Genomic DNA, 56,925 nt, shown 5'->3' on the forward strand with positions numbered 1-56,925 from the left:
ATGCCTCGCGGCTGGACCGCTGGCAGGCCAACAGCCTGGGCCGCAGGGTCATGTATGCCTACGCTTTCGACGACGATCGCCAGCAGGATGGCCGCCAGGTGGTGGTGGCGCGCTATTTCTACGCCAAGGCGGGCGGCGGCGTGAACGAAGACGCCGGCACGGGTTCCGCCTGCGCCAATCTGGGAGGCTGGCTGCTGCATCAAAAGCGTCCCTTGCCCGCCAGCATCCTGGTGGAGCAGGGCGACCAGATGGGCAGGCCCTGCCGGCTGTTGCTGGACGTCCAGGCCGACGGCCGGATCCAGGTGGGCGGACGGGCGCTGGAGATAGGCCGGGGCGTGGTGAACATCTGATCCGGAGCGCCGCGGGTAGCGGCGCAAAACAAGGCGGCGCCTGTGTCGGACACAGGCGCCGCCTTGTATTTCAAGAACGGGCCGCAACAGCCCGGTTGGGGTTACTTCTTGTTCTTGGCCGGGTCGACCTTGATGTTGTTCATGACCTGCTTGACGCCTTCGACGCCGCGCGCCACGGTGGCGGCATGATCGGCTTCGGCTGCGGTGCCGACGGTACCCGTCAGCTTGGTGACGCCCGCATTGGTCTCCACGGCGATGTCCAGCGCGCTCAGCTGCTTGTCGGCCACGATGGCGGCCTTGACCTTGGTGGTCACGGTGGCGTCGGACGCGTACTCACCCACGGACTGTTTCGGCTTGCCGTCGTCGGCGGCAAAAGCCATGGAAGTGAAGACGGCGCCCGTGCCCAGTGCAGCGGCGGCGATCAGCTTGCGGAATTCCATAGTCATGCTCCTTGTTAGTGGTTCAGCGCGTCAGGACGCGAGGATTGGGTAGTGTCTTGGGTGCGAGTTCTATTTCTTGCGGAATGCGCCGCCGAGGATGGACAGCAGCGCCAGTACCAGAAAGACGAAGAACAGGATCTTGGCGATACCGGCAGCGCCGGCGGCGATGCCGCCGAAGCCCAGGACAGCCGCGATGATGGCGATGACGAAGAAAACTACGGCGTAATGCAACATGTCAGCTTCTCCTGGTGGTTTATCGGATCAAGGATTGCGGTCGAAGAAGTCACGGACTTCTTTTTCGGCCTGCTCCTTGGTCTTGCCGTAACGCTCCTGAATCAGGCCCGCCAGACGTTCGGCGTTGCCTTCGGTGCGGGTCAGCTCGTCATCGGTGAGCTCACCCCAGGCGGCCTTGGCCTTGCCCGTCAGTTGCTTCCATTTGCCAGCGATGATGTCGTTGTTCATGGTGACCTCTCCATTTGCTAGCGGCATCCGGTTTGCGGCCTGTAAACCGGGCTGTCGCGGTTGAGTGGGACACTGATCAGCTAGGGCCTGTCGGTTCAAGTGATTCCGTCCAGGCCATGCACTTACCGTACGGGTCCGCGGCATGGCCGTCAAACCTGGCTGTGGGCAAATGTAACGGCCCGGCGCCGGCGAAATGGCCCGGTTTCCGGCGGGTAGGGATTGCAGGCGCACTAGATCCCGTAGTTACATTCCGGCAATGTCTTGTCCCCTTTTGAGGGAGGCTGGTAACTGGATCTGCAAGGCTGGACGCGGGCATGCGCGCTTGGCTTGCCGGCGGGCGCGCCGGTATAGTGTCCGCGGAACCCGCAAGCAGGTTCGGCCACGGAATATGGAAAGAGGAACTCGCATGACGCAACGACTTTGCCGCGCTATCTTGCTGACGCTGGCCGCGATGGCGGCGCTCGGATGCACGCACGTGACGGACCGCTATCAGGCCGCCGCGCCCGTGGTGTCGTCCAGCAGTTGACCGGCGCGCGCTGACGCAAACGGGGCGCCCTTGGGCGCCCCGTTTGTACTTCAGGAACCGCGTGCGGCTCAGGCCTGCGCGATGCGGCGCGCGATGTGATCCAGCGCTTCTTCGACCTGGTCGACCAGGATCAGGCACAGGTCGCCTGCGCCCAGGCGCGCCAGCGCCGTATCGATGGCGAGAAATTCGCCGTGGATCTCTTCGACGTGCTTGCTGCGCGTGGCGTTGGCCAGGCCTTGCTGCAACAGGGCCAGCACTTCGCCGTCGGCGCGGCCGCGCTGGCACTGGTCCTGGTAGAGCAGCACGTCGTCGAAGGCTTCGCCGAGGATCTCGGTCTGCATCCGGATGTCTTCGTCGCGCCGGTCGCCCGCGCCGCTGATGACCACGGAGCGGCGCTTGGCCGGCATGGCGTCCACCGCGCGCACCAGGGCCAGGATGGCATCGGGATTGTGGCCGTAGTCGGCGATGACCGTGGCGCCGCGGTAATCGAACACGTTGAAGCGTCCGGGCGCGGTCTGGGCGTCATTGACGAAGCTGGCCAGGCCGCGGCGGATGATGTCCGTGTCCAGGCCCAGCGCCCAGGTAGCGGCGATCGACGCCATGGCGTTTTCCACCTGGAAGGTGATCGTGCCGTTACGCGTGAGCGGAATGGCGGCCAGCGGGTAGCGGGTTTCCTCGCCGCCCTGCGCGGTGACGATGGAGTCGCCGTCGCGGTAGACGCAGCGCAGGCCTTGGGCGCGATGCGTGGCCAGCACGGGATGATTGCGGTCTTCGGCGAAGTAGGTAATGGAGCCCGGGCAGCTTGCCGCCATTTCAGCCACGATGGGGTCGGCCGCGTTCAGCACCGCGGTGCCGGTGGGGTGCACGTGCTGCACGATCACGCGCTTGACCACGGCCAGGTCCTCGACCGTGCTGATGTAGCCCAGGCCCAGGTGGTCGCCCATGCCGATGTTGGTGACGATGGCCACGTTGCAGCGATCGAAGGCCAGGCCTTCGCGCAGGATGCCGCCGCGCGCGGTTTCGAACACGGCAGCGTCGACGTCCGGGTGCATGAGTACGCTGCGGGCGCTGCGCGGACCGCTGCAATCGCCGGTGTCGATGCGCAGGTTGTCGACATAGACGCCGTCGGAGTTGGTCATGCCGACACGGCTGCCGGCGATGCCCAGGATGTGGGCGGTCAGGCGCACCGTGGTGGTCTTGCCGTTGGTGCCGGCCACGGCCACGACCGGGATGCGGCCGTCGTCGCCGTCCGCGTACATGTTGGCGATGATGGCCTCGCCCACGGCGCGGCCCTTGCCGAAGGACGGATTCAAATGCATGCGCAGGCCGGGGGCGGCGTTCACTTCCACCACGCCGCCGTTCTGGTCTTCAAGCGGGTAGAGCACGCTTTCGGCGACCACGTCCACGCCGCAGATGTCCAGCCCGATCATGCGGGCCGCCGACACCGCGCGCGCGGCCATTTCCGGGTGCACTTCGTCGGTCACGTCGGTGGCCGAGCCGCCGGTGCTGAGGTTGGCGTTGTTGCGCAGGAAGATCAGGGTGCCGGACGGCGGCACGGAATCGGCCTCGAAGCCCTGCTTCTTGAGGGTCGCCAGGGCAATGTCGTCAAAGCGGATCTTGGTCAGCGAGGTGGCGTGGCCGTCGCCGCGCAGCGGATCGGCGTTGACCTGGTCCACCAGTTGACGGATGGTCTGCACCCCATCGCCCGTGACTTGCGGCGGATCGCGGCGCGAGGCCGCGACCAGTGCGCCGCCGACCACCAGCAGGCGGAAGTCGTGGCCGGGGATGTAGCGTTCGACGATGACTTCGGAGCTGATTTCCTCGGCCACTTCAAAGGCCTGGATCACGCGCTCGCGGGATTCGATGTTGACGGCGACGCCGCGTCCCTGGCTGCCGTCGCGCGGCTTGACCACGACCGGGCCGCCCAGTTCCTCGGCGGCGGCCCAGGCTTCTTCGGCGGTGGTCACCGAGCGGCCCATGGGCACCGGCACGCCGGCGGCGTCCAGCAGCATCTTGGTCAGGTCCTTGTCCTGTGCGATGGACTCGGAGATGGCGCTGGTCAGGTCGGTTTCGGCGGCCTGGATGCGGCGCTGCTTGCTGCCCCAGCCGAACTGCACCATGCTGCCCTGGGTCAGGCGGCGGTACGGGATGTTGCGGGCAGTGGCGGCGTTGACGATGGAGCCGGTGCTGGGTCCCAGGCGCACGTCTTCGTCGAGTTCGCGCAGGCGCTTCAAGGCGTCGGCGAGATCGAAGGGCGTGTCGTCCAGCGCGGCGCGCACCAGCACTTGCGCCAGTTCCATCGCCAGCTTGCCGACTTCTTCCTCGCTGTACTCGACCACCACCTGGAACACGCCAGGCTCGATGGTGGAGGCGGTGCGGCCGAACGTGACGGGGCAGCCGGCATGCGCCTGCATCGTCAGGGCCACGATCTGCAGCACGTGCGCGATGGAGACCGCGCCCTGATGGCCTTCCGGGCGCAGCAGCCCGGTCTGCGGCAGACGGGCGCGCAGGCGTGCTTCGAAATCAGGCAGGTTGTCGATGGAGCATTCGGCGTCGGCGCAGGAAACGATGGCCTCGATCGCGGTGTTCTTGCTCCACAGATTGGGGCCGCGCAGTGCTCGGATACGGGAAACTTCCATGGCAGGTATTCCTGTCTAGCTCACGCGCGCCCCGCTAGTGCGAGGGCGCGCGCAGATATTGTCAGTATTGCTGAATCCAGCGGCGGACCAGGTCGATGGTGGGACCGGAGAAGGCTTCGTCGGACTGCAGCAGGACGAAGTCGCCTGCGGCGATGGCGTCGAGCTGGCTCTGGATGGCCTTGCCGTGGTCGGGCTCGTCCTGGATGTCCTTGACGCGGGAACCTTGCGCCAGGCCCTCGCGCAACAGCGCGCGCGCTTCGCCTGCGGGACGCTTGCTGCGCACGGTCAGGTCGTCGTAGAGCACCACGCGGTCGAACGCGTCGCCCAGCAGCTTGCCCTGTTCGATCAGGTCCGCGTCGCGGCGGTCGGCGCCGGCCGAATAGACGGCGGCGCGCGTGGTCGACGGGAACTGGTCGATGGCGGCGATCAGGGGGCGCAGCGCCGAGGCGTTGTGCACGTCGTCGACCACCACGGTGCTGCCGTTGCGTTCGAACAGCGTGAACTGCCAGGGAGCGTCGGCCTGGTCGATGTCGAAGGTTTCGATGCCGGCGCGGATCAGTTCCACGGGAATGTCCAGCGCCCAGGCCGCGCCCACCGCGGCCAGCACGTTCTCGACCTGGAAGGCGACGCGCCCGCCATGGGTCAGCGGGATCGAAGCCACGGTGGCCAGGCGTTCCTCGCGGGTGCCTTGCGCCAGCACGATGCCGCCGTCGCGCACGAATACGGCGCGGCCGTCTTGTTGCAGGTGGGCGGTGATGGCGGGCAGGGCGGGATCGATGCCGAAGAAGATCACGGCGCCGTCGGATAGCTCGGCCATTTCCACCACGCGCGGATCGCGCGCGTTCAGCACGGTGGAGCCGCCGGGCAGCACCACGTCCACCTGCGTGCGGAACACATTGAACATGCGCTCCGTTTCATTGATGTCGAAGTCGCCGAGATGATCGGCGTCGTCGATGTTGGTGACCACGCCCACCTGGCAGCGGTCATAGGCCAGGCCCTGGCCCAGGATCACGCCGCTGTCGTTCTCGATGACGGCGGCATCCACGTTGCGGTTCATCAGCAGGCGCGTACCGGAAGCGAAATCGGCGCGGTCACCCTTTTGCACCAGGCGGCGGTCCAGGTACAGGCCTTCGCTGCAGGCCAGGCCGGTGCGCTTGCCGGACAGGCTCAGCAGGCGGGCAACCAGGCGCGCCACCACGGTCTTGCCATTGGTGCCGGTCACGCCCACGATGGGGATGCGGCCTGCATCGCCTTCAGGGAACAGGTGGTCGACGATGGCGCGGCCCACCGGGCGCGGCGTGCCGTCGGCCGGCTTCAGGTGCATCAGCAGGCCCGGGCCGGCATTGACTTCGACGATGGCGCCGCGCTGTTCGTCCAGCGGGCGCGAGATGTCCTCGGCCACCAGGTCCACGCCGGCGATGTCCAGGCCGACGATGCGCGCGGCCAGGGTCACGGTGGCGGCGATGCTGGGGTGCACGCGGTCGGTGACGTCGAAGGCGACGTTGCCGCTGCGCTGCACCAGCACGCGCTGGCCTTCGGGCGGAACGCTGTCTTCCGACAGGCCCTGGCGCGCGATTTCCAGCCGCGCGGCGGAATCGAGGCGCACCGGGTTCAGCGGGTGGTTCTCGGTGCGGCCGCGGCGCGGGTCGGTATTGATCTGGCTGTCGATGAGTTCGGTGATGGTGGACTTGCCGTCGCCCGTCACCCAGGCCGGTTCGCCGGCGGCGGCGGCCACCATGCGGTTGCCCACGACCAGCAGGCGGTGTTCGTTGCCCAGCACGAAGCGTTCGACGATCACGCCGCTGCCTTCGTCCACGGCCACGCGGTAGGCCGACACCACTTCCTCGCGCGTGGTCAGGTTGGTGAACACGCCGCGACCGTGGTTGCCGTCATAGGGCTTCACGACCACCGGCAGGCCGATGTCCTCGGCCGCTTCCCAGGCGTCGTCCTCGCTGCGCACGAGGCGGCCTTCGGGCACGGGCACGCCGCAGGTCGACAGCAGTTCCTTGGTCAGGTCCTTGTCGCGCGAAATGCCTTCGGCGATGGCGCTGGTGCGGTCGGTCTCGGCCGTCCAGATGCGGCGCTGGGCTGAGCCGTAGCCGAACTGCACGAGGTTGCCCTCGAACAGGCGGATGTAGGGAATATCGCGGTCGTCGGCGGCATCCACGATGCAGGCGGTGCTGGGGCCGAGACAGTGCTTGTCGATCAGGCTGCGCAGCTTGGCGATGGCCGCGGGCACGTCGAAGGGGCGGTCTTCGATGGCGGCCATGACCAGGTCGCGGGCTTCGTTCAGGGCGGTGCGTGTGACCTGTTCCTGCCAGGCGCGCACCACCACCTTGTAGACGCCGCGGGTGGAGGTTTCCCGGGCCTTGCCGAAACCGCCGCGCAAGCCGGCCAGGTTCTGCAGTTCCAGGGTGACATGCTCAAGTATGTGGCCGGGCCAGGTGCCTTCCTTCAGGCGCGACAGGAAACCGCCCCGGACTCCCGGGCTGCAGCGGTGCTCGATCAGCGTCGGCAGCCATTCCGTCAGGCGTTCGTAAAAGCCGGGGATGGTGTTGGAGGGGTAGTCCTCCAGTTCACCGATATCCACCCACGCTTCGAGTACCGGACGGTACGTCCAAATGTTCGGGCCGCGCAAAGCCACGACATCGAGAAATTCAATGTCTTTCTTTTTCATGTTTTAATTTACGAGAGAAGCAGGTTGGCACGCGCGGACGCCCCTATGCAAGACCGCGAATTTATTGGGGTTGCGCCTTTAGAATAATGCCAACGAGTGGGGGATCCCAGATATTCCTAATTAGAAAAATCGGCTGCTACTATACGACGCCTTCAAGGCGTGAAATCGTTATGTTGTAAGGAAGGGACACGTTTGCCGCCAGTCCAGGTTGCGAACCGGTTGCCGCCTAGTAGGGCAGAGTCCTGGCCCGGTATGCGTTCCAATGAAAAAACCAAACCTGCTTTCCGGCCTTGCCGAAGCCTTTCCTGCCCGCTGGCGCGATGAAATCAGCGCCGAACTGGCGGACGGCGAAACCTTGTTGGCCTGGGTTGAAATAGACCTGGATCAGCGCCTGAAGTTCCGTCCGGGGCTGATCGCCGCCACCGACCGCCGGCTGCTGGCCCGCCATCCCGACGAACCGCGCTGGGAATCCTGGGCATACGGCCCCCAATTAAAGCTGAGCCTGACCGACCACGCCGGCGCCGCGCTGCTGGAATTGCACGACGATGGCTCCCGCCTGGGCGCGTGGCGTTTTACGCTGGCGCGCAATCCGGCCGCGTTGAAGCTGCTGGCGCAGTTCGAGACCCAGCAGGCCATCCGTTTGTCGGGCCATCAGGACGAGGAACTGGCGGAGCGCACCTGCACCGTCTGTAATAACGTCATTCCGGCGGGCGAGGAAGAATGCCCGACCTGCAACCAGGAACAGGCGGCGCCATCCACCACTTGGGCGCTGCTGCGCCTGTGGCGTTTCGCCCGCCCTTACCGCGGGCCGCTGCTGGCGGGTTTCGTGCTGACCCTGCTGGGCACGGCCGCCACCCTGGTGCCGCCGTACCTGACCATGCCGCTGATGGATGACGTGCTGATTCCGTTCCAGAACGGCGCGCCCATCGATTACGACAAGGTCCGCCTCTATCTGGGCGGGCTGCTGGCCTCGGCTTTCCTGGCCTGGGGCCTGGGCTGGGCCCGGACCTACATCCTGGCCTGGGTCAGCGAGCGCATCGGCGCGGACCTGCGCACCACCACTTATGAGCACCTGCAGCAGTTGTCGCTGGAGTATTTCGGCGGCAAGCGCACCGGGGACCTGATTTCCCGCATCGGCAGCGAAACCGACCGCATCTGCGTGTTCCTGTCGCTGCATTTGCTGGACTTCGCCAACGACATCCTGATGATCTGCATGACCGCGGTCATCCTGGTGTCCATCAATCCGTGGCTGGCTCTGGTCACGCTGGTGCCGCTGCCGTTCATCATCTGGATGATCCACGCGGTGCGCGACCGCCTGCGCCATGGCTTCGAAAAGGTCGACCGCATCTGGTCGGAGATCACCAACGTCCTGGCCGACACCATCCCGGGCATCCGCGTGGTCAAGGCTTTCGCGCAGGAAAAGCGCGAAGTGGCGCGTTTCCGCGAAGCCAACAACCGCAACCTGGAAGTCAACGACCGCGTGAACACCACCTGGTCGCTGTTCTCGCCCACGGTCACGCTGCTGACCGAAGTGGGCCTGCTGGTGGTGTGGATCTTCGGCATCTGGCAGGTGTCGCAGAAGCAGATCACCGTCGGCGTGCTGGCCGCCTTCCTGGCCTATATCGGGCGCTTCTACATGCGCCTGGATTCGATGAGCCGTATCGTCTCGGTCACGCAGAAAGCGGCTGCCGGCGCCAAGCGCATCTTCGATATCCTGGACCATGTCTCCAGCGTGCCGGAACCGCAGAATCCCGCCAAGCTGCCGCATATCAACGGCCGCATCGAGTTGCGCGATGTGGGCTTCCGCTACGGCAACCGCCAGGTTATCCGCGGCTTGAACCTGAACATCGCGCCGGGCGAGATGATCGGCCTGGTGGGTCACAGCGGCTCGGGCAAGAGCACCTTGATCAACCTGATCTGCCGCTTCTACGACGTGTCCGAAGGGGCGGTGCTGGTGGACGGCGCCGATATCCGTTCGGTGCGCGTGGCGGACTACCGCCGCAACATCGGGCTGGTGCTGCAGGAGCCGTTCCTGTTCTTCGGCACCATCGCCGAGAACATCGCCTACGGCAAGCCGGACGCCACCCGCGACGAAATCGTGGCGGCGGCGCGCGCCGCGCATGCGCATGAATTCATTCTGCGGCTGCCGCACGGCTACGACTCGCTGGTCGGCGAACGCGGCCAGGCCCTGTCCGGCGGCGAGCGCCAGCGCATCTCGATCGCGCGCGCGCTGCTGATCGATCCGCGCATCCTGATCCTGGACGAGGCCACCTCGTCGGTGGACACCACCACCGAAAAGGAAATCCAGAAGGCGCTGGACAACCTGGTGCGCGGCCGCACCACGATCGCCATCGCCCACCGCCTGAGCACCTTGCGCAAGGCGGACCGCCTGGTGGTGCTGGACCGCGGCCAGATCGTGGAGCAGGGCCCGCACGAAGAACTGATGGCTCGCGAGGGCGCCTACTACCGTCTGTACCAGGCGCAGGCGCGCCAGGCCGAGGCCGACGCGCAGGCGTCGGGCAGCGAAGACATGGCCGCCGTGGCCTGACGCGGAACCGGAATTATCGTCATGACCTTGCCGTCTTTTCAGCTGCGCCGCAATGCCTTCGGGCGCCTGGAGTTCCAGTCCGCCGATGGCCAGAACCACGAGGGCGTGCTGCCCGTGCGCGCCTTTCCCATCAGCGAACCTGGCCGCGGCCTGTCGCTCGTGACGGTGGACGGGCGCGAACTGCTCTGGATCGAGCACCTGTCCGATGTGCCGTCTCCGCAGCGCGAGTTGATCGAGGAAGAACTGGCGAGCCGGGAGTTCATGCCCGAGATCCGCAAGCTGGCCAGCGTCTCCACCTTTGCCACCCCCAGCACCTGGCAGGTCGATACCGACCGCGGCCCCACCTCGTTCACGCTGCGCGGCGAAGAGGACATCCGCCGCCTCAGTCCGCAGACCCTGTTGATCGCCGACAGCCACGGCATCTTCTATCTGGTGCGCGACATCCAGTCGCTGGACAAGCACAGCCGCAAGCTGCTGGACCGCTTCCTCTAGCCCTCAGCCTTCCCGCGGCCGCTTGAACGGGGAGTGCGTTTCCAGCTCTCCCAGATAATCCGTCACCGCCGCGGTTTCCTCGTCCAGGAAGTTCTGGATCGCGTCCGCGAAGCCGGGATGCGCGACCCAGTGCGCCGACCAGGTGGGCGTGGGCAGCAGCCCGCGCGCCATCTTGTGTTCGCCTTGCGCGCCGCCCTCGAAGCGGGCGATGCCGTGGACGATGCAATAGTCGATGGACTGCATGTAGCAGGTCTCGAAGTGCAGCCCCGGAACGTATTCGGTCGCGCCCCAGTAACGCCCATACAGCGCGTCGCCGCCCGCCAGGTTGAGTGCGGCGGCCACCGGCTGGCCGTCGCGCTCTGCCAGGATCAGCACGAAGGCCTCGGGCTGTTCGCGGTACGCGCGGCGGAAGAATTCGTGGTTCAGGTAGGGCGGATTGCCATGGCTGAAGTAGGTGCGGCAATAGCATTCGTAGAAGAAGTCCAGCTCGGCCTCGCCGATTTCCGCGCCGCGCAGCCAGCGGTACGACAGCCCGGCGGCCGCGACCTTCTTGCGATCCTGGCGGATCTTCTTGCGCTTGTCGTGGCTCATCGTGGCCAGAAAGGCGTCGAAGTCCGCGTAGCCCGGATTGGTCCAGTGGAATTGCACGCTTTCGCGGATCATGAAGCCGGCCTCGCGCAGCGCGCGCATGTCGGCCTCGGCAGGGAACAGCAGGTGCAGCGACGACACCTTGATCTCTTCGGCGAAGGCGACCAGCCCGCGCACCAGCGTGGCGCGATCCTCATCGTTGCCGGCCAGCAGCCTGGGACCGGTGACCGGGGTGAACGGAATGGCCGACAGCAGCTTGGGGTAGTAGCGCAGCCCGTGGCGCTGGAAGGCGTCGGCCCAGGCGTAGTCGAATACATACTCGCCGCGCGAATGGGATTTCAGGTAGAGCGGTGCAGCGGCGGCCAACGCATCGTCGCGCCACAGCGCCAGGTAATGCGGAGCCCATCCGGTCTGAGGCGCGGCGCAGCCGGTCTCGTGCAGCGCGCGCAGGAACGCATGGCGCAGAAAGGGCTGGTCGCCTGCCAGCGCGTCCCATTGCTGGGCGTCGATGCGGGACAGGTCGGTCTCTATGGTCAGGCGCAGGGAATCCATGGGTGAATGATAAAGTCTCCGTGTATGCGCGCGGCCTGCGGCCACGGCGCTTTCAAGGGATTTCGGGTGGGCGCGAGGCCGCCCGGCACAGAGAAGCATATGGATAGCAACACGACGCCCGCCGCGGCCGGGCATCGCCAGGATTGCCTGCGCGGGCAGGCGCTGGCGGCCCTGGCCGCGACGGCCTGGCAGGACAAGCTGGCGGCAGTGCGCGCCATGTCGGATGAGGCGGCGCTGGACTGCGAGCGGATATACACGCCCACGGCTGGACTGCCGGGCCGTCCAGCCCGGCCCGAGCTGGTGGCTCCCGCCCAGGTCAAGCAGCGTTCCATGGCCACCGAGGAAGGGCGCGCGGCGCTGCTGCACGCGCTGGCGCACATCGAATTCAATGCCATCAACCTGGCGCTGGACATCATGTGGCGCTTTGCCGGCATGCCTCAAGCCTTCTACCTCGACTGGCTGCGCGTGGCGCGCGAAGAGGCCTATCACTTCGATCTGCTCAGGCAGCGCCTGGCCGCCATGGGGTGCGCCTATGGCGACTTCCCCGCCCACAACGGCCTGTGGGACATGGCGCAGCGCACGCAAGAGGATCTGCTGGCCCGCCTGGCCCTGGTGCCGCGCACGCTGGAGGCGCGCGGCCTGGACGCTTCTCCCGCGATCCGCGCCAAGCTGGCGGGAGCGGGCGACGCGGAAAGCGCCGCCATCGTCGACATCATCCTGGCCGACGAGATCGGCCACGTGGCCATCGGCAATCATTGGTACAAGCAGCTGTGCGCGCAGGCGGGCAAGGATCCCGTGTCCTGCTATGCCGAACTGGCGCAGCGTTACGACGCGCCCCGGCTGCGTGGCCCCTTCAACCTGGAGGCGCGCCGCGCCGCCGGATTCGACGACGCCGAGCTTGCCGCGCTGCAGGCCGGTTGATTGGAAAACATGAGCACCGACACTTTCATCAAAGCGCTGCGGACCCGCTGCTTGCGTCCACTGACCATCTTCTTGACGGGAGGCGCGCTCATTTCGCTGGCGCCTGCCGCATCGGCCGCCGACGCGTTCGCGGCCTGCCTCGCGCAATTGCGCGGCCCGGCGCTCAAGGCCGGCGTGTCGGGCGCTACCTTCGACACCCAGACGGCGGGGCTCGCGCCCGACATGACGGTGCTGGATCTGCTGGACGCCCAGCCGGAATTCAAGACGCCCATCTGGGACTACATGGCGGCCCTGGTCGACGATGAGCGCGTGGCCGACGGCCAAGCCGGCATGGCGCGCTGGCAGTCCGACCTGGACCGCGCCGCGTCGCGCTACGGCGTGGACGCGGCCACCATAGCCGCGGTGTGGGGCGTGGAAAGCAACTACGGCCGCACGCTGGGCGGCCGGCCCCTGCTGACGTCGCTGTCCACGCTGTCCTGCTTCGGCCGGCGTCAGGCCTATTTCCGCGGCGAGTTCTTTGCCACGCTGAAGATCATCCAGGACGAGCACATCGCGCCAGAACGCCTGACCGGCTCCTGGGCGGGCGCCTTCGGCCAGACCCAGTTCATGCCCTCGACGTACTTGCGGCTGGCGGTGGACTTCGATGGCGACGGCCGCCGCGACCTGGTCGACAGCGTGCCGGACGCGCTGGCATCGACGGCCAACTTTCTCAAGCGGGCGGGCTGGAACAGCGCGCTGCAATGGGGCTATGAAGTCCGCCTGCCGGCGGGCCTGGATACGTCGGGCGCGGGCCGCAAGAACAAGCGCGCCATGTCGTATTGGGCGGGGCGGGGGGTGACGCGCGTCGATGGTCAGCCGCTGCCCGCGGGCGACACGCCGGCGGGCCTGCTGCTGCTGGCTGGCAGCAAAGGTCCCGCCTTCCTGGTCACGCGCAACTTCGACGCCCTGTACTCCTACAACGCCGCGGAAAGCTATGCGCTGGCCATCGCCCACCTGTCCGACAGACTGCGCGGCGGCGGTCCGCTGGCGCAGCCCTGGCCGACCGACGATCCGGGCCTGTCGCGCGCGCAGCGGCGGGAATTGCAGCGGCTGCTGATTGCCCGGGGCTATGAGATCGGCGAACCCGATGGCATGATCGGCGCCCGTACCCGGCAAGCCCTGCAGACGGTGCAGCGCGAACTGGGCCTGCGGCCGGACGGCCGCGCCGGCCTGAAGTCCTTGCAGGCCCTGCAGGCAGGAAAAACCGCCAACTGACGGGTCGGAATCGATAAGCTTTGTAAAGATGCCGGGTGTCATCCATCGGATGACAGGCAGGGCGGCAGGCATGGGCCTATACTGAATCTCCGTTTTTTCAGGAGCACGATGATGAGCCTATTGGATACCTTGGCCTCGATGGCCGGCGGCGGTCAGCAAGGGGGCTCGGCTTCGCTGCTGCCCGCGCTGATCGAGCAACTGAACAAGTACCCGGGCGGCCTGACCGGCCTGATCGCCAGCTTCCAGAAGGGCGGCTTGAGCGAGATCGTGGCCTCGTGGGTGGGCACCGGCCAGAACATGCCGGTCAGCGCCGATCAGCTCGGTTCCGTGCTGGACCCTGGCGTCGTCAACGAACTGGCCGCCAAGACCGGCCAGGACACGGATTCCGTGTTGGGTTCGCTGTCCTCGCTGCTGCCGCAGCTGGTGGACAAGGCGACGCCCAACGGCGAGGTCCAGGGCGAACAGCAATTCAACCCGGCCGACCTGCTGGCGTCCTTGTCCGGCATCTTCGGCAACCGCGCAGGATAAGTCCTATCGCCAGGCAGCCCATGCAGGCTTCTGCGCCTGCTTCCACCGGCCGGCGGCGTCTGTTGCAGGGCCTGGGCGCGGCGGCGCTGGCCGCCAGCCTGCCCGCCTGCGCGCCGGCCTGGTCGGTGCAAAGTACCTTCTGGCAGCTTTGGCCCAGCCATCTGGAATTGAGTCCAGAGGCCTGGCGCGAACGCATCGCCGCCATGCATGCGCTGGGATTCCGCGAGATCATCATCCAGTGGGTAGGCGCCAGCGGCGGGGCGCAGCCCTGGCAACTGCCCGCGCCCACACTGGCGCTGATCTTCGACGAGGCTGAGCGCCTGGGCATGGGGCTGCAACTGGGCCTGCCCTACGACGAGCGCTGGTGGCGACAGCTTGGCAATCCGGATGACGCGGCGCTGGCCGAATTCCTGCAAGCCGCGCAGACGCAGGCGCTGGCCTATGCGCGGGCGTCGAACGCGACCGGGCTGGCGGCGTTTCGCGGCTGGTACATCCCCTACGAGATCGAGCAGCACAGTTGGGCCGCGCCCGGCCGCCAGGCGCGGTTGGCGCAATGGCTGCGCGAGCTGTCCGATCCGCTTGCGCAACAGACGGGACGCGCGCCCGCCATTTCCACCTATCACAGCAAATTGCCAGGAGCGCTGAGCCTGGCCGACCTGTGGAACGGATTGTTGGATGTTGCCAAGCTGAGGCCCATGGTCCAGGACGGAGTGGGCGTGTCCGGCATGGCGGCGTATGAGGCGCTGGAGCCCCTGCATCGCATGCTGCTGGCGCGGCGCGCGCCATTCGACCTGATCGTCGAATTGTTCGAGGAACTGCCGTCCGAACGCCAGGACGGCACCACCTTCAATGCCCGCTCCGCCGATGCGGCGCGCGTGCGCCGGCAGTTGCGCATCGCGCGGCGCTACCGCGCGCAAAGCGTGGTCGCCTTTGCGGCGGACCCCTGGCTGATCGGGCCTACGCCCGAGGCCGAGCGCTTGCGGCGCGAATGGCCGCTCTAGGCGGCCGTTTAGCGGTCGGGAAGGGAAGGTTCAGCGCGGTTGCGCCGCAGCCATGGCCTTGAGTTGCGCGCAGGTCTTTTCCTTGTCGGCCGCGCTCAGCGTGCCCAGTTGCACCTTGGCTTGGCTGTAGGACTTCGAAAAAGCGGCGTCGAAGTCCGCAGCGGACATGCCCTGGGCGCTGGTCGCGGTCTTCTGTTGTTGCTTCATCTGTTCGAGCTGCGCTGCCGTGTAGGCGCCGCAGTATTCGGCGGCGGCATGCATCTGGCCGCTCACGGCCGCCAGGTTGGGCATCTGGCCCTGCATGGTCTGCTGGGCAAGGGCGGCGCTGCTGGCCAGGGTCAGGGCGACGGTCGTCAGGGCGATACGGGCTTGTTTGAACATCGGCAATTCAATCTCCAACGCGGTGAGGGATGGGGTTTGCACGCCTGGCGATCGCGCTGCCTGCGTGGCGCGGAGCACTATGCCCGAATCATTGTTATAGGCTTATGAATCGATGTAATCGTGTGTATCAGCGGCTCAGTACGACAGCGTCATGTTCATGAACCAGCCCTTGGCGCGGTCGCTCTCGCCGCCGCCCAGGCTGGTGCGGTACTGGACGCCGAAGTCCAGATAGGAGCGCGGCGCGTTGTAGTGGTCTTCGCGGAACCAATAGCGCACGTTGAAGCCCGGTCCCACGCCCAGCGACCAGGAGGTGCCATGGTCGGACAGGACCACCGACTGGTTGCCGTAGCCGGGCAGGTCGTTCAGCTTGGCCACGCTTTTCTGCCACAGCCAGTCCGCGCCGACCACCGCATACGGAAACAGCACCAGCTTGTCGCTGATGCTGGTGGCGCGGAAGCTGCGGCCCACGCGCAGCTCGCCGGACAGGAAGGCCTGGTCGCGCTTGAGGCGGCCCGAGGAACTGCCCAGGTCCTGCTGGCGCTGGCCCTTGGAGTCCACCGAGTAGGCGGTGTAGTTGGCGCTATTGTCGTCCCAGAGATAGCCGCCCTGCGCATAGCCTTCGATGGTGAGCCAGCTCGGCACGTCCACGCGCAGCTCGCGGCCATGGTAGTAGCCGTAGGTGAGGTAGGTCATCCATCCGCCCGCGTTGCCGTTGAGCTTGTAGCGCGCGACCGCGCTCTGGTCCTGCAGGTTGGGGTAGGCGCTGTGGAAGGCCTGCTGCGCCGCGCATTGCACCGCGCTGGATTCCGGATAGGCGTAGCCCTGGCGGGTGGCCGACCCCAGGAAGAAACGCCGTTCTATGCCGAAGGTCACGCCGGTGTCGGCCAGCAGGTAGCGCAGGCCCAGCGCGCCGATGGTGCTGGGGATGCCCGCGGCCGAGCGGCTGTTGCGCAGGCGTTCGTCGGCCGAGCGGTTGTCCGGCGTGCTTTCTCCGGTGCAGGGATCCACGTTCCTGCGCGACTCGTAGGTGCTGCCGCCGTCGTACAGCGTGTTTGAGCTGCGCGCATAGGCTTCGAGCATGCCCCAGCGATTGTTCAGCTGCGGCGGACGCCAGAAGATTTCCGCAGTGCTGAATACCACGTCGCCTGGCGTGTTGATGGCGGCGCCGCCCATGCTGGAGTTGGCGGGGCGCGCACCGCGGTAAGACGCGGAGAACGAGCCGCCCCATTCGCGCGACAGGGCGGCGACGCCGCTGCGCGTGTTGTAGCGCTCAAGCGGCGTAAGGCCCAGCTGGCCGGCATCGTCCATGTCGATGGCTTGCTTGAGCGAGTCGGTGGCGGCGCGGTTGTCGCCCATTGCGGACTGCGCATAGGCCTGGTCCAGGATCAGGCGCGGCGGCGCCTGGCCGGTGGCGCGCGCGGCCGCGAAGTCGGACGCGGCGCCCGCGGGCTGGCCCAGGCGCTGGCGCGCGTAGCCGCGCTGCGCCAACAATTGGGCCGAGTCCGGCTGGCGGGCGATGGCGTCGCTCAGCCGGGTTTCCGCCTCGGCGGCTTGCGCCTTGTTGCCGGCGGCCAGCGTGGTCGTCAGCAACTGGGCATAGCTTTCGTTGTCCGGCGCTTGCGCCACGGCCTGGCGCGCCAGGGCGATGGCTTCCTGGTAGGCGCCCTTGTCGTAGGCGGCATAGGCGCCCGTGGCGGCCGCGCTGCCCGGAGCCGGCGCGGCGGGCGCCTGGTTCGCGGCGATCTGCTTCTGAAAGGCCTGTTGCCTGGCCTGTAGCGCCGCCTTGTTGGGCGCGCCCAGCGCCAGCGCCGTGTCCACGGCCTGGCTGGCGGCTTCATAGCGCTGTTGCGCGCCCAGCGATTCCACCCACAGCAAGGCCCATTCGCCTTGCCTGGGCACGGCGCGGAAGGCGCGTTCGGCGCCTGCCGCCGCCGCTGCGTAGTCCTGGCGGCCATAGTCCGCATAGGCGCGCGCCGCCACGGGATAGGCGCGCTGGTAAGGGGTTTGCGGCGCGGGTTTGCGGGCAGGGGCGGGGGGTTGTACAGGTGCCTGCCCGGAAGCTTGCGCAGGCGTTTGCGCCGCAGGCTGCGCGGGCGTGGCGGCTACCGCGGGCGGACGTTGCAGGTTGGCCTTGGCCTGGCGCAGTTCGGGCGTGCCCAGGCCGTCGGCGATCGCCGCATCGGCCGCGCGCGCGGCCTCTTGGCGCTTGCCCTGCTTTTCCAGGGCGTACACCAGCAGCAGCCGCAGGCGGGCCACGTCGGGCCGCAGGCGGATGGCGTTCTCCGCCATGATCTGGGCGGTTTCGTAATGGCCGGCGTCGTACTGCTTGTAGGCCTGGTCGGCGAGTTGGTAGGCGTCGCCTTCCAGCGGACGTTCGGCTGCGGCGGCGGGTTGCGCGGCCGCTTGAGGGACTGCGGCCACGCACAGCAGGGCGCTGAAAGCCAGCGTACGGGAAATGACGGTCATGGAGGTGTGGGCCTGTGCGATAGCGGGTCCGCGGGGTGTTCGGTCTGCGTCGGGGCGCCTTGCTGGAACGACAGCGCTTCGTGCAGCGTCTTTTCGTCGAGCCAGCCCCGTTCCATCAGGATTTCGCCCAGCGGCCGCTTCTCGCGCGCCTGGATCTCCAGCGCCTGCTCCAGCATCTGGTGATCGATGGCCTGCCAGGACAGCAGCAGGTCGCCCAGGCGCTGGCGTTGCTGCGCCAACTGGTCGGTGGAGGGGAAGTCATGCATGGTCTTGTCCCAGGCCAGCCGCTTGCCCGTGATCAGATGGCCGATGAACAGGCGCCAAGCCCGCGCCGCCGCCATGGCGTTGATGAAGTTGCCGACGATCATGCGCGGCATGGACAGCAGCGCATGCTCCCAGCCGTACATGCGGCCGACGAAGTACGCGCGTTGCACCACGCGCAGCAGCAGGGCCCCCGCGTTCAGCCACATCAGCGTCACCAGCCAGCCGCCCGGACGGAAATAGGAGGGGTAGTAGACCTTCCACCAGCCAAAGCGGTCGGCCAGATAGAAGAGAAAGAAGTTGGCCAGCAACAGATAGGCCAGTATCGCGATGAAGGATGTGAACAGTCCCTTGCGGTCGCGGAACAGCAGGTACTTGGTGGCCAGCGACCCGGTCCATCCCACCTGCTGCCAGCCTTGCAGGCCGATGCCCAGCGTCCAGCGGGCCTTCTGCCGGTAAGCGGTGCGGAAGGTGTTGGGGAAGTACTCGCGCACGCCCAGCGGCATCTTGATGGCGGAGATCTTCTCCCGCCCCAGGCCGAACCAGGAACGGCGGCGCGTCACGTACTCGACCTCGAATTTGCCGAAGATCTGGCGCATGCCGCGCTGGGCCAGGCGCGCGCCGATGTCGTAATCCTCGGTCAGCGTGTCGGTATTGAAAGGCTGGTTGTTGGTCTCTGCCGCCAGCACCTCCAGCGCGTGGCGCGAGAAGCAGGTGCCGACGTCGGCGGACGGCACCATCTTGGACAGGCTTTCGCGCACCACCAGGTCCTTGGTGTGCCATTCGGCGAACTCGTCCATGTAGGTGCCGGCGACCAGTTCGTGCCACTCCCGCTCCAGTGACGTGACCGGCAACTGGATGAAATCGATGCGCGGCAGCAGGTAGTTGTAGTACTTGAGTTCCAGCGGGTGCAGCACGTCTTCGCTGTCGTGCAGGATCACGCCGGCGAAGGGTTCGGGTTGCTGGGCGTTCTGCGCGAAGATGGCCTGCACGATCCAGTTCAGGCAGTCGGCCTTGCAGGTCGGTCCGTCGTGCGGCACTTCCACCCGTATCAGTTGGCGGTAGCGCCGCCGCATGCGTTCCACTTCCTTGATGGTGCGCTCGTCGTTCTGGTAGGTGCCGGCGAAGATCATGTAGTTCTTGTATTCCAGCGTCGACACCATGTTTTCCAGCATGGGCGCGATCACGTCATATTCCAGCCAGGCCGGCACCATGATCGCCAGCGGCTGTTCCCGCTTGGCGCGCAACTGTTCCGCGCTCAGCGGCGCATACTGGCGCTTGACCGTCAGCCCGCGGCGCAGTTCGCGCAGCCAGAACCAGCCGTCGATGAACAGGTCGTCCAGGCTGGACAACAGGATGATGACGCCGACCACCGCCGTCACGATCTCCAGGCCGCGGTAGTAGTCGGCGATGAGGTAGGGCCAGTAAAGCGAGGACATGGCGCCTCCGGGTTACTTGCTGTCCTTGTTCTTCCTGCGGGTGACGCGCAATGCGGCGATCAGGATCAGGAGCAGGACCAGCAGGCCCACGCTCATCGCCGGGACGCTCCACGACAGGTAGTTGCGCCATTCGAAGAAGGCGCTTGCGCCCGCCCCCGGCGGCTGGCCCGCCGCGGGATTGGCGCTGTCGATCCAGGCCAGCGGTCCCGCCGCGCCGATGATGGCGATGTTGCCGCGGTTCAGCACGAAGGGCGCCTGCGGCATCACCGGATTTTGGCCCAGCGTGTGCCACAGCAGGCCGTCCTGGCCGCCCGCGCGCACCACTTCGGCCGTGCTCAGGTTGTCCAGGCCGGAAATATCGAGCCAGGGCGCGTTCTTGCCGTCCACCGTCAGCTGCTTGCGGTCCGTGACCTTGACCATGGGTTTGGCGCCATCCACCGCGACTTCCATCGCCACGAAGGGGCCGCCGGGCTTGGCCGCCTGGCCCGCAGGCGTGAGCGACAGCGCCGCGCGCGTGGCGGACAGGCCGCTGGCCGTGGCGATGCCGATGACGCGCTGCAGGCTGGCCGGCGCGTCGGCCAGATAGCCGTCGGGGATCAGCAGCTGGGGACTGCCCGCCAACAGCGGCAGCAGTCCCACGAAGGTGCCGTCCGGCTGCGCGCGGCCCGGCTTCACGTAGCTGGTGGGCAGCACGTTGACGGGATAGCCTTGCGGGATTTCGTTGCAATCGACCGATACCGGCTGGCGCTGGAACGTGACGCGCACCGCGTTGGTGAGGCCCAGGGCGTAGCCAGGCACGCGCGCCGTCAGGCGTTCGGGATGGCCGTCGGCGTCCATCTGCTTGGCGGCCAGCAGGATGCCGTTCCAGAACACCGAGGCGACCGGGCGGGTGGCGGAGGCGCCCGGCGCGGCGGCCAGGTCCATGACCAGTTCGTCCGGCATGCTTCCGTCCGCCGACACCGCGGCCAGCGCGAACGTGGCGTTCCAGTCGCCGCGCGCGACCACGTCGAAGCTGGCGGACGATCCGCCCAGCGCGGTCAGGCGCATGCCGCCTTCGCCCGAGGCTTGCGGCGGTTCGGCCGTCTTGACCTGAGCCTGGCGCGTGACCAGGATGCGGCGCCAAGCCGTGTCGAAGGCGCCCGCGCCCTGCGCGCCGGCATCGGCGGCTACGGCGATGACCGCCTGCCGGCCCAGCGGCGCGAGGCGGATCTCCTTGGAGGGCAGGTCCTGGCCGGCCAGGGGCATGCGCCGCTGGCGCCAGGCCTTGAAGGCCTCCGCGGCGTCGGCGTCCTGCGCCAATTGCGCCTGCAAGGCGTCCAGCGCCTCGTTGTAGCGGGCCCGCAGAGCGGCGTCGGCGATCACCACGTCGCCGCTCACGGCGGGGGCGCCCATGACCAGCAGCGCGCCGATCTCCGCGGCGTTGCCCAGCTTGTGCTTGTCACTGGCCGCCAGGGCTGCGAACGCCGGCACCTGCCCCAGCCCGTTCGGAGCCTGCAGGCCGCGGGTGTCGATCTCGTCGCCGACTGCCGGGAAGGCGCGAACCGCAACCCGCTTGCCGCTGCGCTCCATCGCCACGCCCATGCGCCATGCGCTGTCGAAGGCCTGCTGGTCGAGCTTGGCGCCCGCCACCATCAGCACGGGCTTGCCGGGCAGGGTGCTCCAGGCTTCGTCCAGACTGCCGATGGCCGATGCGTCGTAGCGGTAGCTCAGGCGCGTGCGCGGCGACACCATCAAGGCGTTGGCGGTGGCGCGGTTGCTTTCGCACTGGCGCTGCGCGATCTCCGATTGCCAGTCCACCGCCAGCCGCACGAAGCCGGTGTCGCGCACGCGTTGCTCCACGTTCAGCTTGCGCGTGGCCGAGCCCTCGCCGTCGGCGATGCGCTGCGCCGTCTGCGGCACGCCGTCCACCCACAGCACCATGCTGGCGCGGCCCGGTTCACCCTTGATGTAGCGCGCGTCGAAGTCCAGCGTGGCGTCGGCTATCGGCACGCCGCGCGGCACCGGCAGGTAGAACTCCTGGCGCGCGTCGCTGTTGCTCAGCACCACCGGTTCGCGGATGCCCAGGTCTTCCAGGCTGGTGTCGCGCGTGACCCAGTCGTCGCCCAGCAAGCGCCGCAAGGCGTCGCCCGCGGGACTGGCCATCGCTCCCAAGGGGAGCAGCAACCCGGCGGCGATCAGGGCGCGGCAGAGGGTGCGGGCGGCGGGGGAGTGCGGGGCATGGGGCATGGGGGCTCCGGTGGTGAGGGGCGTGGGGCGGCTAACGGGCCGCGGCCGGTGCTTGAGGCGCAAACTCGGATACGGCGCGGCCGCAAAGCGCGTCGACGATGCGTAGGCTGGCGAGGCCGTCGCCATAGGGATTGATGCGGCGTGAGAACGAGGCGTGCAGTTCCGGGTTGTCGAGCAGGCGTTTCACTTCGGCCAGGATGCGCTGCGTATCGGTGCCGACCAGCGTCACCGTGCCGGCCTGCACGGCTTCCGGGCGTTCGGTGACGTCGCGCATCACCAGCACCGGCTTGCCCAGGTAGGGCGCTTCTTCCTGCACTCCGCCCGAGTCGGTCAGGATCAGGTAGGCCCGCTGCATGAACCAGACGAAGTCCAGGTAATCCAGCGGGGCGATCAGATGTACGCGCGACAGGCCGTCCAGCTGCGCCATCACCACGTTGCGCACCTGCGGATTCAGGTGCACGGGGTAGACGATCTGCAGGTCCTCGCGCCGCGCCAGTTCGGCCAGGGCGGCGCAGATGTTCCGGAAGCCCTCGCCGAAGCTCTCGCGCCGGTGCCCGGTGACCAGCAGCAGGCGGCGCTGCGGATCCAGCCAGCCGTAGCGCGCCGCCAATTGCTGCGCGAGCGCGCCTTCGGGCGCGAGCTTGGCGCAGGTCAGCGCCAGCGCGTCGATGACGGTATTTCCCGTGACCGTGATGCGTCCCGACAGGTTTTCGCGCAGCAGGTTGGCGCGCGATTGCGCAGTGGGCGCGAACAGCCAGTCGCCCACCGCGTCGACCACGCGGCGGTTCATTTCCTCGGGGAAGGGCTTGGCCAGATCGCCGGTGCGCAGGCCGGCTTCGACGTGGCCGATGCGTGCGCGGCGGTGGAAGGAGGCCAGCGCGCAGGCCGATGCGGTGCTGGTGTCGCCGTGGACCAGCACGCAATCGGGCTGCTCCGCCTCCAGCACGCTGTCCACCCGGCTGATCAGCCGCGCAAACAGGCCGTTGAGCGTCTGGTTGGGCACCATGATGTCCAGGTCGTGCTGCGCCCGCAGGTCGAACAGGGCCATCACCTGATCCAGCATCTCGCGATGCTGGCCCGTCACGCAGACGACGCTCTGGATCCGGGGTTCGGCTTGCAGCGCGGACACCAGGGGGGCCATCTTGATCGCTTCGGGACGGGTCCCGAATATGGAAAGGACTTTCATCGCAAGAGCGGGCCCCCTACGCCGGTGGCATTTTCTTGCGTAGATTATGTATTGAAAGTAATCGTAATATGTGACAGTTTATTTCATGAAAAGGGGGTTGCTGGAAAATTTGGGGACAACCTGTTGCTTTCGCGCGATACCCCGCACTATTTACCCAGTGTCATGCCGCCGTCGATCGTGACGATCGAGCCGGTCATGAACAGGAACGGCGGCCTGGTCAACGCGATGATCGACGCCGCGATTTCCTGGGTGGTTGCCAGGCGGTTCAGCGGATGCATGGCCGCAAGCCGCGCCTCGTCCAGTTCACCCGCGTCGATGGAATGCTGGATCAAGGGCGTCTTGACGTAGCCGGGCGCCACCGCGATGACGCGGATGCCGTTTTCGGCCCATTCATTGGCCAGCGACCGCGTCAGCGTCGCGACGCCGGCCTTCGACACGGCGTAGTGGGCGCGGCCCTTCATCATGACCATGCCGGCCACCGATGCGATGTTGACGATGACGCCGCCGCGGGCGCGCAGCGCCGGGTACAGGGCATGCGCGCAATAAAAGGTGCCGTTGAGGTTCACCGCCAGGACCTGGGCCCATTCCGCCGGGTCCTTTTCCGCAACTGGGGCACGGCTGCCGGCGATGCCGGCGGCGTTGATCAGCAGGTCTACGCCGTTCAGCCGTGCCGCCGCGCGGGCCACGCTGGCGTAGTCCGAAACGTCGACGGCGACGGCGTCATCCGCGGCGGTCCGGTCCCACACCACGACCTGCCAGCCTTCGGCGCGCAACTGCCGCGCGCATTCCTGGCCGATCCCGCTTGCGCCGCCGGTGATGACGGCGATCCTTGCTTGAGTATTCGTGCTCATGTCTGACTCGCTATGTAGGTTGTGTGGATTTCAGGTGCCGGAGGCCGCTGCTTGCGCGGCTGGCGCCGCGCGCCGGTTGCGCACGCACAGGATTGCCAGGCCCGCGCTCGCCAGCGTCGCCAGGGCGAACACCTGGGCCGCGAGTTCCCATTCGCCGCCGCTGGCCTGCATGACCGCGCCGGTCAAGGTCGGGCCGAAGAAGCCTCCCAGCGAGCCAATGGTCGTCACCAGCGCCAGGGGGCCGGCGTTTGCGCCGATGTAGTTCTGCACCGCGGCATTGAGCGGACCGTAGTACGCGATGGTGTAGCCGGTAATGATGGATACCACGGCGAGGAACGCCGCCAGGGACACCGTCGCCGCGCCGTGCAGCATCAGGAAGCCGCCCGCGCCCGCCAGGCAGACGATCGCCAGGTGCCAGCGGATGTTGCCGGTGCGTTCGCTGCTGCGCCCGACCACGTAGCTGAACACCAGCGCCACGACGTTGGGGATCATCAGCAGCGCGCCGATTTCCAGCGGCGAGATGCCATACAGCTGCTTGAGGATGGTGGGAAGAAAGTACGCCAGGGCAAAGGTCGCGGCATAGGCGGCCAGCAAGATCAGCAGCAAGCCCCACAGCATGGGCTGGCGGAAGACGGCGAATCCGTGCGTCCAGGAAGCGGAGGGGGAGGCGGCGCGGGCGGGAGCCTCGTGTTCCATGACGGCGCGCAAACCCTGGCGCTGGTCGTCGCTGAGCCAATGGGCCTCCCGTGGCGTGCCGGGCAGGTAGCGTAGGATCAGCAGGCCCAGCAGCATGGTGGGCAGGCCTTCGATGAGGAACAGCCAGCGCCAGCCCGGCATGCCGACGTCGATCTTCAGCAGCGCGCCCGCCAGCGGCCCGCCGAAGATCATGGCCAGCGGTAGCGCCATGATGAAGATCGAATTGATGCGGCTGCGGTAGCGCGGCGGAATCCAGGACGCGATGTAGAAATTGACGGCGGGGATGAAACCGCCCTCCGTCACGCCCAGCAGGAAGCGCAGCGCGTAGAACGATTTTTCGCCGTGCAGCGCGGCCATCAGGCAGGAGACCAGGCCCCAGGCCAGGAACATGCAGGCCAGCCAGCGCCTGACGCCAAAGCGTTGCAGCGCCAGGTTGGCGGGCACGCACACGCTGGCGTAGCCGATGAAGAACAGTCCCGCGCCGAAGCCGTAGGCCGCCAGGGAGATGCCCAGGTCCGCGCCCATCTGCAGCTGCGCATAGCTGATGTTGGTGCGGTCCAGGAAGTTGAGCAGATATCCTGCGAACAGCAAGGGCAGGACGCGGTTGCGAAAGCCGGCGACAGCCTGTTCGGCATGCGCCAGATCTTCATTGCGGATCATGGTTGGTCTCCTGTGTCGTCCGCCTTGGTGGCGGATCTCGCTAGGCTGGGATTGCGGTGGCGCGGGGCAGCGCGCCGCCGGTCGTGGTTTCAGGTGCGCCCCGTCACCTGGGCGTACAGGTCGGTATCCGGCCAGGCGGCGCCGCGCCAGGCGACGTGCTGATCGGGTCTGATCAAGGTGAGGGGGGCGGGGTAGAGGTTGGCGACGCCGCCTTCGTCCGGGCGGATCAGCGTCAAGGGCACGCCCGCGGCCCGCGCCGCGGATACGGCGGCATCGACGTCGCGGGCGGCCGCCGTGGACAAGGCCAGCAGCGTAAAACCCGAACCGAAATGGTCGTACAGCGAGCTGCCGTCGTGCAGCCAGGCATGCGGGGCCAGGGCGCCCGGGCGGGACGACGGCGTGTAGTTGATGAAGTCCCGGGCCGGCTCGGGGCTGCCGTCAGGCACGATGACGGGAGAGTCCCCATATTGGTAGCCCAGCACCACGCCCAGGGTGGCGAACTCGCGCATCTTGGCCGCGCAGATGCGCGCGCCGGCTTCCTGGCGGGCCTGTTCGCCCGCGGCGCCGGCGTCTTCAAGATGGTCGGCCAGCAAATGATTGCCGAGAATCGAATGGTTGTGTTCGGCTTCGTCCAGTACCCATTGGTGCACGGGCCGGCGTTCCCGTTCATAGCTGTCGATGAGGGCGGGGCCGCCCCAGCCTTGCAGCGCCGCGGCCAGCTTCCAGCCCAGGTCCACGCTGTCGGCCACCCCCATGTTCATGCCATAGCCGCCGAAGGGCGGATGCAGATGGCAGGCGTCGCCCACCAGGAAGACGCGCCCCTGGCGGTAGCGGTTGCCCAGCAGCTTGCTGGCGGTCCATTCGTCGCTGCTGAGCACCTCGTAAGGCAGGTCGATGCCGGTGGCGCGGGCGATCATGGCGCGCGCGTCGATGTCGCTGGCGCGTCGCTGCGGGTCCACATGAGTGGGCATGAAGAACCAGGTGTCGCCGCTGTCCATCGGGCCGATCAGGCTGGGCGCATCGCCGTTGATCTGCCAGTACATGATGGCGGGTCCGTGCCGATGGGCCTGGGCCAGTCCGGGGGCGCGGAACACGATGTTGTAGTTGCGGGACAGCCCGTAGCTGCCTTCCATGCGCGTGCCGATCAGGTCCCGCACCAGGCTGCGGGCGCCGTCGGCTCCCACCAGGTAATCCACTTCCAGTTCGATGTCGCGGCCTTGCGCCAGATCGCGCAAGCGGGCGCGCACGCCGCCGGCATCCTGCGTCAGGTCCAGCAGTTCGGAGCGGAACCGTATCTCCACGCCGGGCAGGGAGGCCGCATGCGAACGCAAGACCTCTTCCACGGTGTATTGGGGAATCCATTGCGCGTGTTCCGAGTACAGCGGATTGCGGCCGGGGGCGCAATACATGGCGTTCTCGTGCCGCGCGAGCTCGAAGCCGGCCAGGCGGGTGCAGAACACGACGTTGGAGGGGTAGTAGGCGCCCAGCGGCGATGCCGCGCGCAGGCGGTCGGCGATGCCCCAGCGGCGTAGGTGTTCGCGTGTGCGCACATTGGTCGTCTTGGCGCGCGGCGCGTATCCCACGCGGTCGTTGCGCTCGATGAGCAGGCACGGAATCTTCCTGTGCCCCAGTTCGATCGCCAGACTCAGTCCGGCCGGTCCGGCGCCCACGATCAGCACGCGGGGCGAGGCTCGCTTCTCCACCTTCGGTCTCCTCGGTTGCCTGCTTTCCTTGCAGGCTTTGGACGCATCCTAGGCCTATGCCGCCGATGCTGAAAGATGGCAGAATTGGCTTACCGATATCAAATTTGAATCACTTGGCATGAAGCTCAACACCCTGCGGGATTTCCTGGCCGTGGCCGAACGCGGCGGCGTCAGGGCCGCGGCCCGGCATCTGGACACGCCGCAGCCGGCCATCTCGCGCAGCATCCGCGAACTTGAGAAAGAGCTGGGGTGCGTGCTATTCGAACGGCATGCCAAGGGCGTGCGCCTGACCCCCATGGGCGCCGTGTTCCTAAGGCGGGCCAACGCCATACGCCATGAGCTGCAGCGCGCGCGCGACGAGATCGGCCAGTTGAATGGGGAATCCCGCGGACGGGTCACGCTGTGCATGTCTACGGCGCCGCATCTGGGACTGTTCGCCGAAGTATTGCGCGAGTTCCGGGCGCGCTACCCGGACACCCATCTGGAAATCATCGACGGGGTCTACCCGCTGGTGGAAGCGTCCCTGCTGGACGGCACCGTGGACTTCTATATCGGGCCAGTGCCCACGCGCACGCCTGGCGAACTACAGGTGGAAAAGCTCTTCGACAACACGCGCGTGATCATCGGCCGCAAGGGCCATCCGCTGGCGCGCGCCCGCTCCCTGCGTGACCTGGCCGGGGCGCAATGGATTACCACCTCCATCACGCACAAGGCCGAAGAAGAGCTGGGTCCGCTATTCGAGAAGCATGGCCTGCCGCCGCCGCACCTGGCCCTGAAGGCCCAGTCCGCGCTGACCTTCATCACCGCCCTGACCAACTCCGACCTGCTGATGATGCTGCCGGTGCAATGGTTGCGGTATCCGCTGCTGCAAGGCGTGTTCCAGGAAATCCGCGTCAAGGAACCGCTGCCCGCGCCGCCGGTATGCATCGTGCAGCGCGCCGGCCTGCCGCTGACGCCGGCGGCCGAGTACTACTGCACGCTGGCGCGGCGGGCAAGTGCGCGCCCCCCGGGCTAGAAGCAGAGCGGCGGGCGCCGCGCTCGAAGAAAACGATATGCCCTATCTGGCGTCGGCCGCAGGCCACTGAAAGCGTTGCGCCACCTTGTCGAGAAATCGGCCCGCCGCCTCGCGGTGATAGTCGGTGGAACGGGCCACCCCCTGGCCGGCGGCTTCCAGGTCCAGCATCGCGTTCAGGTCGCTGTTGAGCGAGGCATTGAAGCCGCGCTTGGTGATCGCCAGCGCCGCCATGGGCAGTTCGGCCATGGACAGCGCGATCTGCCGCGCACGTTCGTGGATGGCCTCCTGCGGTTGGATCTCGAACACGATGCCCATGTCGCGGGCCTCCTGCGCGCCGAACTCGCGGGTGGAGAAGGCCAGTTCCTTGGCGCGCTGCAATCCCACCATGCGCGGCAGGGTATACATGGTGGCGCAATCGGGGATGGCCCCCAGCCGCAGGAAGGACAGGCAGAAGCGCGCCCGCGGCGAGGCCAGGATCAGGTCGGCGGTCAGGGCCAGGCCCAGTCCGGCGCCATAGGCCGGGCCGTCGACCGCGGCGATCACCGGCCGGTCCAGTGTGATCAGGCCTTCAATCGTCAGGAGCAGGCTGGCCATGCGTTCGCGCGCCTCTTCGGCGGAGCCGCCGGAGCCCATGGTGGAGATGTCGCCGCCCGAGCAGAAGGCGCCGCCGGCGCCGGCCAGGATCACGACGCGCACGCCGCGGTCGCGCCTGATTTCGCCCACCAGATGGGCCAGCTCTTCGCGCATGACCATGTCCAGCGCGTTGCGCTGGGCGGGGCGGTTCAGCGTGATGGTGGCGACTCCGCCTTCCACGGCATAGAGCAGGGTCTTGAACTCGCTAGAGATGACTTGCATCGGATCGGTCTCCATGTCTGCCTTCCATGATGGCCGGGCCGCGCCATGCGGACCGGGCCGCAAGCTGCCGCGGGCGCTCAGGCGATGGCGCCGCGTTCGCGCAGGGCCTGGATCTCGGCTTGCGCCAGGCCCAGTTCCGCCAGCAATTCTTCCGTGTGCGCGCCGGGCGCGGGCACTGCGCGGGCCTGCCCGGGAGTGCGCGAAAGCCGCGGCGCGGGGGCGGGATGCACGATGCCGCCGGTTTCGATGAAACTGCCGCGCGCCTGATGATGCGGGTGCCGCGGCGCTTCCTCGAAGTCCAGCACCGGCGCGAAGCAGGCATCCGTGCCTTCGAGCAGCGCGCACCATTGTTCGCGGGTCCGGCCCGCGATGATGCCGGCCAGCTTGGCGCGCAGCTGCGGCCATTGCGCGCGTTCCCATTGCTGCTGGAAGTCCGGGTCGTCGATGCCGCAGCGCTCCAGCAGCAGGCGGTAGAACTGCGGTTCGATCGCGCCGATGGAGACGTACTTGCCATCCGCGCAGGCATAGCAGCCGTAGAAATGGGCGCCGCCGTCCAGCATGTTGGATTGGCGCTGGTTGACCCAGCCGCCGTCCCGCAGCTTGCCGTGGTAGGCGCTGGCCAGCAGGGACGCGCCGTCGCAGATGGCTGCGTCCACCACCTGGCCCCGGCCCGTGCGGCCGGCCTCGAGCAGGCCGCAAAGCACGCCGAAGGCCAGCATCATCGCGCCGCCGCCCATGTCGCCGACCAGATGCAGCGGCGGCGTCGGCGGCAGTTCGGCATGTCCCATGGCGTGCAGCGCGCCGGTGATGGCGATGTAGTTCAGGTCATGGCCGGCCGCCTGCGCCAGCGGGCCGTCCTGGCCCCAGCCCGTCATGCGTCCGTACACCAGCCGCGGATTGCGCGCCAGGCATTCGTCCGGCCCCAGGCCCAGCCTTTCCATCACGCCCGGCCGGAAGCCTTCCAGCAGGGCATCGGCCTGGTCCAGCAGCCGCAGCACGATGTCGGTCGCGCCGGGCTTCTTGAGATCCAGCGCGATCGTGCGCCGGCCCCGGTCGATGATGGTGCCGCCGCCGCCCAGGAAACCGGGCGCAAGCCGGTCGATGCGGATCACGTCCGCGCCCATGTCCGCCAACATCATGGCGCAGAAGGGGCCAGGTCCGATACCGGCCATCTCGACCACCGTAAATCCGCTCAGGGGACCAGCCATGTCTATCGTCACTCCATGATGTGTCGGGTTCTCAGGATTCGAAAAATTCAGCGCGCGCGTCCAGGATGATCTGGACGTACTTCTCCATGTTGGCGTCCATGCGGTGGGTCGGGCCGACGATGGACAGGGCCGTCAGCTGGCCTCCCACGCGCCCCGCGATGCCAACCGCCGACACGCCTTCATTGCCTTCGTCGCGGCTGTTGAAATAGTGCTTGGCCTGCTGTGATTCGATCTGCGCGCGCAAGGTGGCGGGGTCGGTGATGCTGCTGGCCGTGACGTGCTCATACGGCAGCGAGTCGATCAGCGCATTGCGTTCCGCCGCGTCCATCTCGCCCAGCAGCGCCTTGCCCAGCGCCGCGACCTGCAGGTCGAAGGTGGTGCCGGGCTGCACCACGTAGCGCAAGGCGCGCGGGCTTTCCTGGCTGGCGTAGATCTTCACCTTGTTGCCGTCCAGCAGGCCGCACATCGAGGATTCGCCGGACTGGCGCGTCAGGATCTCCAGCGCTTCGGACGCGAAGGCCTGCAGCGGGTCGGCCGCCGAAATGCCCTGGGCCACGTCGAGCAGCCGGCCGGTCGGGTGGAAGTAGCGCGACTTGGGCGTGCGCAGCAGGTAGCCTGCCTGGCGCAGCGTGTAGAGCAGGTCCGAGCAACTGCTGTCGGCCAGGTCGAGAAAGCGCGCCATTTCCGAATTCGTCAGGGGACGGCGTTCCCGCGCATAGACTTCGAAGACTTGCAGCACGCGCTGTGCGGTAGGGAGGATTTGCGGCATAGGATGTCGGAGTGGATAGGGGAGCCGGCCCGGGCGTTTGCGTAGTCGGTCATTTCAACGCGGAAATGCCCAGTACGCTCTGCGCCATGAGTAGGGCCTGGATCTGGTTGGTGCCTTCGGCAATGCTCAGGTGGCGGGCGTCGCGGTAATGACGCTCGACGGGGAACAGCGTGGTGTAGCCCGCGCCGCCATGCACCTGCATGGACAGTTCCGCCACGCGCAGCACGGCGTCGGTGGCATGGCGCTTGGCCATCGAACATAGCATCTGGCTGTCGGCGGCGTTGCGGTCCAGCGCGTCGGCGGCGCGCCAGCACAGCAGGCGCGAGGTTTCGACCAGCGTCATCATGTCGGCGATCATATGCTGCACCAGCTGGAAGCCGCCTATGGGCCGGCCGAACTGGACCCGGTCGCCGGCGTATTTTACCGCCGCCTCATAGGCGGCCTCGGCGATGCCCAGCGCGGAAAACGCCACCACGCAGCGGCCGATGTTGAGGTACTTCTTGGCCAGCGCGAAACCCTTGCCCTCCGTGCCGATCAGGTTGGCGGCGGGGATTTCCACGTCTTCGAACAGCAGCTCGCCCAGCGGGCAGCTCAGCATGCCCATCTTGTCGATGGGGCTGGACGAGAAGCCCGGCATGGCGCGCTCGAACAGCAGGCAGGACACGCCTCGTTCGCCGCCATCCCGCTGGGTCTGCACGAATACCACGCCCAGCTCGCAGACCGTGCCCAGGCTGATGTATAGCTTGCGGCCGTTGACTCGCCAGCCGGTCTCGGTCTGCACCGCGCGCGTTTCGACATGGGCGGCGTCCGAGCCGATATTGGGTTCGCTGAGCGCGAAGCTGGCGATCGCGTCGCCCGACAGGACGCGCGGCAGGTACTTTTCCTTGAGATAGGGCGAGCCGCCGTCGCTCAGCACCGAGGCCGCGAGATTGCTGGTGCTGACGATGCTGCGCAGCGACGGCCAGACGCGCGCCAGCTCGGCTATCAGCACGCCGTAGGTCGTCATCGGCAGGCCGTAGCCGCCGTCCTTTTCCTGCAGCATGCCGCCCAGGAGGCCGAAGTCGCGCATGGCGCGGACCATGTCCTGCGGCACCACGCGGGCTTCGGCCTCGTAGCGGTTGACGATGGGCGCGACTTCGGCCGCCAGGTAGCGGCGCAGCGAATCGCGCAATTCGATCTGGGTGGAGTCCAGTGAGAAGTCCATGCGAGTCCTAGGCGGATATGGTCGAGGAGGGCGTTGCGGCGGCGGTCATGATGGGCGTTGCTCCAGGCCGGCGTCCGCGCCGGGGCGCAGGCCGATCAGCGCGTCCAGCGGCATCGCGCCCTGTCCTTCGGCGCCGACCCAGACCGGGTTGAGCTCCAGTTCCTGCAAAGCGTCGCGGCGGCTCCAGGCAAAGTCCGATACCCGCAGGATCAGGTCCTCCAGCGCGGCAAGGTCGGCGGGCGCCTGGCCGCGCACGCCGTCCAGCACGTCGGCATGGCGGATCTCGCGCAGCAAGGCGCGAGCATCGTCGCGCGACAGCGGCACCATGCGGTGCGCCACGTCGCGGATGGTCTCGACGAAGATGCCGCCCAGGCCGAAGGTCAGCACCAGGCCGAAGGCCGCATCGCTGTGCACGCCGACCAGCACCTCGCGGCCGCCCGGCGGCAGCATGCGTTCCACCAGGATGCCGTCGATGACGGCATCGGGATGATGGCGCGCGACGGATTCGCGGATGGCGGCATAAGCTTCGCGCGCCGCGCCGGCGCTGGCGATGCCCAGCTTGACGCCGCCCGCTTCGGTCTTGTGCGCGATCTGGGCGCTGACCACCTTCATCACCACGGGAAAGCCCAGGCGCTCGGCTTCGCGGGCCGCCTGGTCGGCGCTGGCGGCCACCACCCCTTCAGGTATCGGCAGGCCGGCCGCACGCAGCATCGCCTTGGCCGCGGCTTCGCTGAGCATGCAGGCCTGGCCGGTAGCGGCGTCCACGTGCGCGGGGGGCGCAACCGCCCTGCGGTCGGGCCGTTTCCAAGGGATGGCCTTGGACAGCGCCGCGATCGCATCCGACAGCGACAGGAACGGCAGCAAACCGGCGGTTTCCAGCAGCTGGAAGCCGCCGCCCAGGCGCCGGCTCATCCAGACCGGCACGATCAAGGTTTCGGTTTCGGCCGCCACCGTGGCGATGGCCTGCGCCATGCCGTCGGTGATGGAACCGTAATCCATGGGGATGGGGAACAGCACCGTGCCCACCGCCGGGTCGGCGCATATGGCGCGCAGGCAGGCCGCCGAGGCCTCGGGGTTGCGCAGGATGTCGGCGGTGGTGTCGACGGGGTTGTCGATGCTGGCGAAGTCCGGCAGCAGCTTGCGCAAGGCGGCCTTGGTCTCGGGCGCGAAGGACGCCATCGGCAGGCCGGCGGCGCCGGCGATATCGGCGGCCAGCGCGGCGGTCCCGCCCGAAAACGTATAGATGCACAGGCCATTGCCGCTCTTGGGCGTGATGCGCGTGAGCAGGCGCGAGACCGCCAGCAATTGGTCCAGGTCGTCCACTTCGATCGCGCCGAATTGGCGGAACACCGCGCTGTTGACGGCGGCCGTGCCGGCTACCGACGCCGTATGCGACTGCGCGGCGCGCACGCCGGCTTCGGAGCGGCCGACCTTCAGCACCACCACCGGCTTGTTGCGGGCGCGCGCCAGCTCCAGCGCGGCGGTCAAGCGCCTGCCATCCTTCACGCCTTCCATCAGCAAGGCGATCACGCTGGTTTTCGGATCGTTCGCCATGTGGGCAATGAAGTCAGGAATCTCCAGGTCGACCTCGTTGCCGGCGGAAAACCACAGGCCCACGCCCTGGCCGTAGGACAGGCCTTGCAGCAGGTTGCGGCCGAGTCCGCCGCCCTGGGTTGCCAGGCCGATGGAGCCGGTATTCAGATCGTCCTTGAAGGCGGGCGAAAAGGTCATGCCCAGCCGGTCGCGGACATTGACGAAGCCCGGACAGTTCGGCCCGTAGACATGCAGGCCGGTGGCTTCGCACAGCTCGGCGATCTCGCGTTCGAGCCGCTGGCCTTCCTCGCCCGCCTCGGAAAAGCCGGAGGTCATGACCACCGCGAAAGGAATCCCGCGCGCCGCGCATTGCCGCAAGGCATCCAGCACCAGCGAGGCGTTGATCATGATCAGGGCCACGTCGATCTCGGCCTGTGGCAAGGCGCTGATGGAGGGCCAGCAAGGCCGACCGCCTATCTCCTGGTAAGCGGGATTGACCGCGTATATCTCGCCTGGCACCGAGGAATGCAGCGCCAGGTTGTCGTAAAGGCGGCGTCCCTGGCTGGATTCACGGGCGGACGCGCCGACCACGGCGATGTTGCGCGGATTGACGAAGCGGCTGAGGTCTGCGAACGGCTTCATGCCTGACCCTCCATGGCACGCAGCACCATCGCGAAGTCGGCCTGGACCGCTACCTCGCCGCGCTGATTGATGGCTTCGCGCCGGAACACCACCTTGTCCTTGCCGGGCCGGTACTGCTTCGTCTTTTCCGTCACCGTTACCCGCACCACGATGGTGTCGCCGATGAAGGTGGGTTTGGGAAAGCGGCAGTTGATGTCGATCAGCGCCAGCACGTAGGGCTCCAGCTGGCGGTAGCCGCTGGACTGGGTGGTCAGCCCGGACAGCACGGACAGCACCAGCAGGCCGTGGGCGATGCGCTGGCCGAAGGGTGTGGCGCTGGCGTATTCGTGGTCGACGTGCAGGCGGTTGAAATCGCCCGACAGGCAGGCGAAGTTGACGATGTCGCTTTCGGTAATGGTGCGGCCGGCGGATTCGAAATGGTGGCCGACCTCCAGCGGCGGCTGGATGGGTAGCGGGGGCTGGCTGACTGGGCTTGCGCTTTGCATGGCTGATCGGATTCCGGATGGGAGGGGCGTTTTACGACGCGTAGCGGCCGCCGGTCACGTGCAGCAGTTCGCCCGTGATGAAGGAGGACCGCTCGGAAGCCAGGAAGGCCACCGCGTTGGCGATGTCCTCGACCGCGCCCAGGCGCGGCACCGGCTGGCGCGCCAGCGCATTGGCGCGCAGGGTTTCGTAGGTGGACAGGCCGCGCACCAGCGGCGTTTCGATCAGCCCCGGGGCGATGGCGTTGGCGGTGATGTTGAACTTGCCCTGTTCCAGCGCCAGCGCGCGGGTGAAGCCGATCAGGCCGGCCTTGGCGGCCGAGTAGTTGGTCTGGCCGGGATTGCCCCAGTGCGCGCGCGAGGCGATGTTGATGACGCGGCCCCACTTCCTTTCCATCATCGAGGGCAGGGCGGCCTTGGTGCAGTAGTAGGCGCCTTTCAGGATGGTGTCGACCACCGAATCCCAGTCCTCCAGCGGCATCTTGAGCAGGTACTTGTCGCGCGTGAAGCCGGCGTTGTTGACCAGGATGTCGATGCCGCCGAACTTGTGCGCGGCCAGCTCGGCCATGGTCTGGACCTGTTCCGCATCGCAGACGTCGAGCACGGCGCCGATAGCCTCGTGACCGGCCTGCTTCAGGCTGCCGACCGCCTGTTCCACCGATTCGGGGTTGATGTCGGTAATGACGATGCGGGCGCCTTCCTGCGCCAGGGCCAATGCCGACGCATAGCCGATGCCGCGGCCGGAACCCGTGATGACAGCGACTTTACCGGTGAGTTGCAGGTCCATCTCCATTCCCCTTCTGTAGCTGATGGCGCCCGGCGCCCTGGACCCGAAATCCAACATCCCGGGATAGGCGCCTGGCAGGTTTGAATTTATTCCGAGGTTCCGAACAAATATACACATCACCGGAATTCTTGACAATTAATATCGGCACGTCGTTATACTGTTCGGCATGTCGGAAATAAGTAGGCCCGGCATTCCCATATCTCTAAAAAAACGGAAGGAGATCGACTCATGGCAATGTTGAAGGGATTGTTGGCCGCGGTACTGAGCCTGGCTGCCGCAGGCGCAGCCAGCGGGGCCGACGCTTATCCGGACAAGCCGGTGCGGGTGTACGTGGGCTTCGCGCCCGGCGGCGCCACCGACCTGCTTGCCCGCCTGTACGCCAAAAAGCTCGGCGAACGTTTCAACCAGACTTTCATCGTGGAAAACCGCCCGGGCGCCGGCGGCAACATCGCGATCCAGGCGCTGACGCAGGCGCCGGCCGACGGCTACACGATCGCGATGGCGGCCAACTATGTGGCGGCCAACGCCGCCATGAAGCGCAACCCCTACGACTGGGAGCGCGACCTGATGCCCATAGGCATGGTGGCGTCCACGCCCAACATTCTGGTGGTGCCGCCCGGCTCCAGCATCCAGAGCGTCGACGACCTGGTGCGCAAGGCCAAGGCCGGCGGCAACAAGCTGACCTTCGCCTCGGCCGGCATGGGCTCGTCCATCCACCTGGCGGGCGAGCTGTTCAAGGTCATGGCCGGCGTCGACATGACCCACGTGCCCTACAAGGGGGTGTCGCCGGCGGAGGTGGACCTGATGTCGGGCACCGTGGACATGATGTTCGGCAGCGTTTCCACCGCCATCCCGCTGGTGCAGTCCAAGAAGCTGAAGGCGCTGGCCGTGACCGGGCGCGAGCGCATGAAGGCGATGCCCGACCTGCCCACCATCGAGGAGGCCGGCCTCAAGGGCTACGACGTGGAAGCGGTGTACTTCATGGCGGCGCCCGCCAAGGTGCCGGCGCCAGTCCTGAAGAAGCTGGCCGATGCCGTGGCCGACATCAACAAGCAGCCCGATGTGCAGGAGTTCATGGACCGGATCTACGCCCGGCCCCTGACCGGCGGCCCCGAAGAGGCCCGGGCCTTCCTGAAGGGCGAAGTGAAGAAGTGGCAGGGCGTGGTCGACGCCACCGGCATGAAGGTGGATTGACGCGCGGCAACGGGTCCGTACGCCGGATTCGAGACAGCGGGCGCCACAAGCCCGCGGACACAAAACCAATCAGGAGACATACATGAACACACGCAGGCGATACACGCTGGCAGTGCTGGCCGGCCTGATGACCGCAATAACCTTGCCGCAGATGTCGCACGCGGCCGATGACTATCCGAACAAACCCCTGCGCCTGATCGCGCCCAGTTCGCCTGGCGGAATCCTGGACATCACCAGCCGGGTGATAGGCAAGAAGCTGTCAGAGCGGCTCGGTCAGCCGGTGGTGGTGGAGAACATGGCAGGCGCGGCCGGCATCCTGGGCATGCAAGGCCTGCTGCGCGCCGAGCCCGACGGCTACACGATGGTCATGGGCAGCAGCGGCCCGAACGCGGTCAATTACACGCTGTACAGCAAGCTGCCGTACGCAATGTCCGACTTCGCCCCGGTGATCCGCATCATCACCATGCCGAACGCGCTGGTGGTCAACGCCAACGCGCCGGTCAAGACGCTGGCGGAGTTCCGCGACTATGCCCGCAAGAAGCAGGGCAACCTGTCCATGGCGGTTTCCATGATCGGCACGTCCGGACACCTGGGCGGAGAGCTGCTGAAGAACCGCCTGGACTTCACCGCGGTCACCGTGCCCTACAAGGGCGCCGCGCCCGCGACCAACGACCTGGTCGCGGGCCAGGTCGATTTCACTGTCGAGAACGTGATCACCGTCGCGCCGCTGGTCAAGGCGGGCAGGCTGCGGGCGCTGGCGGTTACCACCCGCGAGCGCAGCCAGATCCTGCCCGATGTGCCGACGCTGGCCGAGCAAGGCTATCCCGATGTGGACGTCGGCGCCTGGCTGGGCGTACTGGTCGCGGCGCGCACGCCGCCGGCGGTGGTCGCGCGGCTGAACACGGAGCTCAACGCGGTCCTGGCCGATGAAGAGGTGAAGAAGCAGCTGGCGCAGCAGGGCGGCATTCCGCTGGGCGGCACGCCGGCCGAGTTCGACAGCTTCATCCGGTCGGAAAAAGACCGTTGGGAAAAAATCATCAAGGCCGCCGGCATCAAGGCGGAATGACCAGCATGCCGGCGGCCTGGCGCTGCCGGCATGCGTAGGGAGGCATGATCCATGGCAATCGATTATCAAAACCTGCGCAACTGGAAGTTCGAGGACCGCGTCGACCGCTACAGCGCGCGCGACTGCATGATCTACGCGCTGGGCCTGGGCTACGGCAGCGACCCTGCCGATGAAGCCGAGCTGCGCTACGTGCACGAGGACGGGACGGCCGTGGTGCCGACTTTCCTGGCCACCATCGGCGCGCCCAACGGCTGGGCCGCCGATCCGGCCACCGGCATAGACTGGGTCAAGATCCTGCACGGCGAGCATCGCATGACCTTCCACGCGCCGCTGGCCGCGGCCGGCGCGGTGCGCAGCCAGACCCGCGTCACGCGGGTGGTGGACAAGGGCGCCAGCAAAGGTGCGCTGGTGGTGACCGTGCGCGACATTTCGGACGCCGACAGCGGCGCGCCGCTGGCCACGGTGGAGCATGTGTCGTTCTGCCGCGCCGATGGCGGCTTCGGCCAGGGCGACGAACCGCCCGAGGCCTTGCCGGCCACGCCGCAACGCGAGCCCGATCAGGTCGTGCTGCTGTCCACACTGCCGCAGCAGGCATTGCTCTATCGCCTGAACGGCGATCTCAATCCGGTGCACGCGCTGCCGCACATGGCGCGCACGGCGGGCTTCGACCGGCCCATCCTGCATGGCCTGTGCACCTATGGCATGGCGGCGCGCGCGCTGCTGCAGGCCTGCGCGCCCGGGGGGGCGCAACGCCTGGGCGCCATCGCCGCGCGCTTTTCCGCGCCGTTCTTTCCAGGCGAGACGCTGCGCGTGGAGATCTGGCGCGACGGCGACCGCCTGCAATTCCGCGCGCTGGCGCACGAGCGCGGCACAGTGGTGCTGAGCCACGGCGCCGCCAACCTGGCGCATTGAGAGAAACCAGAGGTGAACCATGTCTGTACTTGAAGCCCATGCTCGGGAGATGCCCGATGGCATCGCCTACCGCATGATTCCGTCCGGCACCACGGTGACCTGGCGCGAGTTGGAACTGCGCAGCCGCAAATGCGCGGCGGCCTTGCTGGACGCCGGCCTGCAACCCGGCGACGTGATCGCGGTGTTCCTGGAGAACCATCCGCGCTTCTTCGAACTGTTGTGGGCCGCGCACCGCGTCGGCCTGTACTACTCCACCATCAGCCGCCACCTCAAGCGCGAGGAAGCGCGCTACATCATCGAGAACTGCGACGCGCGGGTGTTGTTCTACTCCGGCCACACCCAGGCCGAAACGGATGCGGATGCGCTGGATGCGCGCGGCGTGCTGCGCGTGAGTATGGACGGCGCGGACGCCAGCGCGATCCAGTACGAAGACTGGACCGGCCGCTACGCCTACGACGTGGCCCTGCCCGAAACCCCGGAGGGCACGGACTTCCTGTATTCGTCGGGGACCACCGGACTGCCCAAGGGCATCAAGCGCCCGCTGTCCGTGGCCAACCGCTATTTCCGCGTCGGCGACGCGCCCAGCAGCGCCTGGAAGGCCTTCGACCGCGACACCGTCTATCTGTCCACCGCGCCGTTCTACCACGCGGCCCCGGTGCGCTGGAACATGGCGGCGCTGCGGGCGGGCGGCAGCTGCGTCATGATGGAAAAATTCGACGCGGCCGCGGCGCTGGAGGCCATCGCCACCTATGGCGTTACCCATTCGCAATGGGTGCCGACCATGTTCATCCGCCTGCTGCGCCTGCCGCCAGAGGAGCGCGCGCGACACGACCTGTCCACGCTGCGCTACGCGGTGCACGCGGCCGCGCCGTGCCCAGCCGACGTCAAGGAGGCGATGATCGCGTGGTGGGGGCCGATCCTGTACGAGTACTACAGCGGCACCGAACTGGTGGGACGCACCTCGCTGGGCTCCGACGAGTGGCTGGCGCACCGCGGCTCGGTCGGCCGGCCGGAGTTCGGCCAGGCCCACATCATGAGCGAGGACGGGCTGAACGAACTGCCCGCGGGCCAGCCTGGCGTCATCTATTTTTCCGGCGGCGGTTCCTTCGAATATCACAAGGATCCGGCCAAGACGCGCGGCGCCTACAACGCGCGCGGCTGGGCCACCTACGGCGATATCGGCTATCTGGACCAGGACGGCTATCTGTACCTGACAGACCGCCTGTCCAACATGATCGTGTCGGGCGGCGTCAACATCTATCCCCAGGAAGCGGAGAACCTGCTGAGCACGCATCCCGCGGTGGCCGACGTGGCGGTGGTCGGCGTGCCGAACACGGAGTTCGGCGAGGAGGTGAAAGCGGTGGTGCAACTGCGCGATCCCGCCGCCGCCAGCCCCGACCTGGCGCAGCAGCTCATCGCCTACTGCCGCGACCGGATCTCGCCCATCAAGTGCCCGAAGAGCGTGGACTTTTCCAGCGACATGCCGCGCACCGAGACCGGCAAGCTGCTCAAGCGCCTGGTCAAGCAACGCTACTGGCCGCAAGCCTAGGCGGCCCGCCATGACAGACCAGGAGACCGCATGAACCCGCAGCGCAAGCTTTTCTCGGCGGAGCACGAACTGTTCCGCGACACGGTGGCGCGCTTCATTGCGCAAGAGATCACGCCCCATCACTACCAATGGGAACAGGAAGGCCTGGTGCCGCGCGAGCTGTGGCGCAAGGCCGGCGCGGCCGGAATCCTGCTGCCCAGCACGCCGGAGGAATACGGCGGCGGCGGCGGCGACTTCCTGCACACCATCATCGTGGTGGAAGAGATCGCCCGCGCGCTGGCCACCGGCGTCACCGGCTTCACCACCCATTCCGACATCGTCGCGCCCTACCTGCTGAACTTCGGCAGCGAACGCCAGAAGCAGCGCGACCTGCCCGGCATGGCCCAGGGCGACATCGTGGCGTCCATCGCCATGACCGAGCCGGGCGCGGGCAGCGACGTCAAGGCGATACGCACCGCGGCGGCCAAGGCGCAGGGCGGTTATGTCATCAACGGCCAGAAGACCTTCATCACCAACGGCTTCCATGCCGACCGCGTGCTGGTGGTGGCCAAGACCGATCCCGCCGCCGGCGCCCGCGGCATCAGCCTGTTCTGGGTCGATACCGCGACGCCCGGATTCACCCGCGGACGCCTTTTGGACAAGGTCGGGCAGAAGGCGCAGGACACGGCCGAACTATTTTTCCAGGACATGTTCGTGCCGGACGCGGACATGCTGGGCGAGCCGGGGCAGGGCTTCGGCTATCTGATGAAGGAACTGGTGCGCGAGCGCCTGATGATCGCGGTGCGCTGCGCCATGGCGCTGGAGAGCGCGCTGCAATGGACCGTCGACTACACCAAGAACAGGCGCGCTTTCGACAAGGCGTTGATCGACAACCAGCACATCCGCTTCAAGCTGGCCGACATCAAGACCCTGGCCGCCGCCACCCGCGCCTTCGTCGACGGCTGCGTGCAGCAATACCTGGATGGCGAGCTCGATGCCGGCGGCGCGGCCATGGCCAAGCTGTGGGCTTCTGAAGCTACCAGCGCCATCGACGACCTGCTGCAGTTCCACGGCGGCTACGGCTACATGCGCGAATACCCCATCGCCCGCGCCTACACCGACGTGCGGCCCAACCGGATTTACGGCGGCGCTTCGGAGGTCATGCGCGAGCTGATCGCGCGGACGCTTTGAACCTTCTTCTTCGACTTCGACAGGAACAGATCCCTACATGAGCAAGCATCTCTCGAAATCGGTCGCCATCGTCGGCGCCGCGGAATCCGACCTGGGGAAAGTGCCCGGGATGACCTCGCTGGACCTGCAGGCGCAGGCAGCGGCCCGCGCGTTGCGCGATGCCGGGTTGACGCTCAAGGACGTCGACGGCGTGTTCGCGCACGTGGACGACAAGTTCGCCGGCCTGCACCTTGCGGAATACCTGGGCATACGGCCGCGCTACGTCGATTCGACCAGCGTGGGCGGCATGTCCAGCGTCATGCACATCCGCCACGCCATGGCCGCCATCGAGGCCGGCATGTGCGAGGTGGCGCTGGTGGCCTACGGCAGCACCCAGCTGTCGGACGGCACACGCAAAGTGGGCGGCACGCCCGAAGACATGCGCATGCCGCGCGGGCAGTTCATCACGCCGTATGGGCAGCTGAGCCCCATCGGCTACTACGCGATGGTGGCGCAGCTGCACATGCAGCGCTACGGCACCACGCACAAGGACCTGGCCGAAGTGGCGGTGGCGGCGCGCAAATGGGCGCAGCTCAATCCCAAGGCCTACCGCCGCGAGGACACCTCGATCGAGGAAGTCATGGCGTCCAAGATGATTGCCGATCCTCTACGCCAGCGCGACTGCTGCCTGGTGACCGACGCCGGCGGCGCGGTCATCATCACGTCCGCGGCACGCGCCCGCGAACTCAAGCGGCCGCCGGTCTACGTGATGGGCATCGCCGAATCCTTCTCGCACCACTACACGCCTTTCAACACCGCGGACTGGCTGGACACCAATGTGGCGCAGACGGCGGACGCCGCGCTGGCCATGGCCGGCGTCACGCGCGCCGACATCGATGTGGTGCAGATCTACGACCACTTCACCATCGGCGTGATCCAGTCGCTGGAGGAACTGGGCTTCTGCAAGCGCGGGGAGGGCGGGGCCTTCGTGGCGGACGGGCGCCTGGCTCCCGGAGGCGACTTCCCCATCAATACCTCGGGCGGCGGCCTGTCCTATAACCATCCCGGCCAGTTCGGCATGCTGCTGCTGCTCGAGGCCGTGCACCAATTGCGCAAGGAATGCGGTGAGCGTCAGCTGCCCCGCGCCGAGCTGGCCTTGGTGCATGCGCCCGGCCTGGTTTTTTCCTGCAATACCACCCTGATACTCGGAGTCTGACCATGGATCTCGCTCAACGCCCGCTGCCGCAACCGACCCGGATCACCCAGCCCTACTGGGATGCGGCGAAGGACAACCGCCTGGTCATCCAGCAGTGCGGCTGCTGCAAGACGCGCCAGTTCTATCCGCGCGAATTCTGCACGGCCTGCCTGTCCGACAGCATCGAATGGATCGACTCCGCAGGCCAGGGCACCGTCTACACCTACACCGTCAACCGGCGCCCGAGCAACGCGGCCCTGAGCGAAAAAGTGCCTTATGTCGTCGCCATGATCGACCTGGACGAAGGCGTGCGCATGATGGCAAACATCATCGACAGCCCGCCCGAGGCGGTCCGGATAGGAAGCCGGGTGCGGGTGTGCTTCGAACAGGTATCGGACGAAATCACCTTGCCGCAGTTCAGGCTGGAGGCTTGAGCACAGCGCCGGCCAGTGGCCGGCGTTGCTGCGTGGCTACAGGTGCTGCTTGAAGAAAGGAACCAGCTCGGCCATGGCCAGCGCCACGGGTTCGGGCTTGTCATAGAGGTCGTAGTGCGACCAGCCTTCGACCAGCACCATGCGCTTGTCCCTGGAGCCGGCGCGGCCGTAGATTTCCCAGCCGTCGCGGTAGGCGCCGAAGCCGCCCGGCTTGCTGCCCATCACCACCATCAGCGGCTGGGTCAGCAGCACTTCCGCGTTCAGGAAGGCATCCCAGCCCATCGCGGCGCTATTGAAGGAGTACAAACCGCTGGTCGCGCCATTGGGCTGCCGGCCGCGCGGCGTCTTGTAGTACTCGGTGGCTTCCAGCAGGTCGATGTCGGTGATGCCGGCCTGCTTGCCCGCTTCCACCGAGTCCGGCAGGTAATTGATGATGTGGGGCGCGGCGCCCTTGGCCTCCGCCGTGCGCTGCTTGGCCATGGCCTCGATCGCGGCCACCGGATCGAAATTGGCGAAACCCTCCCGGATCAGGCGCCCGAAATTCACGCCTGTGATCGAGGCCAGCGCCTTGATGCGGTGGTCGGTGATGGCGGCGTGGATGGTATAGGCGCCGCCGCCGCAGATGCCGATCGCGCCGATGCGGTTCTCGTCCACATAGGGCAGCGACTGCAGATAGTCGATGGCGTAGCGGATGTCGGACACGCGGATGGCTGGATCCTCCATATAGCGGGGCTCGCCGCCGCTGGCGCCCTGGAAGCTCGCGTCGAAGGCCAGGACGATGAAGCCCTCCTTGGCCAGTCCGGCGCCGTACACATTGCCGCTGGTCTGTTCCTTGCAGCTGCCGATGGGGTGGGTGCTGACGATGGCCGGATACTTTTTCTTCTCGTCGAAACCCGGCGGCAGGTAGAGGTCGGCGGCCGTGTCCCAGCCCAGGTTCCGGTAGCTGACGTGCTTGATGGTGGTCGAGGTCATGATGGTTTCCTTGTCGGGCGGTGTGTGCCAGAGGATGGGGTGATCAGTGATGCAATGGAGTCATCTTAGGAGCGCCATTGATTAAGATAAATACGCATTGAAGGACATGAGAGTTAAGCTATGCTTACCAATATGCCCATGTCGCCTTCGCTACTCCCCGCGCTCGCCTGGTTCGCGCACATCGCCCGCCATCGCAGCTTCACCAAGGCCGCGTCGGAAATGGAAGTGTCGCGCGCGGCCCTGTCGCAGCAGTTGAAGGCGCTGGAACAGCAGCTGAACGTGCGGCTGCTGCATCGCACGACCCGCGACATGTCGCTGACCGAAGAAGGGCAACGGCTGTTCGATGCGCTTGCGCCCGCGCTCGCGTCCATCGAGCGCGCAGTCGGCGAACTGGGCGAGGCCTGCGCCGAGCCCGCCGGGCTGATCCGCATCAACACCTCGCGGCCGGCCGCGAGGTTGTTGCTGGAGCCGGGCATGACCCGCTTCCTGGCGGCCTACCCGAAGTTGCGGCTGGAACTGGTCATGAACGACGGCTTCGCCAACATCGTGGCCGAAGGGCTGGACGTCGGCATCCGGCTGGGCGAAAGCCTGGACGAACACATGGTCGCGGTGCCGGTGACCCCCATGCTGGAAATGGCCATCGTCGGCGCGCCGGCCTACTTCGAGCGCCACGGCATCCCCGAAACGCCCGCCGACCTGATGCGGCACAACTGCCTGTCCTACCGCTACACCACCAGCGGCACGATAGACCGCTGGACGTTCAATTCCCCCGATGCCGAGGGCCGCACGATCGTGCTGGAGCCGCAGGGCAACGCCGTCTTCAACGACGACGACAGCATGCTGCGCGCGGCGGTGCAGGGGGTAGGGCTGGTCCAGCACATCGACCTGTGCGTGCGCCAGCAACTGGCCGAGGGCACGCTGGTGCGCGTCCTGCGGCCGTGGTGCAAGCCATTTCCGGGATTCTTTCTTTATGTGCCGTCGCGGGCGCAAATGCCGGCCAAGATACGGGCGCTGATGGATTTTCTGGTGGAACAGCGGCGGTGGTTGGAGCAGGAGAAGCGCGACATCCTGGGGTAGCCGGCGCGCGGTTGGCGCAGGCAAATAAAAAAGGCCGGTCTGACTTTGAATCAGACCGGCCTTCTGCGGTATTTGGTGGAGCCGGGGGGAATTGAACCCCCGTCCGCAAGCCCTCCGCAACCAGTTCTACATGCGTAGTCGATTTATTTGGTTTTAACCCTGGACTTAGCCAACCGACAGGCCGGACCAGAGCGATTCACGTAATTTAAATTTGAACCGTGTGACCCCAGTTCAAACCGATTCCTTGTGAATGTCGCTGCTGCGGTTCGAGGGTTGCCCCCCTAGGAAGTTGCCTTCCCCCGCCTGACCCAAGGACAGATCAGTGCAGCGGCTCACCGCTTAAGCGGCGAGAGCGAAACGCTCGTCGTTGGCGTTTGTAGTGTTCCAGTGGTTTAACGAGCGTACTGGTGCTCGGCATGCCCTGAGTTGTTTCGCGACCCACGTCGAATCCGGATCGGCCCCAAGAACATCAATTGTACTGGGAAACGCCATAGCCTGCTGCATCGTCTGCGCCGCCATGCCCGGGCGTGGCGCAGACGATACAGGCGGGGCGTCAGGCGGCGTTGGCGCAGGCCGCCTTGGGCTCCCGGCGCGGGCGCGAGGCCGCCATCAGCGCGAAGGCCAGGATCACGGAGACGCCGACGATGACGGCCGCGGCCCAGCCCAGCGAGGCCAGCCCGTAGTTGTCGATGACGTACCCGCCGACCACGGCGCCCAGGCCGATGCCGGTATTGGCGCCCGAAATATTCAGGGACGCGGCAAAGGCCGGCGCTTCGGGCGCGGATTTCATCAGCCGCACGTGGCAGACGATGAAGAGGGCGGCTTGCGCAATGCCCCAGACGCCCAGCGCCATGGCCAGCAGGCCATGCGATTGCATCACGGGGGCGATCACGGCCAGCCCGGCCGCCATCAGCGCCGAAAAGAGCGCGGTCGCGCCCAGCGGGCTGCGGTCGACCATGCGGCCGCCCAGGGTGTTGCCGATCAAACCGACGGCGCCGAACGCCATCATGGTCCAGCCGACGATCTGGCCGTTGAAGCCGGCCAATCGCTCCAGCATGTCCGCCAGGTAGGTGTAGGCCGTGAACATGCCAGTGAAAACCAGCAGCGACAGCAGCACATGTCCCACCACGATCGGATTGCGCAGGATGCGCAGTTGCGTGATGAGCTTGACGCTATCGGCGCGGATGCGGGTGCTGGGGAAGGCGAACAGCAAGAGCAGGGCCTTGGCGAACGCCACCGCCGACAGCACGCCAAAGGCGGCGCGCCAGCCGAACGCGTCGGAAATCAGCACGCCGATGGGGATGCCGAACACCGTGGCCGCGACGATGCCGAAGGCGACCATGGAGATGGCGCGGCCGGCGCGCGCCGGGCCGACCAACTCCACGGCCGTGGCGCTGGCCAGCGACCAGAATACGGGCAGAGCCAGGGCAGGGACGAGGCGAGCCACGGCCATGACCCAGATGTTCGGCGCGACGGCCGCCAGGGCGTTGGACAGGCCGAACAGCACCAGCACGCCGATGAACAGCCGCTTGCGCTCGATATTGGCCATGAGCGCCGTGAGCAGCGGACCGGTCGCCGCCACCGTGAAGGCGAACAGCGATACCAGCAGGCCGGCCTGGGACACGGTGACGTCCAGGTCGCGGGCCAGGCCGGGCAGCAGCCCGATGATCAGGAACTCTGTCGTCAGGATGGTGAAGCCGGCGGCGGAAAGTAACAGGATGGGCAATAGCATAGGCATTCCTCTGGCGCGGCGCGGGATGGCGGCGCGCGGGCGGCGTTGTGGGCGGTCTAAAAAAAGGTCAGGGGTGCGCCGGCCGGAGCGCCGGGCAGAGCATCGGGGCCGAAAGGCGCCGGTGCGGGGATCAGTGGCGGCGGATGGTACTGGCCACAACTGCCGGCATCAGCCGGAAAAGGCAATCGGGAAGCACCCGCATGCCTTGCATGAGTCACACTTTAAGTGACTATGGTTTCAGGATAAAGGCCCTGGTGTCGGAAATATTGTTCGGGTAACTCAACTAATTCCTGCGAACAACCAAAAGGCCGGAACCGGGCCGCATGGCGGCCCGGCCGTGCAGACTTAGCGCAGATCGCTGGGCAGCAGCGGATGGATGGCGGACCAGAGTTCCGCGGGGGTATTGGCGCAGGTTTCCGCTTCCCAGGCCGTGATGTTGTCGTCCTCGCCGACGTAGCCGTAAGCGGCCGCCACCGCGGGCATGCCTGCCGCGTGCGCGGCCTGGATGTCGCGCAGGTCGTCGCCGACATAGACGCAGCGGTCTACGGCGAAGCCGGCTTCGCGCGCGGCGTGCTGCAGCGGCAGCGGGTGCGGCTTGGCGTGCGCCGTGGTGTCGCCGCAGACCAGGACCGCGCTGTCGCGCGTCAGGTCCAGGTATTCGACGATGGGCAGCGTCAGGTAGGTGACCTTGTTGGTCACGATGCCCCAGGACAGTCCGCGGCTGCGGATGTCCGCCAGCAGCGCTTCGATGCCGGGAAACAGCTTGCTGTGGACGGTCGAGCCGGCGGCGTAGTCTTCCAGGAACTGAAGGCGGGTGGGCTCGTAGTCGGCGTCGCCCGGTTTCAGGTCCAGCGCCACGCGCAGCAGGCCGCGCGCGCCCTGGGATGCGACCGGACGCAAGGCCTCGTAGGGCATCGGTTCCAGGCCCTTGCGGGTGCGCTGGCGGTTGGCCGCGGCGGCCAGGTCGGGGGCGGTGTCGGCCAGCGTGCCGTCGAAGTCGAACAGGATCAGGGCGCTCATTTGCGGGTAGCCATCAGGTAGTTGACCGAGGTGTCGGACGACAGGGTGTAGATCTGGGTGATCGGGTTGTATTCCATGCCGCGCATGCTGACCGGTTCCAGGTTGGCGCCGCGCGCGGCCGCCGACAGCTCGCTGGGCTTGATGAACTGGTCATAGCTGTGCGTGCCGCGCGGCAGCAGGCGCAGGACATATTCGGCGCCCACGATGGCGAACAGGAAGGACTTGGGATTACGGTTCAGCGTCGAAAAGAACACCCAGCCGCCCGGTTTGACCAGGGTCGAGCAGGCGCGCACGACGGATGCCGGGTCCGGCACGTGTTCCAGCATTTCCATGCAGGTCACCACATCGTACTGACCGGGTTGTTCCGCTGCGAGTTCCTCTACGGGAACCTTGCGGTACTCCACCTTCACGCCGGATTCCAGGCCATGCAGGCGAGCCACCTTCAGGGACTTGTCGGCCAGGTCGATGCCGGTGACCTCGGCGCCGCTGCGCGCCATGGCTTCGGACAGGATGCCGCCGCCGCAGCCCACGTCCAGCACCTTCTTGCCCGCCAGGCTGCCTGCGCATTCCTGGATCCATTCCAGCCGCAGCGGGTTGATGGCGTGCAGAGGCTTGAACTCGCTTTCGGGATCCCACCAGCGGCTGGCCAGGGCGCCGAACTTGTCGATTTCGGCCTGGTCGGCGTTGATGGCGGGGCGGGCGGTGTCGTGAGTTTGCGTAGTCATGGGCAGGTTCAGCGTAAGGCGACTCTATGACTCTATATATAGAGGGGTCCGTCGCGCCGGGCGAGGGAGGGGCGGCGCAGCCCTGCACCGCTTTGGTGCGTGGCTGGCGAAAAAAAAGGGCCTCGCTATGCGAGGCCCCCTTATTGTAGCTAGTCCAGCAATTACTTGCGGCTACCCACGATTTCGATCTCAACGCGACGGTTTTGGGCGCGGCCTTCCTTCGTCTTGTTGGAAGCGATCGGGTTCAGCTCACCCTTGCCTTCCGTGTAGATACGGTTCGGGTCGATACCCTTGCTGACCAGGTAGGTCTTGACCGAAGCGGCGCGGCGCTCGGACAGCTTCTGGTTGTAGGCTTCCGTACCGATCGAGTCGGTGTGGCCCACAGCAATGATGGTTTCGAGGTCGATACCGCGAGCTTGCTGGGCGACTTGGTCCAGCAGCTGACGGCCTTCGGGCTTCAGCGTCGACTTGTCGAAGTCGAAGAACGTGTCAGCATTGAACACGACCTTGGCCGCCATCGGGGCCGGCTTCGCCTTCTGTTGTGCAACCGGAACGCCGTCGCAACCGGGGATGCCGGTGGCCGGGGTCCAGAATGCATCGCGCCAGCACAGTTCGTTCGTGCCGTTCTTCCAAACGTCACCGAACGGGTTGCGCCAGTTGTCCACGGTTTGCGCGGAAGCTACACCAGAGGCCGTGACGGCGGCGAAGGCGAGCGCCAGAGCGAATTTGGAGGGTTTGTTCATGTTTCTCCTCGTTGAGCTTGAAGCTGGATAAGTGACTCGCAGCGAACCCCCGCCGCATATCAGGAAAACGGGGCCAGTATAGCAACGCCAAGAGCTGGTTCAAAGGAATAGCTACTGGGTTTCCTGCGTGCTGGAAACAATCTTAAGGCATTTGGGGGGCTTTGGCTTCCCTGGAGAGGCGCATTGGCGCTGGATATGACGTTTTCGGCGCTCCTTCGGTTTTCCATGTTGGTTTTTGACAACAGGGCCGCGGGACGCGGGCGGACGCGCGGTCGGTCGCCGCCCCATATCTTCCGCTCCGGCCGGTCGAGGCGCTACTTGGGGAGCGCCTTCTGACCTCTACGGGAATCGGATGATAGAATTTCCTGTTTACCCGGCCCGGGTTCCTCCTTACACGATTCTGTCGTTATATATATGGATTCCTTTGCCAAGGAGACGCTTCCGGTATCGCTGGAAGAAGAGATGCGCCGCAGTTACCTCGATTACGCGATGAGCGTGATCGTCGGGCGGGCGCTACCGGATGTGCGGGACGGCCTCAAGCCTGTCCACCGGCGCGTGCTCTACGCGATGCACGAACTGAACAACGACTGGAACCGCGCCTATAAGAAGTCGGCGCGTATCGTCGGGGACGTCATCGGTAAATACCACCCCCACGGCGACCAGTCCGTCTACGACACCATCGTCCGCATGGCGCAGGATTTTTCCATGCGCTACATGCTGGTCGACGGCCAGGGCAACTTCGGCTCGATCGACGGCGATAACGCCGCGGCGATGCGTTACACCGAAATCCGCCTGGCCAAGATCGCCCACGAATTGCTGGCCGATATCGACCAGGAAACGGTGGACTTTGGCCCCAATTACGACGGCAGCGAACAAGAACCGCTGCTGTTGCCGTCGCGCCTGCCCAACCTGCTGGTCAACGGCAGCTCGGGCATCGCGGTGGGCATGGCCACCAACATTCCGCCCCACAACCTCCAGGAAGTGGTCGACGGCTGCCTGTACTGCCTGCGCAATCCGGGCTGCTCGGTCGATGAGCTCATGGAGCTCATCCCGGCCCCCGATTTCCCCACCGGCGGCATCATCTACGGCATGTCCGGCGTGCGCGAAGGCTATCGCACCGGTCGCGGCCGCGTCATCATGCGCGCCAAGACCCACTTCGAAGACATGGAGAAGGGCAACCGCCAGGCCATCGTGGTCGACGCGATCCCCTACCAGGTCAACAAGAAGACGCTGCAGGAACGCATCGCCGAGCTCGTCAACGACAAGAAGATCGAAGGCATCTCGGACATCCGCGACGAGTCCGACAAGGACGGGATGCGCCTGGTCATCGAGCTCAAGCGCGGCGAGGTTCCCGAGGTCGTCCTGAACAACCTCTATAAGAACACGCAACTGCAAGACACCTTCGGGATGAACCTGGTGGCGCTGGTCGACGGCCAGCCCCGCCTGCTCAACCTGAAGCAGATGATCGACTACTTCCTGCAGCATCGCCGCGAAGTGGTCACGCGCCGCACGGTGTTCCAGTTGCGCAAGGCCCGCGAACGCGGCCACGTGCTGGAAGGCCTGGCTGTCGCGCTTGCCAACATCGACGATTTCATCGCCATCATCAAGGCGGCGCCGACCCCCCCGGTCGCGCGCCAGGAACTGATGGCGAAGTCGTGGGATTCGTCGCTGGTGCGCGAAATGCTGTCGCGCGCCGACGGCGATACGCCGGGAGGCCGCGCGGCCTTCCGTCCGGACGACCTGGGCGCCGAGTTCGGCCTCCAGGGCGACGGCCTGTACCGCCTGAGCGACACGCAGGCCCAGGAAATCCTGAACATGCGCCTGCAACGCCTGACCGGGCTGGAGCAGGACAAGATCGTCGGCGAATACAAGGACATCATGTCCACCATCGCCGACCTGCTGGATATCCTGGCGCGCCCCGAGCGCATCACGACGATCATTGGCGAAGAGCTGCAGGCCATCAAGGCGGAGTTCTCGACCGGCGCGAAGGATACGCGCCGCTCGGAAATCGAACTCAACGCCACCGAGCTCGACACCGAAGACCTGATCACCCCGACCGACATGGTCGTGACCCTGTCGCACGGCGGCTACATCAAGAGCCAGCCGCTGTCCGAGTACCGCTCGCAAAAGCGTGGCGGACGCGGCAAGCAGGCCACGGCCATGAAGGAAAACGACTGGATCGACCAGTTGTTCATCGCCAACACGCACGACTTCCTGCTGTGCTTCTCCAACCGCGGCCGCGTGTACTGGCTGAAGGTCTGGGAAGTGCCGCAAGGCACGCGCAATTCGCGCGGCAAGCCCATCGTCAACATGTTCCCGTTGGCCGAAGGCGAGAAGATCACCGTGGTGCTGCCGGTCAAGGAATTCAGCGAAGACCACTACGTCTTCATGGCGACCTCGCGTGGCACGGTCAAGAAGACCCCGCTGTCTGACTTCTCCAACCCGCGCAAGGCCGGCATCATCGCCGTGGACCTGGACGACGGCGACTACCTGATCGGCGCCGACCTGACCGACGGCCAGCATGACGTCATGCTGTTCTCGGACGCCGGCAAGGCCGTGCGCTTCGACGAGAACGACGTGCGTCCGATGGGCCGCAACGCCCGTGGCGTGCGCGGCATGATGCTGGAAGACACCCAGACCGTCATCGCGCTGCTCGTAGCTGGCGACGAAACGCAAAGCGTGCTGACCGCCACCGAAAACGGTTACGGCAAGCGCACGCCGATCACCGAGTACACGCGCCACGGCCGCGGCACCAAGGGCATGATCGCCATCCAGACCAGCTCGCGCAACGGCAAGGTCGTGGGCGCCGTGCTGGTCATGCCTTCGGACGAGATCATGCTGATCACGACTGGCGGCGTGCTGGTGCGCACCCGCGTCTCTGAAATCCGCGAAATGGGCCGCGCCACGCAAGGCGTCACGCTCATCAACGTCGACGACGGCAGTTCCCTGTCCGGCGTGCGTCGCGTCGTGGAAAGCGATGCGGACGATGACGGCGACCTGGGCGAAGACGGCCAGGACGCGGATGGCGGCGACGACAACGGCGCTGCGGACTCGACGGATTCGACGGAACCTACGGAGCAATAATGGCCCGCCCCTGGAACTTCTCGGCAGGCCCCTCGGCCTTGCCCGAGGTGGTGCTGCAGCAAGCCGCTGCGGAAATGCTGGACTGGCACGGCAGCGGCATGTCCGTGATGGAAATGAGCCATCGCGGCAAGCATTTCGTGCAGATCTGCGATGAAGCCGAGTCCGATCTGCGTGACCTGCTTGGACTGCCGGCGGATTACGCCGTCATGTTCATGCAGGGCGGCGGTTCCGGGGAAAACGCCATCGTCCCCATGAATCTCATGGGACGCCGCGGTACGCCGGCGGCCGACTTCGTCGTGACGGGCCATTGGTCCAAGCGTTCGTACAAGGAAGCCGGCCGCTACGGCAGCACCCATGTGGCGGCAAGCAGCGAGCAGGCCATCCAGCTGGATGGCCGCGAGCAGGCGCCGCTGACCTGGGTGCCGCCGGTCGATACCTGGCAAGTGCGTCAGGATTCGGCCTATCTGCACCTGTGCAGCAATGAAACCATCGGCGGCGTCGAGTTCATGGACTGGCCCGATACCGCCGCGCTGGGCGCCCCCGACGTGCCGCTGGTCGTCGACGCGTCCTCGCATTTCCTGTCGCGTCCGATGGACGTGACGCGCTGCGGCATGATGTACGCTGGCGCGCAGAAGAACGCCGGCCCGGCGGGCGTGACCATGGTCATCGCGCGCCGCGACCTGATCGGCCACGCCTTGCCGATCTGCCCGTCCGCGTTCGACTACGCCAACGTGGCAGCCGAACACTCGCGCTACAACACGCCGCCCACCTTCGCCATCTACGTCGCCGGCCTGGTATTCAAGTGGGTCAAGGCCAATGGCGGCGTGGCCGGCATGGAAGCCGCGAACAAGGCCAAGGCCGATCTGCTGTACGGCTATCTGGACAGCACCAGCTTCTACCGCAACCCCATCCACGCACCCGTGCGTTCGCGCATGAACGTGCCGTTCGTGCTGCGCGACGAATCGCTCAACGACGCCTTCCTGCAAGGCGCGGACGCGGCCGGCCTGACGCAGCTCAAGGGCCACAAGAGCGTGGGCGGCATGCGCGCCTCGATCTACAACGCGGTGCCCCTGGCCGGGGTCTCGGCGCTGGTCGAGTACCTCAAGGAATTCGAGCGTCGCTATGGATGACGATCTGCAGCGCAAGCTGCTCCCTCTGCGTCAGCGCATCGACGCGTTGGACGCCCAGATCCTCGACCTCCTGACGCAGCGCGCAAGCGCCGCGCTGGAAGTGGGCGAGGCCAAGCACGCCGCGAATGCCGATGGCCCCGTGTTGCGCCCCGAGCGCGAAGCCGAGGTCATCCGCCGCCTGCAACAGACCAATCCCGGCCCGTTCCCGAGCACCGGCGTGGCCGCGGTCTGGACCGAAATCATCTCGGCCTGCCGCGGCCTGGAGCGCGGCATGACGGTCGCCTTCCTGGGGCCGCAGGGCTCGTTCTCGGAGCAGGCCGCGCAGGAGCATTTCGGCCACGCCGTGCAGAAGCTGCCGTGCGCTTCGTTCGATGAAGTGTTCCGCGCCGTCGAGGCGGGGCAGGCCGACGTCGGCATGGTCCCGGTCGAGAACTCCACCGAAGGCGCGGTCAACCGCAGCCTAGATCTGCTGCTGAACACACCGCTGAAGATCCTGGGCGAGCGTTCGCTGGTGATACGCCACTGCCTGATGTCGCAGTCCGGCAGCATGGACGGCATCAAGACGATTTCCGCGCACCCGCAGGCGCTGGCTCAGTGCCAGGGCTGGCTCACGCGCAACTATCCCGACGTGGCCCGCGTGGCCGCGTCCAGCAATTCCGAGGCCGCGCGCGCGGCAGCCGGCGACCCGAGCATCGCGGCGATCGCCGGCGAAGTGGCGGCGCCCGCCTGGAACCTGCAGATCGTGGCCGCAGGCATTCAGGACGACCCGCACAACCGCACGCGCTTCCTGGCGATCGGCAACATCGAACCGCTGGTCAGCGGCAAGGACAAGACCAGCCTGATCCTGGCCGTGCCGAACCGCGCTGGCGCCGTCTACGAAATGCTGGCGCCGCTGGCGGCCAACGGCGTGTCCATGACGCGCTTCGAGTCGCGGCCGGCCCGCACCGGCCAGTGGGAATACTATTTTTATGTGGACGTCCTGGGTCACCGCAATGATCCGAACGTTGAACGCGCCCTGGCCGCCTTGCAGGCGCAGGTTGCCTACCTGAAAGTGCTGGGTTCCTACCCGGCGCCGTGAGCCCTTCCGACATGACCACCGCATCCAAGCCCCTCGTTGCTCCGGCGCACGTCAGCGCCATCGCGCCTTACCAGGCGGGCAAGCCCATCGAAGAACTGGCCCGCGAATTCGGGCTGGACCCGGCCGGCATCGTCAAGCTGGCGTCCAATGAAAACCCGCTGGGCATGCCCAAGTCGGCGCGCGAGGCGATGCTGGCCGCGGCCGAGTCGCTGGCGCGCTATCCCGATCCCAACGGCTTCGACCTGAAGTCGGCGCTGGCTGAACGCTATGGCGTGCCGATGAGCTGGGTCACGCTGGGCAACGGCTCCAACGACATCCTGGAAATCGCGGCGCTGGCGCTGCTGGAGCCGGGCGTGTCGGCGGTCTATGCGCAGCATTCGTTCGCGGTCTACCGCCTGGCCACCCAGGCGCGCGGCGCGCGCCACATCGTGGTGCCGGCCAAGGACTATGGCCATGACCTGGACGCGATGTTCGATGCCATCGCCGACGACACGCGGTTGCTGTTCATCGCCAACCCGAACAACCCCACCGGCACCTTCGTGCCGGGCGACCAGATCGCGGCCTTCCTGGAGCGCGTCCACGCCGCCCACGGCGATCGCGTCACGGTGGTGCTGGACGAGGCCTACAACGAGTACCTCGATCCCGAGTTCCGCTTCGACAGCACCGCGCTGGTGCGCCGCTATCCCAACCTGATCGTGTCGCGCACCTTCTCCAAGGCCTACGGCCTGGCGGGGCTGCGCGTGGGCTTCGCGGTGGCGCAGCCCGCCCTGACGGATCTGCTGAATCGCGTGCGCCAGCCCTTCAACGTCAATACGCTGGCGCAGGCCGCGGCCATCGCCGCGCTGCGCGACACGGCCTACCTGGAAGAGGCCTATGCCTCCAACAAGGCGGGGAAGGCGCAGCTCTGCGCCGCGTTCGAGCGCCTGAAGCTGCGCTACGTGCCCAGCTACGGCAACTTCGTGCTGGTGCATGTGGGCGACGCCCCGCGCATCAACCTGGAACTGCTCAAGCGCGGCGTGATCGTGCGCCCGGTCGCCGGCGACGGCTTGCCGGAGTGGCTGCGGGTGTCCATCGGACTGCCGCAGGAAAACGAGCGGTTCATCGAAGCCCTGACCGCCATCCTGTCCGCATGAACGACGCGTCACCGAAATCCGATCAGGGGGCCGCTGGCCCCCTGATTCCTGTATTGGCCGTCGTAGGGGTGGGCCTGATCGGCGGATCCTTCGCCGCGGCCTTGCGCCGGGCGGGGCAGGTGGGCCGGGTGCTGGGGGTAGGGCGCAACGCGCAATCGCTGGCCCGCGCCGTTGAATTGGGCTTGATCGACGAGGCTGCTTCGGCCGAGGAAGCCGCGGCGCGCGCCGATTTGATCCTGCTGGCGACGCCAGTGGGCGGGTTGGGCGACGTGCTGTCGCGCATGCGTGCGCATCTGCGTTCCGATACCGTGCTGACGGATGGGGGCAGTACCAAGGCCGAAGTGGTCGAGGCCGCGCGGGTCGCGCTGGGCGATCGCGTCGCGCAATTCGTGCCTGGCCATCCCATCGCCGGCGCCGAACGCAGCGGACCCGAGGCGGCCGATGCCTGCCTGTACCGTAAGCGCACCGTGATCCTGACGCCCTTGGCCGAGAACGGCGAGTCGTCCCTGGAGCTGGTGCGCCGCGCGTGGCAGGCTTGCGGAGCCGATGTGATCGACATGGACGCCGACGCCCATGACCGGGTGCTGGCCTCGGTCAGCCATCTGCCGCATCTGCTGTCGGCGGTATACATGGAACAGGTGGCCGAGGCCGCCGACGCCGCCACGCGCCTGGCGCTGGCAGGCAGCGGCTTTCGCGACTTCACGCGTATCGCCGCGGGTTCGCCCGAAATGTGGCGCGATATTTTTCTGTCCAACCGCGATGCGATGCTGGCCGAACTGGCCGACGTGCGCGCGGTGCTGGACCGTGCCGAACGCGCCATTGCCGACGGCGATGGCGCGGCTTTGCTGACGCTGCTGGATACGGCGGCCCGCGCCCGCCGCAACTGGCGCAAGGAGTAGCTGACATGGGCGCTTTGCCTTATCTCGATCTGCCGCGCGTGCGGCAAGCGCGGGGCGTGATTGCCCTGCCGGGTTCCAAGAGCATTTCCAATCGCGTGCTGCTGCTGTCCGCCATCGCCGAGGGCAGCACGGTCATCACCGGTTTGCTGGACTCCGACGACACCCGCGTCATGCTGGGCGCCTTGCGCCAGCTGGGCGTGCAGGTGTCGGAACTGGAAGCGGGCAGCGTCACGGTGCAGGGCGTGCGCCGCTTTCCGGTGGAAAGCGCCGACCTGTTCATGGGCAATGCCGGCACCGCGATCCGGCCGCTGACCGCGGCGCTGGCGCTGATGGGCGGCGACTACCGTCTGTCGGGCGTGCCGCGCATGCATGAGCGTCCCATCGGCGATCTGGTCGATGCGCTCAAGGGTTTGGGCGCCAGCATCGACTACCTGGGCCAGCCTGGCTATCCGCCGCTGCACATCGGCCGCGGCGACATCGCGGCGGATGCT

At 66.9% G+C, this 56,925-nt stretch carries 48 protein-coding genes and 1 other RNA gene (2 of these 49 running past the window's edge); 22 read left to right on the top strand and 27 right to left on the bottom strand.

Features of this window, described 5'->3' with window-relative positions; all coding sequences use genetic code 11:
- On the top strand, nt 1-350 hold the 3' end of the coding sequence (locus ACM1PE_RS04145; RefSeq protein WP_419342582.1) for a PhzF family phenazine biosynthesis protein. The gene continues 523 nt to the left of window position 1, outside the view; only the last 350 of its 873 coding nucleotides appear in the window; its start codon lies beyond the left edge, outside the window; the stop codon is at nt 348-350.
- A 101-nt stretch (nt 351-451) separates the two neighbouring features.
- On the opposite strand, the gene ACM1PE_RS04150 is transcribed toward ACM1PE_RS04145, so the two are convergent.
- From ACM1PE_RS04150 to cphA (ACM1PE_RS04170), 5 genes are all read right to left on the bottom strand, one after another.
- A complete protein-coding gene (locus ACM1PE_RS04150) occupies nt 452-790 on the bottom strand; it encodes a BON domain-containing protein (RefSeq protein ID WP_013392352.1) in 339 nt (112 codons plus the stop codon).
- 69 nt (nt 791-859) lie between these two features.
- Nucleotides 860-1,024 carry a DUF1328 domain-containing protein gene (locus ACM1PE_RS04155; protein ID WP_006389411.1) on the bottom strand — a complete coding sequence of 55 codons (165 nt, stop codon included), beginning with the start codon at nt 1,022-1,024 and terminating at the stop codon, nt 860-862.
- Between the two features lie 27 nt (nt 1,025-1,051).
- Nucleotides 1,052-1,252: a CsbD family protein gene (locus tag ACM1PE_RS04160; protein ID WP_006389412.1), complete on the bottom strand. Its 201-nt coding sequence runs from the start codon at nt 1,250-1,252 to the stop codon at nt 1,052-1,054.
- Between the two features lie 594 nt (nt 1,253-1,846).
- Entirely contained in the window at nt 1,847-4,417 is a 2,571-nt protein-coding gene (gene cphA, locus ACM1PE_RS04165; protein ID WP_419342583.1) for a cyanophycin synthetase, read from the bottom strand.
- Nucleotides 4,418-4,478: 61 nt separating this feature from the next.
- The gene (gene cphA, locus ACM1PE_RS04170) at nt 4,479-7,094 is read right to left on the bottom strand and encodes a cyanophycin synthetase (RefSeq protein WP_419342584.1); all 2,616 of its coding nucleotides are present in this window, start codon (nt 7,092-7,094) and stop codon (nt 4,479-4,481) included.
- Nucleotides 7,095-7,356: 262 nt separating this feature from the next.
- On the opposite strand from cphA (ACM1PE_RS04170), the gene ACM1PE_RS04175 reads away from it, so the two are divergent.
- Nucleotides 7,357-9,642 carry an ABC transporter ATP-binding protein gene (locus tag ACM1PE_RS04175; protein ID WP_118934235.1) on the top strand — a complete coding sequence of 762 codons (2,286 nt, stop codon included), beginning with the start codon at nt 7,357-7,359 and terminating at the stop codon, nt 9,640-9,642.
- A gap of 21 nt (nt 9,643-9,663) precedes the next feature.
- A complete protein-coding gene (locus ACM1PE_RS04180; protein WP_059374585.1) occupies nt 9,664-10,134 on the top strand; it encodes a DUF1854 domain-containing protein in 471 nt (156 codons plus the stop codon).
- A 3-nt stretch (nt 10,135-10,137) separates the two neighbouring features.
- Here the strand turns inward: ACM1PE_RS04180 and ACM1PE_RS04185 are convergent, their stop codons facing one another.
- The gene (locus tag ACM1PE_RS04185) at nt 10,138-11,274 is read right to left on the bottom strand and encodes a GNAT family N-acetyltransferase (RefSeq protein WP_419342585.1); all 1,137 of its coding nucleotides are present in this window, start codon (nt 11,272-11,274) and stop codon (nt 10,138-10,140) included.
- Between the two features lie 99 nt (nt 11,275-11,373).
- Between ACM1PE_RS04185 and ACM1PE_RS04190 the strand changes: the two genes are divergently transcribed.
- The 4 genes from ACM1PE_RS04190 (at nt 11,374) to ACM1PE_RS04205 (ending at nt 14,978) form a co-directional block, all read left to right on the top strand.
- Nucleotides 11,374-12,195, top strand: coding sequence for a ferritin-like domain-containing protein (locus tag ACM1PE_RS04190; protein WP_419342586.1), 822 nt, complete (start codon nt 11,374-11,376; stop codon nt 12,193-12,195).
- 9 nt (nt 12,196-12,204) lie between these two features.
- The gene (locus ACM1PE_RS04195; RefSeq protein ID WP_419342587.1) at nt 12,205-13,449 is read left to right on the top strand and encodes a lytic murein transglycosylase; all 1,245 of its coding nucleotides are present in this window, start codon (nt 12,205-12,207) and stop codon (nt 13,447-13,449) included.
- Nucleotides 13,450-13,560: 111 nt separating this feature from the next.
- A complete protein-coding gene (locus ACM1PE_RS04200) occupies nt 13,561-13,977 on the top strand; it encodes a YidB family protein (RefSeq protein WP_054450829.1) in 417 nt (138 codons plus the stop codon).
- A 20-nt stretch (nt 13,978-13,997) separates the two neighbouring features.
- Nucleotides 13,998-14,978 (top strand): DUF4434 domain-containing protein, encoded by a 981-nt coding sequence (locus ACM1PE_RS04205; RefSeq protein WP_419342588.1) that lies wholly within the window; start codon nt 13,998-14,000, stop codon nt 14,976-14,978.
- 30 nt (nt 14,979-15,008) lie between these two features.
- Here the strand turns inward: ACM1PE_RS04205 and ACM1PE_RS04210 are convergent, their stop codons facing one another.
- The 8 genes from ACM1PE_RS04210 to ACM1PE_RS04245 form a co-directional block, all read right to left on the bottom strand.
- A complete protein-coding gene (locus ACM1PE_RS04210; protein ID WP_419342589.1) occupies nt 15,009-15,359 on the bottom strand; it encodes a hypothetical protein in 351 nt (116 codons plus the stop codon).
- 135 nt (nt 15,360-15,494) lie between these two features.
- On the bottom strand, nt 15,495-17,825 hold the full coding sequence (locus tag ACM1PE_RS04215) for an NfrA family protein (protein ID WP_419342590.1): 2,331 nt from the start codon (nt 17,823-17,825) through the stop codon (nt 15,495-15,497).
- Nucleotides 17,822-19,525, bottom strand: a complete 1,704-nt coding sequence (locus ACM1PE_RS04220; RefSeq protein WP_419342591.1) for a glycosyl transferase family protein — start codon at nt 19,523-19,525, stop codon at nt 17,822-17,824. The genes ACM1PE_RS04215 and ACM1PE_RS04220 overlap by 4 nt, the downstream gene beginning before the upstream one ends.
- A gap of 12 nt (nt 19,526-19,537) precedes the next feature.
- Nucleotides 19,538-21,751: a hypothetical protein gene (locus ACM1PE_RS04225; RefSeq protein WP_419342592.1), complete on the bottom strand. Its 2,214-nt coding sequence runs from the start codon at nt 21,749-21,751 to the stop codon at nt 19,538-19,540.
- Between the two features lie 31 nt (nt 21,752-21,782).
- Nucleotides 21,783-22,937 carry a non-hydrolyzing UDP-N-acetylglucosamine 2-epimerase gene (gene wecB / locus ACM1PE_RS04230; RefSeq protein ID WP_306633625.1) on the bottom strand — a complete coding sequence of 385 codons (1,155 nt, stop codon included), beginning with the start codon at nt 22,935-22,937 and terminating at the stop codon, nt 21,783-21,785.
- A gap of 146 nt (nt 22,938-23,083) precedes the next feature.
- Nucleotides 23,084-23,788, bottom strand: coding sequence for an SDR family NAD(P)-dependent oxidoreductase (locus ACM1PE_RS04235; RefSeq protein WP_419342593.1), 705 nt, complete (start codon nt 23,786-23,788; stop codon nt 23,084-23,086).
- 30 nt (nt 23,789-23,818) lie between these two features.
- Nucleotides 23,819-25,144: an MFS transporter gene (locus ACM1PE_RS04240; RefSeq protein ID WP_419342594.1), complete on the bottom strand. Its 1,326-nt coding sequence runs from the start codon at nt 25,142-25,144 to the stop codon at nt 23,819-23,821.
- A gap of 89 nt (nt 25,145-25,233) precedes the next feature.
- Nucleotides 25,234-26,847 (bottom strand): FAD-dependent monooxygenase, encoded by a 1,614-nt coding sequence (locus tag ACM1PE_RS04245; RefSeq protein WP_419342595.1) that lies wholly within the window; start codon nt 26,845-26,847, stop codon nt 25,234-25,236.
- Nucleotides 26,848-26,965: 118 nt separating this feature from the next.
- Here ACM1PE_RS04245 and ACM1PE_RS04250 point away from each other — a divergent pair, with 118 nt between their 5' ends.
- Nucleotides 26,966-27,862: a LysR family transcriptional regulator gene (locus ACM1PE_RS04250; RefSeq protein WP_118933423.1), complete on the top strand. Its 897-nt coding sequence runs from the start codon at nt 26,966-26,968 to the stop codon at nt 27,860-27,862.
- Between the two features lie 42 nt (nt 27,863-27,904).
- Here ACM1PE_RS04250 and ACM1PE_RS04255 read toward each other — a convergent pair whose 3' ends face one another.
- The 7 genes from ACM1PE_RS04255 to ACM1PE_RS04285 form a co-directional block, all read right to left on the bottom strand.
- Nucleotides 27,905-28,732 carry an enoyl-CoA hydratase/isomerase family protein gene (locus ACM1PE_RS04255; protein ID WP_059374559.1) on the bottom strand — a complete coding sequence of 276 codons (828 nt, stop codon included), beginning with the start codon at nt 28,730-28,732 and terminating at the stop codon, nt 27,905-27,907.
- 62 nt (nt 28,733-28,794) lie between these two features.
- Complete coding sequence (locus tag ACM1PE_RS04260) at nt 28,795-29,925, bottom strand: CaiB/BaiF CoA transferase family protein (protein WP_118933421.1); 1,131 nt, start codon at nt 29,923-29,925, stop codon at nt 28,795-28,797.
- Between the two features lie 31 nt (nt 29,926-29,956).
- Complete coding sequence (locus ACM1PE_RS04265) at nt 29,957-30,694, bottom strand: IclR family transcriptional regulator (RefSeq protein WP_059374555.1); 738 nt, start codon at nt 30,692-30,694, stop codon at nt 29,957-29,959.
- Nucleotides 30,695-30,743: 49 nt separating this feature from the next.
- Entirely contained in the window at nt 30,744-31,898 is a 1,155-nt protein-coding gene (locus ACM1PE_RS04270; RefSeq protein ID WP_059374553.1) for an acyl-CoA dehydrogenase family protein, read from the bottom strand.
- Between the two features lie 45 nt (nt 31,899-31,943).
- On the bottom strand, nt 31,944-34,073 hold the full coding sequence (locus tag ACM1PE_RS04275; protein WP_419342596.1) for an acetate--CoA ligase family protein: 2,130 nt from the start codon (nt 34,071-34,073) through the stop codon (nt 31,944-31,946).
- Nucleotides 34,070-34,558 carry a MaoC/PaaZ C-terminal domain-containing protein gene (locus ACM1PE_RS04280; protein WP_419342597.1) on the bottom strand — a complete coding sequence of 163 codons (489 nt, stop codon included), beginning with the start codon at nt 34,556-34,558 and terminating at the stop codon, nt 34,070-34,072. The genes ACM1PE_RS04275 and ACM1PE_RS04280 overlap by 4 nt, the downstream gene beginning before the upstream one ends.
- Before the next feature lie 31 nt (nt 34,559-34,589).
- Nucleotides 34,590-35,342: a beta-ketoacyl-ACP reductase gene (locus ACM1PE_RS04285; protein ID WP_419342598.1), complete on the bottom strand. Its 753-nt coding sequence runs from the start codon at nt 35,340-35,342 to the stop codon at nt 34,590-34,592.
- A gap of 228 nt (nt 35,343-35,570) precedes the next feature.
- Here ACM1PE_RS04285 and ACM1PE_RS04290 point away from each other — a divergent pair, with 228 nt between their 5' ends.
- The 7 genes from ACM1PE_RS04290 (at nt 35,571) to ACM1PE_RS04320 (ending at nt 42,841) form a co-directional block, all read left to right on the top strand.
- Complete coding sequence (locus tag ACM1PE_RS04290) at nt 35,571-36,536, top strand: tripartite tricarboxylate transporter substrate binding protein (RefSeq protein ID WP_251877282.1); 966 nt, start codon at nt 35,571-35,573, stop codon at nt 36,534-36,536.
- An 82-nt stretch (nt 36,537-36,618) separates the two neighbouring features.
- A complete protein-coding gene (locus ACM1PE_RS04295) occupies nt 36,619-37,602 on the top strand; it encodes a Bug family tripartite tricarboxylate transporter substrate binding protein (protein WP_118933418.1) in 984 nt (327 codons plus the stop codon).
- 51 nt (nt 37,603-37,653) lie between these two features.
- A complete protein-coding gene (locus ACM1PE_RS04300) occupies nt 37,654-38,514 on the top strand; it encodes a MaoC/PaaZ C-terminal domain-containing protein (RefSeq protein ID WP_419342599.1) in 861 nt (286 codons plus the stop codon).
- 19 nt (nt 38,515-38,533) lie between these two features.
- Nucleotides 38,534-40,063, top strand: coding sequence for an AMP-binding protein (locus tag ACM1PE_RS04305; RefSeq protein WP_419342600.1), 1,530 nt, complete (start codon nt 38,534-38,536; stop codon nt 40,061-40,063).
- A gap of 30 nt (nt 40,064-40,093) precedes the next feature.
- Nucleotides 40,094-41,233, top strand: coding sequence for an acyl-CoA dehydrogenase family protein (locus tag ACM1PE_RS04310; protein WP_306633608.1), 1,140 nt, complete (start codon nt 40,094-40,096; stop codon nt 41,231-41,233).
- 37 nt (nt 41,234-41,270) lie between these two features.
- Nucleotides 41,271-42,428, top strand: coding sequence for an acetyl-CoA acetyltransferase (locus tag ACM1PE_RS04315; protein ID WP_054450871.1), 1,158 nt, complete (start codon nt 41,271-41,273; stop codon nt 42,426-42,428).
- A gap of 2 nt (nt 42,429-42,430) precedes the next feature.
- Nucleotides 42,431-42,841, top strand: coding sequence for a Zn-ribbon domain-containing OB-fold protein (locus ACM1PE_RS04320; protein WP_419342601.1), 411 nt, complete (start codon nt 42,431-42,433; stop codon nt 42,839-42,841).
- Between the two features lie 36 nt (nt 42,842-42,877).
- Here ACM1PE_RS04320 and ACM1PE_RS04325 read toward each other — a convergent pair whose 3' ends face one another.
- Complete coding sequence (locus ACM1PE_RS04325) at nt 42,878-43,813, bottom strand: alpha/beta hydrolase (RefSeq protein ID WP_059374531.1); 936 nt, start codon at nt 43,811-43,813, stop codon at nt 42,878-42,880.
- A gap of 120 nt (nt 43,814-43,933) precedes the next feature.
- Here ACM1PE_RS04325 and ACM1PE_RS04330 point away from each other — a divergent pair, with 120 nt between their 5' ends.
- The gene (locus tag ACM1PE_RS04330) at nt 43,934-44,890 is read left to right on the top strand and encodes a LysR family transcriptional regulator (protein ID WP_223283432.1); all 957 of its coding nucleotides are present in this window, start codon (nt 43,934-43,936) and stop codon (nt 44,888-44,890) included.
- A 73-nt stretch (nt 44,891-44,963) separates the two neighbouring features.
- Here the strand turns inward: ACM1PE_RS04330 and ssrA are convergent.
- From ssrA to ompA, 5 genes are all read right to left on the bottom strand, one after another.
- Nucleotides 44,964-45,352: a transfer-messenger RNA gene (gene ssrA, locus ACM1PE_RS04335) on the bottom strand.
- A 91-nt stretch (nt 45,353-45,443) separates the two neighbouring features.
- Nucleotides 45,444-46,622, bottom strand: coding sequence for an MFS transporter (locus tag ACM1PE_RS04340; RefSeq protein WP_419342602.1), 1,179 nt, complete (start codon nt 46,620-46,622; stop codon nt 45,444-45,446).
- A gap of 345 nt (nt 46,623-46,967) precedes the next feature.
- Nucleotides 46,968-47,642 carry an HAD-IA family hydrolase gene (locus ACM1PE_RS04345; protein ID WP_059374526.1) on the bottom strand — a complete coding sequence of 225 codons (675 nt, stop codon included), beginning with the start codon at nt 47,640-47,642 and terminating at the stop codon, nt 46,968-46,970.
- Nucleotides 47,639-48,367: a bifunctional 2-polyprenyl-6-hydroxyphenol methylase/3-demethylubiquinol 3-O-methyltransferase UbiG gene (ubiG, locus tag ACM1PE_RS04350; RefSeq protein WP_118933412.1), complete on the bottom strand. Its 729-nt coding sequence runs from the start codon at nt 48,365-48,367 to the stop codon at nt 47,639-47,641. The genes ACM1PE_RS04345 and ubiG overlap by 4 nt, the downstream gene beginning before the upstream one ends.
- A 161-nt stretch (nt 48,368-48,528) precedes the next feature.
- Complete coding sequence (gene ompA, locus ACM1PE_RS04355; protein WP_013392385.1) at nt 48,529-49,110, bottom strand: outer membrane protein OmpA; 582 nt, start codon at nt 49,108-49,110, stop codon at nt 48,529-48,531.
- Nucleotides 49,111-49,524: 414 nt separating this feature from the next.
- Here ompA and gyrA point away from each other — a divergent pair, with 414 nt between their 5' ends.
- The 6 genes in view from gyrA to aroA are tightly spaced (at most 11 nt apart) and all read left to right on the top strand, a layout consistent with a single transcriptional unit that may run on beyond the window.
- Nucleotides 49,525-52,194, top strand: a complete 2,670-nt coding sequence (gene gyrA / locus ACM1PE_RS04360) for a DNA gyrase subunit A (RefSeq protein ID WP_054450882.1) — start codon at nt 49,525-49,527, stop codon at nt 52,192-52,194.
- Nucleotides 52,194-53,324, top strand: a complete 1,131-nt coding sequence (gene serC, locus ACM1PE_RS04365; RefSeq protein WP_059374521.1) for a 3-phosphoserine/phosphohydroxythreonine transaminase — start codon at nt 52,194-52,196, stop codon at nt 53,322-53,324. Before gyrA ends, serC begins: the two co-directional genes overlap by 1 nt.
- Nucleotides 53,317-54,402, top strand: coding sequence for a prephenate dehydratase (gene pheA / locus ACM1PE_RS04370; protein ID WP_419342603.1), 1,086 nt, complete (start codon nt 53,317-53,319; stop codon nt 54,400-54,402). The genes serC and pheA overlap by 8 nt, the downstream gene beginning before the upstream one ends.
- 11 nt (nt 54,403-54,413) lie before the next feature.
- On the top strand, nt 54,414-55,535 hold the full coding sequence (gene hisC, locus ACM1PE_RS04375; protein WP_059375308.1) for a histidinol-phosphate transaminase: 1,122 nt from the start codon (nt 54,414-54,416) through the stop codon (nt 55,533-55,535).
- Nucleotides 55,532-56,434: a prephenate dehydrogenase gene (locus tag ACM1PE_RS04380; RefSeq protein WP_419342604.1), complete on the top strand. Its 903-nt coding sequence runs from the start codon at nt 55,532-55,534 to the stop codon at nt 56,432-56,434. Before hisC ends, ACM1PE_RS04380 begins: the two co-directional genes overlap by 4 nt.
- A gap of 5 nt (nt 56,435-56,439) precedes the next feature.
- Nucleotides 56,440-56,925, top strand: partial view of a 3-phosphoshikimate 1-carboxyvinyltransferase gene (gene aroA, locus ACM1PE_RS04385; protein WP_419342605.1) — the beginning only. It continues 837 nt past the right edge of the window; only the first 486 of its 1,323 coding nucleotides appear in the window; the start codon lies at nt 56,440-56,442; the stop codon falls past the right edge of the window.

It is taken from the genome of Achromobacter sp. PD1 (assembly GCF_048541815.1).
Lineage (GTDB): Bacteria > Pseudomonadota > Gammaproteobacteria > Burkholderiales > Burkholderiaceae_B > Achromobacter > Achromobacter bronchisepticus_A.

Excerpts from the sequence above, each read along its gene's own strand:
- ACM1PE_RS04150 (WP_013392352.1), bottom strand. The coding sequence starts at position 790 with ATGGAATTCCGCAAGCTGATCGCCGCCGCTGCACTGGGCACGGGCGCC.
- ACM1PE_RS04155 (WP_006389411.1), bottom strand. The coding sequence starts at position 1,024 with ATGTTGCATTACGCCGTAGTTTTCTTCGTCATCGCCATCATCGCGGCT.
- ACM1PE_RS04160 (WP_006389412.1), bottom strand. The coding sequence starts at position 1,252 with ATGAACAACGACATCATCGCTGGCAAATGGAAGCAACTGACGGGCAAG.
- cphA (WP_419342583.1), bottom strand. The coding sequence starts at position 4,417 with ATGGAAGTTTCCCGTATCCGAGCACTGCGCGGCCCCAATCTGTGGAGC.
- cphA (WP_419342584.1), bottom strand. The coding sequence starts at position 7,094 with ATGAAAAAGAAAGACATTGAATTTCTCGATGTCGTGGCTTTGCGCGGC.
- ACM1PE_RS04175 (WP_118934235.1), top strand. The coding sequence starts at position 7,357 with ATGAAAAAACCAAACCTGCTTTCCGGCCTTGCCGAAGCCTTTCCTGCC.
- ACM1PE_RS04180 (WP_059374585.1), top strand. The coding sequence starts at position 9,664 with ATGACCTTGCCGTCTTTTCAGCTGCGCCGCAATGCCTTCGGGCGCCTG.
- ACM1PE_RS04185 (WP_419342585.1), bottom strand. The coding sequence starts at position 11,274 with ATGGATTCCCTGCGCCTGACCATAGAGACCGACCTGTCCCGCATCGAC.
- ACM1PE_RS04190 (WP_419342586.1), top strand. The coding sequence starts at position 11,374 with ATGGATAGCAACACGACGCCCGCCGCGGCCGGGCATCGCCAGGATTGC.
- ACM1PE_RS04195 (WP_419342587.1), top strand. The coding sequence starts at position 12,205 with ATGAGCACCGACACTTTCATCAAAGCGCTGCGGACCCGCTGCTTGCGT.
- ACM1PE_RS04200 (WP_054450829.1), top strand. The coding sequence starts at position 13,561 with ATGAGCCTATTGGATACCTTGGCCTCGATGGCCGGCGGCGGTCAGCAA.
- ACM1PE_RS04205 (WP_419342588.1), top strand. The coding sequence starts at position 13,998 with ATGCAGGCTTCTGCGCCTGCTTCCACCGGCCGGCGGCGTCTGTTGCAG.
- ACM1PE_RS04210 (WP_419342589.1), bottom strand. The coding sequence starts at position 15,359 with ATGTTCAAACAAGCCCGTATCGCCCTGACGACCGTCGCCCTGACCCTG.
- ACM1PE_RS04215 (WP_419342590.1), bottom strand. The coding sequence starts at position 17,825 with ATGACCGTCATTTCCCGTACGCTGGCTTTCAGCGCCCTGCTGTGCGTG.
- ACM1PE_RS04220 (WP_419342591.1), bottom strand. The coding sequence starts at position 19,525 with ATGTCCTCGCTTTACTGGCCCTACCTCATCGCCGACTACTACCGCGGC.
- ACM1PE_RS04225 (WP_419342592.1), bottom strand. The coding sequence starts at position 21,751 with ATGCCCCATGCCCCGCACTCCCCCGCCGCCCGCACCCTCTGCCGCGCC.
- wecB (WP_306633625.1), bottom strand. The coding sequence starts at position 22,937 with ATGAAAGTCCTTTCCATATTCGGGACCCGTCCCGAAGCGATCAAGATG.
- ACM1PE_RS04235 (WP_419342593.1), bottom strand. The coding sequence starts at position 23,788 with ATGAGCACGAATACTCAAGCAAGGATCGCCGTCATCACCGGCGGCGCA.
- ACM1PE_RS04240 (WP_419342594.1), bottom strand. The coding sequence starts at position 25,144 with ATGATCCGCAATGAAGATCTGGCGCATGCCGAACAGGCTGTCGCCGGC.
- ACM1PE_RS04250 (WP_118933423.1), top strand. The coding sequence starts at position 26,966 with ATGAAGCTCAACACCCTGCGGGATTTCCTGGCCGTGGCCGAACGCGGC.
- ACM1PE_RS04255 (WP_059374559.1), bottom strand. The coding sequence starts at position 28,732 with ATGGAGACCGATCCGATGCAAGTCATCTCTAGCGAGTTCAAGACCCTG.
- ACM1PE_RS04260 (WP_118933421.1), bottom strand. The coding sequence starts at position 29,925 with ATGGCTGGTCCCCTGAGCGGATTTACGGTGGTCGAGATGGCCGGTATC.
- ACM1PE_RS04265 (WP_059374555.1), bottom strand. The coding sequence starts at position 30,694 with ATGCCGCAAATCCTCCCTACCGCACAGCGCGTGCTGCAAGTCTTCGAA.
- ACM1PE_RS04270 (WP_059374553.1), bottom strand. The coding sequence starts at position 31,898 with ATGGACTTCTCACTGGACTCCACCCAGATCGAATTGCGCGATTCGCTG.
- ACM1PE_RS04275 (WP_419342596.1), bottom strand. The coding sequence starts at position 34,073 with ATGAAGCCGTTCGCAGACCTCAGCCGCTTCGTCAATCCGCGCAACATC.
- ACM1PE_RS04280 (WP_419342597.1), bottom strand. The coding sequence starts at position 34,558 with ATGCAAAGCGCAAGCCCAGTCAGCCAGCCCCCGCTACCCATCCAGCCG.
- ACM1PE_RS04285 (WP_419342598.1), bottom strand. The coding sequence starts at position 35,342 with ATGGACCTGCAACTCACCGGTAAAGTCGCTGTCATCACGGGTTCCGGC.
- ACM1PE_RS04290 (WP_251877282.1), top strand. The coding sequence starts at position 35,571 with ATGGCAATGTTGAAGGGATTGTTGGCCGCGGTACTGAGCCTGGCTGCC.
- ACM1PE_RS04295 (WP_118933418.1), top strand. The coding sequence starts at position 36,619 with ATGAACACACGCAGGCGATACACGCTGGCAGTGCTGGCCGGCCTGATG.
- ACM1PE_RS04300 (WP_419342599.1), top strand. The coding sequence starts at position 37,654 with ATGGCAATCGATTATCAAAACCTGCGCAACTGGAAGTTCGAGGACCGC.
- ACM1PE_RS04305 (WP_419342600.1), top strand. The coding sequence starts at position 38,534 with ATGTCTGTACTTGAAGCCCATGCTCGGGAGATGCCCGATGGCATCGCC.
- ACM1PE_RS04310 (WP_306633608.1), top strand. The coding sequence starts at position 40,094 with ATGAACCCGCAGCGCAAGCTTTTCTCGGCGGAGCACGAACTGTTCCGC.
- ACM1PE_RS04315 (WP_054450871.1), top strand. The coding sequence starts at position 41,271 with ATGAGCAAGCATCTCTCGAAATCGGTCGCCATCGTCGGCGCCGCGGAA.
- ACM1PE_RS04320 (WP_419342601.1), top strand. The coding sequence starts at position 42,431 with ATGGATCTCGCTCAACGCCCGCTGCCGCAACCGACCCGGATCACCCAG.
- ACM1PE_RS04325 (WP_059374531.1), bottom strand. The coding sequence starts at position 43,813 with ATGACCTCGACCACCATCAAGCACGTCAGCTACCGGAACCTGGGCTGG.
- ACM1PE_RS04330 (WP_223283432.1), top strand. The coding sequence starts at position 43,934 with ATGCTTACCAATATGCCCATGTCGCCTTCGCTACTCCCCGCGCTCGCC.
- ACM1PE_RS04340 (WP_419342602.1), bottom strand. The coding sequence starts at position 46,622 with ATGCTATTGCCCATCCTGTTACTTTCCGCCGCCGGCTTCACCATCCTG.
- ACM1PE_RS04345 (WP_059374526.1), bottom strand. The coding sequence starts at position 47,642 with ATGAGCGCCCTGATCCTGTTCGACTTCGACGGCACGCTGGCCGACACC.
- ubiG (WP_118933412.1), bottom strand. The coding sequence starts at position 48,367 with ATGACTACGCAAACTCACGACACCGCCCGCCCCGCCATCAACGCCGAC.
- ompA (WP_013392385.1), bottom strand. The coding sequence starts at position 49,110 with ATGAACAAACCCTCCAAATTCGCTCTGGCGCTCGCCTTCGCCGCCGTC.
- gyrA (WP_054450882.1), top strand. The coding sequence starts at position 49,525 with ATGGATTCCTTTGCCAAGGAGACGCTTCCGGTATCGCTGGAAGAAGAG.
- serC (WP_059374521.1), top strand. The coding sequence starts at position 52,194 with ATGGCCCGCCCCTGGAACTTCTCGGCAGGCCCCTCGGCCTTGCCCGAG.
- pheA (WP_419342603.1), top strand. The coding sequence starts at position 53,317 with ATGGATGACGATCTGCAGCGCAAGCTGCTCCCTCTGCGTCAGCGCATC.
- hisC (WP_059375308.1), top strand. The coding sequence starts at position 54,414 with ATGACCACCGCATCCAAGCCCCTCGTTGCTCCGGCGCACGTCAGCGCC.
- ACM1PE_RS04380 (WP_419342604.1), top strand. The coding sequence starts at position 55,532 with ATGAACGACGCGTCACCGAAATCCGATCAGGGGGCCGCTGGCCCCCTG.